Genomic DNA, 55917 nt, shown 5'->3' with positions numbered 1-55917 from the left:
GCGGACGCGTCCAGCCCTCGCCCGTGGCGATGTCGGCGAAGCCTGCGGCCAGGTCGATCTCGGCCAAGGCGCGGGCGGCCTGAGCGATGACTGCGGCCCGTTCCAGCACGGCGGCGCGCAGGCGGTCGAAGATGCCGCGCTCGATCTCCAGCGCGCGGTCGCGGGCGTTGAGGATGCGCGTTTCCAGCTCGGACAGATCGACCGTGGTGAAGCGGATCTGGTTGGCGGTGGTCTGGCGGTGGATAAAGGTCGCGTTCAGCGGCGGGGCCATCATGCGTTCGGCATGGGTGGCGGTTGTCTCGATGAAATAGCCCAGCACGTTGTTGTGCTTGATCTTCAGGCTTTGCACCCCGGCAAGCGCCGCATAATCGGCCTGCATCCCGGCGATCACGCCCCGGCCTTCGTCGCGCAACCGGCGGGTCTGGTCCAGGTCGGCGTCATAGCCGCTTGCAACAAAGCCGCCGTCACGCGCCAGCAGCGGCGGTTCGGCCACCAGCGCATCGTCCAGCAGCCGGATCAGGTCATCATGCCCCGTCAGGTCGCGCGCGGCATCCGCCAGCACCGGCGCGGCATCGACGGGCAGCCGCGCCGCGATGGCCGCGCCCTGCGCCAGGCCCGCCCGGATCGCCGCCAGATCGCGCGGCCCGCCTCGGTCCAGCGCCAACCGGGACAAGGCGCGGTCCATGTCAGGCACGCGCGACAGCGCCGTTCGCAGATCGCCCGTCAGGCGGGGATCATCGACCAGCATCGCCACCGCGTCATGGCGCGCATGGATCAGCGCCAGGTCGCGGGACGGGGCGCTGATGCGCCGTTCCAGCAGCCGCGCGCCCGCAGCCGTCACCGTCCGGTCGATGGCCGCCAGAAGCGAGCCTTCGCGCCCGCCCGACAGGGCCTGGGTCAGTTCCAGGTTGCGTCGGGTCGCCGAGTCGATCCCCATCGCCCCGCCCGCCCGTTCGCGCACCGGCGGGCGCAGCAGGGGCAGCTTCCCCTTCTGCGTCAGGTCCAGGTAATCGACGATGGCGCCCATGGCCGCCAGTTCGGCGCGGGTGAACGATCCGAAGCCATCCAGCGTCTCCACGCCGTAAAGCGCGCAAAGCCGCCGTGCGCCGGCCGCGCTGTCGAAGGCGCTTGCGTGCAGGTCCGTCAGCGCCGCCCCCGCATCCGCCGCCAGATCGTCCAATCCCGACCCGTCGCAGGCCAGCAATTCGCGGGGCGCAAGGCGCGCCAGTTCCGGGGCAAGCCGGGCATGGGCGCAATCCATCACCTGGAAGACGCCGGTCGAGATATCCACCCAGGCCAGCGCGCAATCCTCGCGCACCTGGGCGAAGGCCGCCAGATAGTTGTGGCGCCGCGCCTCCAGCAGCGATTCCTCGGTCAGGGTGCCGGGCGTCACCAGCCGCACCACGTCGCGGGCAACCACGGATTTCGACCCGCGCTTCTTCGCCTCGGCCGGATCCTCCATCTGCTCGGCAATGGCCACGCGAAAGCCCTTGCGGATCAGCGTCAGCAGATAGCCTTCGGCCGCATGGACCGGCACGCCGCACATCGGAATGGGTTCGCCCCCATGGGTGCCGCGCTTGGTCAGCGCGATGTCCAGGGCGGCGGCCGCGGCCACGGCGTCGTCGAAGAACATCTCGTAGAAATCGCCCATGCGATAGAACAGCAGGGCGCCGGGATTGGCGTCCCGGATCGCCAGATACTGCGCCATCATCGGCGTGGGCTGGTCGGTCATGTCCTTCGTCATGGCGGCGTTTCTAGCCGCTTGCGGGCTGCTGCGAAATCCCTACATTCAAAGGCACCTCGGGGGGCCATCCGGCTGAGACGCGAAAGCGGACCCGTTGAACCTGATCCGGCTAACACCGGCGGAGGGAAGGTGACGCTGTCCTTTCTTTCGAACCACTTGTGGAAAGGATACAGCGATGAAACTGCCCCTGATGCTTGCCCTGCTGGCGGCGGCCCCGGCCATGGCGCAGGACAAGCCCGTCCTGACCGTCTATGCGGGCGAATCCATCACCAGCGAATGGGGCCCCGGCCCGAAGATCGAGGAAGGGTTCGAGGCCTTCTGCAACTGCGACCTGCGCTTCGTCACAGGGGACGAATTGTCGCGCATCCTGATGGAGGGCGAACGGACCGAGGCCGACATCGTCTTCGGCCTGAACACCGACGTGACCGCCCGTGCCCGGGCATCTGGCCTTTTCGCGCCGCACGGGCAGGACACGACCGGCCTGTCGCTGCCGATCGGATGGACCGACGACATCTTCCTGCCCTATAACTGGGGCGAGACGGCCTTTGTCTATGACGAAACCCGGCTGGAAAATCCGCCTGCCAGTTTCGCCGAACTGCTGGAGGCCCCCGACGACCTGAAGATCGTGATCCAGGATCCGCGGTCTTCGGTCAGCGGCCTGGCGCTGCTCTTGTGGGTGAAGTCGGTCTATGGCGACCAGGCACCCGACGCCTGGGCTAAGCTTGCCCCCAAGGTGCTGACCGTGACCAAGGGCTGGTCCGAATCCTACGGGATGTTCACGGAAGGAGAGGCCGACATGGTCCTGTCCTATACCACCTCGCCCGCCTATCACATCGCAGCCGAGGATGACGTGACCAAGAAGGCCACGATCTTCCCCGAAGGCCATTACTTCATGGCCGAGGTCGCGGCCCAAGTCCGCACCACTGACCAGCCGGAACTGGCACAAGCCTTCATGGACTGGATCCTGACACCCGGGTTTCAGGCGACCATTCCGCTGGCCAACTGGTCGCTGCCCGCCAAGCTGCCCCAGGACCAGTGGCCCCAGGTGATGCGCGACCTGCCCCGCCCCGGAAAGACCCTGTTCTATAGCGAGGACGAGGCAGAAGCCCTGCGCCAGCCGGCACTTGACGAATGGCTTCAGGCATTCTCGCGCTGACCCGGGCCGAGGCCGGGGGCGCGCTTGCCGCAACGGCGCTGGCGGCGCTGATCCTGGGGACGCTGGCGGCGGTCGCCTGGGCCGCGCAGGGCCTGGCGGGCCTTGGTCCCTGGGACTGGCGCGCGGTCTGGTTCACGCTGTGGCAGGCGGCATTGTCGGCCACGCTGTCGGCGCTGCTGGCCGTGCCGGTCGCCCGCGCCCTGGCGCGGCGGCGTTTTCCGGGGCGATCGGCCCTGGTCACGCTGCTGGGCGCGCCCTTCATCCTGCCGGTGATCGTGGCGATCATGGGGCTGGTCGCGGTCTTTGGCCGCAACGGCGCGATCAACGAGGCCCTGCGCCTAGCGGGCCTGCCCGAGGTTTCGATCTATGGCTGGCAGGGCGTGATCCTGGCGCATGTGTTCTTCAACCTGCCCCTGTCCGTGCGGCTGATCCTGCAAGGCTGGCAGGCCATCCCCGCCGAACGCTTCCGGCTGGCCGCGTCGCTGGGCTTTGGCCCCCGCGACGTGGCGCGGCATCTGGAACGGCCGATGCTGCGGGCGGTGCTGCCCGGCGTCTGGCTGGCGGTGTTCCTGGTCTGCCTGACCAGCTTCACCGTGGCCTTGGCCCTTGGCGGGGGGCCGCGCGCGACCACGGTGGAACTGGCAATCTACCAGGCCTTCCGCTTCGACTTCGACTTGGGGCGGGCGGCTAGCCTGGGGCTGGTGCAGATCGGCATCTGCGTGGCGGCGATGGCCCTGGCGCGGTGGATCGCGGTTCCGGCGGGTTTCGGCGCGGGGCTGGATACGGACCACATGCCCGCCGCGCCCGGCGGATGGAACCGGATCAGCGACATGGCTGTGATCACAATGGCCGCGGGCTTCCTGATCTGGCCCATGACTGCCGTGATCGCACGCGGGCTGCCGCAGATCCCCGACCTGCCGCCCGAGGTATGGCAGGCGGCCGGGCGGTCGGTGGTCATGGCGCTGATCTCGGCCCTGCTGGCGCTGGCCTTGTCGCTGACCCTTGCCTTGGCGCTGGCGCGCGGGCGGATGCGATGGGTGGAAACGGCGGGGATGCTGCCGCTGATCGCCTCGCCCCTGGTGCTGGGCACGGGGCTGTTCATCCTGCTGCGCGGCTGGTTCCTGCCACAGGCGCTTGCGCTGCCCGTGACGGTGGCGATCAATGCGGTGATGGCCCTGCCCTTCGGGTTGCGGGCGCTGATTCCCGCCACGCGGACGCTGCATCGGGATTACGGGCGGCTGGCCGATTCGCTGGATCTGCGCGGGCTGGCGCGACTGCGCTATCTGATCCTGCCCCGGCTGGCCCGGCCGCTGGGCTTTGCGGGCGGGCTGGCGGCGGCCCTGGCGATGGGGGACTTGGGCGTGATCACATTGTTTGCAAGCGACCGGCCGACCCTGCCCTTGCAACTGTTCCAGCTGATGAACTCTTATCGCATGGACGATGCCTCGGCCTGCGCGGTGCTGCTGATGGCGATCAGCTTTGGCCTGTTCTGGATCTTCGACCGTGGGGGCCGCCTTGCTTGAGTTCGACGGCATCCACGTCACGCGCGGCAGCTTTGCCTTGTCCGCAGACCTGACGGTCCCCAAAGGCGCGCGGGTGGCGGTGATCGGCCCGTCCGGGTCAGGGAAATCCACGCTGTTGTCGCTGGTCGGGGGGTTTCTGGCGCCAGACCATGGCCGCATCCGCGTGAATGGACAGGATATCACCGCCCTTCCGCCGGGCCGGCGGCCGGTGTCGATGCTGTTCCAGGACCAGAACCTGTTCCCGCATCTGACCGTCGGGCAGAACGTGGGCCTTGGCCTGCGTCCCGACCTGCGCCTGTCGGAGGCGCAGCGCGCCCGCGTGGCGCAGGTGCTGGCCGAGGTCGGGCTGGAAGGCATGGGCTCCCGCCGCCCCGCCAATCTGTCGGGCGGCCAGCAAGGCCGCGTGGCCCTGGCGCGCGTCCTGCTGCGCGCGCGGCCCGTGCTGCTGCTGGACGAACCCTTCGCGGCGCTTGGCCCGGCCTTGAAGGGGGAGATGCTGGCCCTGCTGGCCCGCATCGCCGACCGAACCGATGCCACGGTGCTGATGGTCACGCATGACCCCGACGACGCCCGCAGCTTCGCGCCGTGGACGATCCTCGTGGATGACGGCGTGGCGCATCCGCCAGCGCCGACCGGGCCGCTGCTGGACAACCCGCCGCCGGGGCTGCGCGCCTATCTGGGCTAGAGGTTGAAGACCCGTTCCGGCTGCACCAACCCGCCCTGATAGCGGCCGATGCAGACCGGACCCTTGGCATCCGCGACCCAGACCAGATCGCCCCATTCCGCCGCGCCCGTCACCTGGCCAGGGTTGCCGTTGCGGATGCGCACTGCGCCTTCCGGCGTGGCGCGCAGCATGGGCAGGTCGGCCAGCGCGACCTCCAGCGGCAGAAGCTGGCTGTCCAACCAGTCTTGCGCGCTGCGGTCGATCCTTTCGAAGGGCACGGCGCCCTCGGCCTCGAACGGCCCCGACCAGGTGCGACGCAGATGCGCCACATGGCCCAGGCAGCCAAGCGCCCGGCCCAGGTCGCGGGCGATGGAACGGACATAGCCGCCCTTGCCGCAGATCATCTCCAGCCGCGCGGTGTCTTTGTCGCAATCCAGCAAGGCAAGACTTTGCACCCATAGGGGACGCGCGGCTAGATCCAGGTCCTCGCCCTCGCGCGCCAGCTCATAGGCGCGTTCGCCATCGACCTTGACGGCGGAGAAGGCCGGGGGAACCTGCATGATGTTGCCGGTGAAGGCGGGCAGCGCGGCTTCGATCGCGGCGCGATCGGGACGGCGGTCCGAGGTCCGGACCACATCGCCCGAGGCGTCGTCGGTCGTGGTCTCGGCGCCCCAGTTGACCGTGAAGTCATAGCATTTCAGCGCGTCGGTGACGGTGGCGACAGTCTTGGTGGCCTCGCCCAAGGCGACGGCCAGGACGCCGGTCGCGTCGGGGTCCAGCGTGCCCGCATGGCCCGCCTTCTTCGCGTCAAGCGCCCAGCGGACCTTGGCCACCACCGCGGTCGAGGTCACGCCCGCAGGCTTGTCCACGATCAGCCAGCCATTGATGTCGCGGCCCTTCTTGCGTGCCATCGGTTCCCCCGTAAAGCGAAGGCGGCGGCATAGCCAGCCGCCCGCGCAAGGTCAACCGGCCCAGATCACCCAGCGCTTTCGACCAGTCCGATGATCGGCCCCAGCGAACGCCCGAAATCTGCCCGGTTCACCCCCGGTGCGTAAAGCCGGCTGATCGAGCCGTCGAAATAAAGCGCATCACGAACCCCAAGCCCGTCGCGGAACAGGCGGCCAAACTCGTGGAAGGTGACGGCGCGGTCCGATATCGCGAACCATGCCGTCTGCCCATCGGGCGAGACGCCGACGCCGTTCCTGACATAGCGGCTGTCGGAATCGACCAGGAAGCGCGGATGCAGGTCGCCGTCGATGACCAGCATCGGCCCGGACTGCGTGGCAAGGCGGCAATCGGGACGGGCTTCGGCAAAGGCGCGGCTTTCGATGACCTGGAAGGGCCGCGCCCCGCCCGTGCAGAAGACGCCGTTCGGCAGCATCCCGAAATTGTCGTTGCTGGCCCCCGTGACAATGGGTTGCAACTCCACCCCGTCGATGACCAGCAGCCCCACGGGCCGGTAATCGGCGTGATACATCCCCGCATTCATCGCGAAGGCCAGGCTCTCGCCCTGCCCCAGGGTCGCGCGGACATTGGCGAAATTGCGCAGCGGCTGGCCGTCCGCACCGTCCTGCCACAAGCGCAGCGCGGGTTCCTGCGCGGCCGAGACCTCGCAGACGACATAGCCCTGTCCGTCCTGGGTCATGCGGCCGCAGCCATCGGCCGATGCCGGGATCGTTATCGCGAACAGCATTCCGACCGCCACGCCCAGGGGGCGCAGGTCAATCCTCATCGCCGTCCTCGTCCACGCCTTCCACGTCGCGGCGGACGCGTTCGTCGGCGAACAGGCGGCGGGTGTCGTCCAGGCGGTCAAAGGTCTCGTCCAGCTGGAAACGCAGTTGCGGCGCGTATTTCAGCGTCATCGCCTTGGCGACCAGGTGGCGCAGCTCGGCCGAATTGCGGCGCAGGGCGGCCAGGGCCTCCTCGGCGTCGTTGCCACCCAAGGGAAGCACATAGGCTGTCGCCACCTTCAGGTCGGGCGAGGTGCGGACCTCGCCGACGGTGATCGAATGGCGGTTCAGGTCCGGGTCATGCACGTCGGCGCGCAACAGGACGTCGGACAGGGTGCGGCGGATCAGCTCGCCCACGCGAAGCTGCCGCTGCGAGGGGCCGGAGCCATGGGAAAAACGGTTCTGTGCCATGCGTCCCGATGTAGGGGGTCGCGGGGCGCGCCGCAACGGGATATGAGGCGGGAAAACACCGGAGGCCCCATGAGCGATTTGCAGAACACGGACGCGCCCGCCCTGCCGGGGATCGTCGTCACCGGCGCCTCGGGGCGGATGGGGCGGATGCTGGTCCGCCTGATCGCCGAGCACCCAGAGGTGCGGCTGGCGGGCGCGTTGGAACGCGCGGGCCATCCCTGGATCGGCCGTGACGTGGGCGAATGCCTGGGCGGGGCGCCGGTCGGCGTGACGGTCAGCGACGATGCGGTGGCGGTCATCGCGCAGGCGCAGGCGGTGATCGATTTCACCGCCCCTGCCGCCACGGTCGCCTTTGCCGAACTGACCGCGCAGGCCCGCGCGGTCCATGTGATCGGCACCACCGGTCTGGAACAGGCGCATCTGGATTACCTCAAGGCCGCCGCCCGCCATGCGCCCATCATTCGTGCCGGCAACATGAGCCTGGGCGTGAACCTGCTGGTTGGCCTGACCCGCAAGGTCGCCGCCGCCCTGGGGACCGAGTGGGATATCGAAGTGGTCGAGGCCCATCACCGCCACAAGGTCGATGCGCCCTCGGGCACCGCGCTGATGCTGGGCGAGGCCGCCGCCGAAGGGCGCGGCAGGACGCTGGCCGAACTGCGCACGCCCGCGCGCGAAGGCATCACCGGCGCGCGCGAGCCCGGCAGCATCGGCTTTGCGGCCATCCGGGGCGGCGACGTGGTGGGCGAACATGACGTGATCTTCGCGGGCGAGGGCGAACGGATCGTCCTGCGCCATCTGGCGACCGACCGGGCGATCTTCGCGCGCGGCGCGATCCGCGCGGCGATCTGGGGCCAGGACAAGGGACCGGGCGAATACGACATGCAGGACGTGCTGGGGCTGAACTAGCCCCGCATCACGCCCCTTACGGCTGGATCGTGCAGCAGCCCGACAGCAGGGACGGCTGTTCCCCATGCAGCACCAGCGTTGCCGCCAGCCCGAACAGCCGGTCCGACATCCCGTCCGAACAGATCTGGGGATGCGAGAACAGCGTCATGTCCCGCGCCACGACCACCCTCGACGGATCGCGGAAGATGCCGCTGTCCAGCACGCCCTGCACCGGACGGCGGTCGCCCGCCTGATCGTCGGGGCTGCGCAGGACCAGATCGCCGCCTTCCACCTTGGCGTCCCAGAAAGGCTCGGTCCCCAGGCAGCGGAAGGCGGGCGGCAGTTCCCCCGGCTGCCAGACATCGGTGCGATAGGCCAGATAGCGCGCCGAGACCCAGCCCGACCCCTCGCCCGTGTTGACCCGTGCCCAGCCCTGGCGTTCCTCGACCACCTCGATCCGGAAGGCGTCAGGGGCCAGGGTGCCGATGATGGCTGCCTTGGCATTGGGTTCGGCCCGGATGTTCAGCACGTCATCGGAAGCGACGCCCGTCACATCGAACAGGGTGGGCAGGATATATTCCTGCGTGGCAAGGGCGGGACCGGCAAGGGCAAGCGTCAGGGCAAGGGCAGTGCGGAACATCGGGGCCTCCTTTTCCTTGGTCGTAGTTTAGCGGCTTTGCCGCCACATGCCACGGGCGCCGTTCACGGATGGTTCCCCCCGCCCGACGAAGCCGCTAGAACAAGGCCATGACAATGCGCCTGATCGCCGATGAAGACCTGACCGCCGCCCTGGCGCGGATGCTGGCTGCCACGACCCGGCCGGGGCAGACGATCCTGCTGGACGGGCCGGTGGGCGCCGGCAAGACCCATTTCGCCCGCGCCTTCATCCGCGCCCGCCAGGGCGACGCGGCCGAGGATGTGCCAAGCCCCACCTTCACCCTGGTCCAGACCTATGCCGATCCGATGGGGTCCGAGATCTGGCACACCGACCTGTATCGCCTCACCGATCCGTCGGAACTGGCGGAACTGGGCCTGGACGAGGCGTTGGCCGATGCGATCTGCCTGATCGAATGGCCCGACCGGCTGGAACGGCTGCCCCATGGGGCGCTCACGCTGTCCATCGCCGCCCATGCCGATCCCGATCTGCGCAGCGTCACCCTGATCGCACCCGACGCCACGCGGGTCGCCGCCCGAGCGGTTTTCGTGGCGGGCGCAGGTTGGGCGGATGCGCGGGTGGTGCCGCTGGCAGGCGATGCCTCGGCCCGGCGCTATTTCCGGCTGACGGGCGCGGGGGGCAGCGCGGTGCTGATGGACGACCCCGGCGGGTCCTGCGGGCCGTTCCTGGCGATGACGGAATGGTTGAGGGGGCACGGTTTCGGCGCGCCCGCGATCCTGGCGCAGGACCAGGCGGCGGGACTGCTGCTGGTCGAGGATCTGGGCGACGACCTTGTGGCCCGCGTGCTGGAACGCGATCCCGCCATGGCGCCCGTGATCTATGACCGGATCACCGACCTGCTGGTGGACCTGCACCGCCATCCCGTGCCCGGTTTCGTGGCCCCGCTGGACGGGCCGACCCTGGCCGAACAGGTCGGGCTTTTCGCCGAATGGTATCCGCAGGCGGCGGGTGCCAAGGGCGGAGAGGTGATCGCCCCTTCGATCGCCCGCCTGCACGCGGATCTGGCCGCCGATGTGCCGCCGGTCCTGTCCCTGCGCGATTTCCATGCGGAAAACCTGATCTGGCGGGGCGATGCGCCCTTGGGCCTGATCGACTATCAGGACGCGGTGGCCTGTCATCCGGCCTATGACCTGGTTTCAGCCCTGCAGGACGCGCGCCGCGACGTGGACCCCAGGGTCGAGGCCGCCTGCATCGCCCGCTATCTGGCTGCGACAGGGTTGGACAATGACCGCTTCCGGGCTGCCTATGCGCTGCTGGGCACGCAGCGGAACCTGCGGATCATGGGGATCTTCACCCGGCTTTGCATCCGCGACGGCAAGCCGCGATACCTGGACTTCATGCCGCGCGTCTGGGGCTATGTCCGGCGCAACCTGGCCCATCCGGCGCTTGCGCCCCTGGCCGATGCGGTCGCCGCCCTGCCCGCGCCCGATATCGCCGTCATGGAAAGGATCCGCGCCCGATGCGCCCGCTGATGATCTTTGCCGCGGGGCTCGGCACGCGGATGCGGCCCCTGACCGACAGTCTGCCGAAGCCGCTGATCCCGGTCGCGGGCCGCACGCTTCTGGACCGCGCGCTGGACCTGGGGCGGGAGGCGGGCGCGGGGCCGGTGGCGGTGAACACGCATTACCGGGGCGGCCAGATCAGGGACCACCTCGCCGGGCGGGACGTGGCCATCAGCGACGAACCCGGCACGATCCTTGATACCGGCGGCGGGCTGCGCAAGGCGCTGCCCCTGCTGGGACCGGGGCCGGTGATGACGCTGAACCCGGACGTGGTCTGGACCGGGCCGAACCCGCTTTCCGCGCTTGACGCGGCCTGGCGCGAGGACATGGACGCGCTTCTGATGCTGGTGCCGGTCGGCCGGGCCACGGCGCGGCAAGGGGCGGGGGATTTTTCGCGGGACGCCGATGGGCGCATCAGCCGCCGGGGCGATTACGTCTATGGCGGCGCCCAGATCATCCGCCCAGACCGTCTGGCCGAGATCCCCGACCCGGTGTTTTCCCTGAACCGGCTGTGGGATCTGCTGATCGCGGAGGGTCGGGCCTTCGGCATCATCCATCGGGGCGGCTGGTGCGATGTGGGCTATCCCGAAGCCATCCCCTTGGCCGAGGAGATGCTGCATGGCTGAACCCGCATTTCGTGGCCTTTATGCCTTGCCGCCCGGCATCGACTTTGCCCATGAATTCGTCGCGGGCTTTCTGGACCGCATGGCCGGCCAGCCGCCCGAGGCGATGGCCCGCGTCACCATCTATGGCAACGCCTCTCGGACGCTGGCGGAACTGCAATGCGCCTTCGATCTGCGCGGGCCGCTGCTGCTGCCGCGCCTCTTGCCGGTGACCAACCTGGAAGCGCCGGGGATGCTGGACCATGCCGAGGCCTCGCCCCTGGCGCGGCGGCTGCAACTGGCGCGGCTGGTGGCGGGGCTTCTGAAGACCCGGCCGGATCTCGCCTCGGGCCATTCCATCGCGGCGCTTGCCCGGTCCCTGTCAACCCTGATGCACGAGATGCAGACCGAGGGACTCGGCCCCGACGCCCTTGAAGGCATCGACACCGGCGATCATGCCCGGCATTGGCAGAACGCCCTGGGCTTCCTGCGCATCGCCGCCCGCTTCCATCTGGAAGGCCCGCCGACGGACCGTGCCGCCCGTCAGCGCCTGGCGTCCCAGATCCTGTGCGAGGACTGGTCCAAGGGCCAGAACCTGCCCGACGGGCCGGTCATCATCGTCGGCTCGACCGGGTCGCATGGCGCGACGCGGCTGTTCATGGAGGCGGTGGCGCAACTGCCCGAAGGCGCGGTGGTGCTGCCGGGCTTCGACTTCGACCAGCCGCAGACGGTCTGGGACGGGCTGGACCACCGGACCGAGGATCACCCCCAGGCCCGCTTCGCGCCGCTGATCCGCAAGCTGGGCCGCCCGGCCCGCTGGACCGACACGCCTCCGCCCGCCCCGGCCCGCAACCGGCTTGTTTCGCTGGCGCTGCGGCCCGCGCCCGTCACCGACCAGTGGATCGCCGAAGGCCCGCGCCTGCCCGACCTGATCGCCCCGACCCAAGGCCTGACCCTGATCGAGGCCGACCAGCCGGGGCAAGAGGCCGAGGTGATCGCCCTGATCCTGCGGGACGCCGCCGAACGCCATGCCTCGGCCACGCTTGTGGCGGCGGACGGCAACCTGATCCGGCGCGTGAACGCGGCCCTTGACCGCTGGCGGCTGTGCCCGGACGAAAGCGCGGGCCAGCCCCTGTCGCTGACCGGCCACGGCCTGTTCCTGCGCCACATCGCCGCCCTGTTCGGCGAGGCGCTGAGCATCGACCGCCTGCTGATCCTGCTGAAGCATCCGCTGGGCCTGACCGGATCGCCGCTGGTCGGCGCGAACGACGCCCGCCGCCTGGCGCGCGACCTGGAACTGGAACTGCGCCGCAACGGCCCGGCCTTTCCGGACGGCGAATGCCTGCGGACCTGGGGATCCAAGGGGGACGCGCTGCGCAAGACCTGGGCGGAATGGCTGGCTGACGGGCTGGACCGGATCACGCCGCTGGCGCAGGACCGTGCGCCGCGCCCCCTTTCCGATCGCCTGCGCGACCTGATCGCCCTGGCGGAAGGCATTGCCGCAGGCCCCGGGGGAAATGCCGCGGCCTCGAAGCTGTGGCAGGACCATGTCGGATCGCTTCTGCAATCCACGATGGATCATCTGGCCGAACATGCGGGGCACGGGCCGGATCTGGGTCCGCAGGATTTCTGCGCCCTGCTGATGGACGAGTTGCAGCAGCAATCCGTCCGGGTCGAGGGGGACGCCCATTACCTGCACATCCGCGGCCCGCGCGAGGCGCGGATCGTGGGCCAGGGCATCGTGATCCTGTCGGGCCTGAACGAGGGCGGCTGGCCCCAGCAGCTCAAGCCCGATCCCTGGCTGTCGCGGCAGATGCGGCTGGCGGCCGGGCTGCCGCTGCCGGAACGCCTGATCGGCTTGGCGGCACATGACTTCCAGCAGGCGATGGGAGTGGAACGGGTGATCCTGACCCGCGCCCGCCGCGACGCCGAGGCCGAGACGATCCCGTCCCGCTGGCTGAACCGGCTGACGAACCTCATGTCGGGCCTGCCCGAACGCAGCGGCCCCCAGGCGCTTGCGGCGATGCGGGCGCGGGGCGATGCCTGGCTGGCCCTGGCCGAGGCTGTCGCGCGTCCCGCCAGCCCGGTCCCGCCTGCGGCCCGGCCTGCGCCGATCCCGCCCGCGCCGCCTTTCCGGGAACTGCCGGTCACCGATGTCTCGCTGCTGATCCGCGACCCTTACGCGGTCTACGCCAAGCGCGTCCTGGGCCTGCGGCCGCTTCCCGCGCTGCGCCCCGAACCCGACGCCGCCCTGCGCGGCCAGACGCTGCATTCGATCGTCGAGGCGCTGCTGGGCACCAAGCCCGATCCGGGCATGGGCCATGAGGCGCTGAAGGCGCGCTTCCTGGCGATCACCGCCAAGGTTCTGGCCCAGCAGGTGCCCTGGCCTGCCGCCCGCGCCTTCTGGGCCGCGCGGATGGAACGCATCGCCGACCGGATCGTCGCGGACGAACTGGCCCGCCTGTCGGAGGGCCGCCCGGTGGTGGTCGAGAAGCGCGGCAAGGTCGCGCTTGCGGGCATGGACTTCACCCTGACGGCCAAGCCTGACCGGATCGACCTGCTGCATGACGGGCAGGTGGTGATCTATGACTACAAGTCCGGCACGCCGCCCAGCGACAAGCAGATCGCCGCCTTTGAAAAGCAGCTGATCCTGGAAGCCGCGATGGTCCGGCGCGGCGGCTTTGACGCCATCGGCCCGGCCGAGGTCGCGGGCATCCGCTATATCCAGCTTGGCGGCGAGGGGGACACCCATGACCGCGACTATTCCACCGACCTGGAAGCCGAGAACTGGGACGGCTTCGTGCGGCTGGTCGCGGCCTATCTGTCGGGCGAGACGGGCTTCACCTCGATGCGCGCGCCCGAGCAGACCAGCTATGCGGGCGATTACGACCACCTGGCGCGGTTCGGCGAATGGTCGCTGGCCGACGCGCCCCATGTCCAGAAGGTGGGTGACCATGAATGAAGCCAGCCTGAACCAGATCGCCGCAGCCGACCCCAACCGATCCACCTGGCTGACGGCCAATGCCGGGTCGGGCAAGACCCGCGTTCTGACCGACCGCGTGGCCCGGCTGCTGCTGGCGGGAACGGCGCCAGAACGCATCCTGTGCCTGACCTACACCAAGGCCGCCGCGACCGAGATGCAGAACCGCCTGCTGCGCCGCTTGGGCCAGTGGGCCATGCTGCCCGAGCCCCAGTTGCGCGCCGAACTGGCCGAACTGGGCGAGGCCGAAGGGCCCGGGTCCGGCCCCGACCTGGCCGAGGCGCGCCGCCTGTTCGCCCGCGCCATCGAGACTCCGGGCGGGCTGAAGGTCCAGACCATCCACAGCTTCTGCGCGGCGCTGCTGCGGCGCTTTCCGCTGGAAGCGGGCGTGCCGATGGGCTTTCGCGAACTGGACGACCGGTCGGCCAAGGTCCTGCGGGCGCAGATCATGGACCAGATGGCCGACAGCGACGATCCTGCGATCCGCGACCTGACGGCGCTTGTCTCGGGCGACGACCTGGACGGCTTCCTGGCGGGACTGGCCGAGGCCGATTACGCCCGCGAACCCGATCCCGCACCCATCTGGCACTCGCTGGGCCTGCCCGCCGGGCTGGATCATGCGGCGCTGCTGGACCGGATCTTCGACGGCACCGAGGGCGATCTGTTCGACGCCCTGGTCCCGATCCTGGCCCGCAGCGGGGCCAAGGACGGCAAGCTGGCCGAGCACCTGGCCCGCGGCAACTGGCGCGATCCGGGGCTGCCGGACGTACATATCCTGTGCAAGTGCCTGCTGTTCGGCGCCAGCGCCAAGGTTCCCTTCGGCCCCAAGATAGGCGACATCCCCACCAAGGCCCTGCGCCAGGGACTCTGCGCGCCCTTCATGGCCCAGCTCGAGGATCTGATGCAGCGCGTGGCCGATGCGCGGCCCTTGGTCCTGGGCCTTGCGTTGGCCCAGAAGACGCTGGCGCTGCACCGCTTTGCCCACCATTTCACCCGCCGCGTCGCGGTCGAGAAATCCGCGCAGGGCTGGCTGGATTTCGACGACCTGATCCGCCGCACCGCCGAACTGCTGGAGGAATCCAGCATGGCGCAATGGGTTCTGTGGCGGCTCGACGGCGGCATCGACCATATCCTGGTCGACGAGGCGCAGGATACCAGCCCCGACCAGTGGCGCGTGATCAGGCGCCTGACCGACGAATTCACCAGCGGCGAAGGCGCGCACGACCGGCCTCGCACGCTGTTCGTGGTCGGCGATCCCAAGCAGTCGATCTATTCCTTCCAAGGTGCCGACATCGCGGTCTTTGAAGCGGTCCGCGACCGCTTCCGCCAGGATTTCGAGGCCGTGGGCCAGCCGATGCAGCAGCGGGGGCTTGCCCATTCCTTCCGGTCCTCGCCCGCGATCCTGTCGCTGGTCGATACCGTCTTCCAGGGCGACGCGGCCGAGGGCCTGGGCGATCCACCCCGTCACATCGCCTTTCGAGACGGCTTGCCCGGTCGCGTGGACATCTGGCCGCCCCTGCCCGAACCTGAAAAGCCCGAGCGTGGCGACTGGACAACCCCCGTCGATGCGCCTGCCGAAAACGCCGCCGACACGCAACTGGCCCGCGCGGTGGCGCGACAGGTCAAGGCCATCATCGGCACGCCGATCAAGGACGCCAAGACGGGCCAGGTCCGTGCCATCGGGCCGGGCGACATCCAGATCCTCGTGCAGCGGCGGGCGGGCCTGTTCGACGACCTGATCCGCGAACTGAAAGCGGCGGACCTGCCCGTGGCAGGCGCCGACCGGCTGAAGCTGGCCGCCGAACTGGCCGTGCGCGACATCACCGCGACCATGTCGGTGGTGTCCACCCCGGAAGACGACCTGTGCCTGGCTGCGATCCTGCGATCGCCGCTGTTCGGGCTGACCGAGGACGACCTCTACCGCCTGGCCGCGGGCCGGGGCCGGCAATATCTGTGGGAACGGCTGCGCGTCTCGCCGCACCGTCAGGCTTACGAGTTGCTGAGCGACTTGATGTCCTGGGCGGATAAGCTGCGCCCCTATGAACTGATCTCCCGGCTTCTGGTGCGCCACGGCGGCCGCGCGGCGCTGCTGGCCCGGCTTGGCCCCGAGGCCGAGGACGGCATTGACGAGCTTCTGTCCCAGGCGCTTGCCTATGACTCGGTGGAAACGCCCTCGCTGACGGGCTTCCTGGTCTGGCTGGGCCGCGACGACGTGCAGGTCAAGCGCCAGCTTCCCGGCGGGGGCGGCGGGTTGATCCGGGTGATGACGGTGCATGGGTCCAAGGGGTTGGAAAGCCCGGTGGTGATCCTTCCCGAAACCCGCAAGCGCCGGAACGGACATGGCCAGCCGCTGATCCGGCTGGACGACCTGCCCGCCTGGCGGGGGGCCGCAGCCGACCGGCCCGACCCCGTGGCCGAGGCCGTGGCCGATCACGATCTGCGCCAGGAACAGGAACGGCGGCGGCTGCTGTATGTCGCGATGACGCGGGCCGAAAGCTGGCTGATCGTCGCGGCGGCGGGCGATTGCGGATCGGGGCTGGAGTCGTGGCATTCTATGATCGCCACGGGCGCCGAACGCTGCACCCTGACCCGCGCCACCGTCGAGATCGACGGCATCGGTTCGGCGCAGCGCCTGTCCTTCGGCGATTGGCCCGACCTGCCCGTCAGCCTTGAACGCAAGGTCGCATCGACCGTGCAGCCGCCCGACTGGGCAGATCGCCCGGCCCCGCCGCCGCCGCCGCAGAACCGCGCCACCGCCGCGACCGCCCTGGGCGGTGCCAAGGTGATCGGGGGCGGCGACGGCGACGGCGATCCCGACGCCGCCATGCTGCGCGGCACGCGGCTGCACCTGCTGCTGGAACGCCTGCCTCATGTTCCGCCCGCCGACTGGCCGGCCCGCGCCCGCGCCCTGCTGGCCAGGGCCGAGGGCGGGTTGCCCGATGCCGCCGAACTGGCCGACCTGCTGGCCGAGGCCGCGGCGGTCATTACCGCACCGGAACTGGCCGAGGTCATGACCCCCGCCCCCGGCGCCCAGATCCTGGCCGAGGTCGGGCTGACCGCCCCCCTGCCGGGCCTGGGCATGATCCATGGCGCGGTGGACCGGCTGATCGTCAGCGAGGCCGAGATCCTGGCCGTGGACTACAAGTCGAACACCGTCGTGCCCGACCGCCCCGAGGACACGCCCGAGGGGATCCTGCGCCAGATGGCCGCCTATCGCGCCGCGCTGCGGCTGATCTGGCCGGGCCGCCCGGTGCGGATCGCGGTGCTGTGGACGGCGGCGCGCAGCCTGATGCCCATCCCGGACGCGGTCCTGGACCATGCCATGGCTGCCCTTGACCGTCGGGCGATGGCTTCATAGCTGTAAAGGCAAGCCCTGCCGCATTCCGCCGGCATTCCCATGAAGGAGCAGAACAATGGCCACCGTTCACGTCAACGACACCCAGTTCGACACCGAAGTCCGCCAGGCCGACACTCCGGTCATCGTGGATTTTTGGGCGGAATGGTGCGGCCCCTGCAAGCAGATCGGACCGGCACTTGAGGAGCTCTCCGACGAATATGCGGGCCGCGTGAAGATCGTGAAGGTCAACGTGGACGAAAACCCCGAACAGGCAGCCGCCCTGGGCGTCCGCGGGATCCCCGCGCTGTTCATGTTCAAGGGCGGAGAGGTCGTGTCGAACCGCATGGGTGCCGCCCCCAAGGCCGCGCTGAAGAACTGGATCGACGAATCGATCTGAACGACCCTTGTGCATCATGGGGCGGCGGCTGCGGGCCGGCCGCCCCTTTTTCATTGAAGAAAGACGACGGAGCTATCTATGGCGGATGACAGATTTCCCGGCTGGCACGGCACCACCATCCTGGCGGTGCGGCGTGGCGGCAAGGTCGTGGTCGCGGGCGATGGGCAGGTCAGTGTCGGCCAGACCGTGATGAAGGGCACCGCCCGCAAGGTCCGGCGCCTGTCGCCGGGCGGGCGTGACGTGGTGGTGGGCTTTGCCGGATCGACCGCGGATGCCTTTACCCTGCTGGAGCGGCTGGAAAAGAAGCTGGAATCCGCCCCCGGCCAGTTGCAGCGGGCCTGCGTGGACCTGGCCAAGGACTGGCGCATGGACAAGTACCTGCGCAACCTGGAAGCCATGCTGATCGTGACCGATGGTCGCGAATTGTACGTCGTCACCGGCGCGGGCGATGTCTTGGAACCCGAACACGACGTGGCCGCCATCGGATCGGGCGGCAACTTCGCCTTGGCTGCCGCGCGCGGGCTTTTGGAAACCGAACTTGACGCGGAAGGGGTGGCCCGCAAGGCCATGGCGATCGCGGCCGATATCTGCGTCTACACCAACGGCAACCTGACGGTCGAGGTCGTTGAAAGCTGACATCTCCTTCGCGCCCGTGACGGCGGCCGACCTGCCCTTGCTGGCAGAATGGCTGGCCAGCCCGCATTGGCGCGAATGGTGGTCCGATCAGCCGGCGGTCGAGCTTGGCTATATCCGCGACATGATCGAGGGCCGCGACAGCACGCGGCCTTTCCTGTTCCTGCTGAATGGGCGGCCCATCGGCTATATCCAGGTTTGGCGCATCGCCGATGCCCGGGTCGAGCCCTGGCTGACCGAGGCCCCCTGGCTGATGGACCTGCCCGACGACGCGGTGGGGGTGGATCTCTCCATCGGGCCTGCCGGCCTGCTGTCGCAGGGGATCGGGTCGCGTGTGCTGTCGGCCTTTGTGGCGATGCTGCGGGCGGAAGGCCACCGGATCATCATCATCGACCCCGATCCCGCGAATGCTTGCGCCGTCCGCGCCTATGAAAACGCGGGCTTCCGGGTGATCCCCAAACTTCTGGGCCGCACCGGCGACAGCCTGCTGATGCGCCATGACGCCCGCCCGTCCTGAGGGGCCTCCACCGGCGACCCTTCAAAAGGGACGGTCGACTGTCTATCTGGGCAGGAACTGAAAGAAGGCAGACCCATGACCGACCTGACACCGCGCGAAATCGTATCCGAGCTGGATCGCTTCATCATCGGCCAGAAGGACGCCAAGCGCGCCGTCGCGGTAGCCCTGCGCAACCGCTGGCGCCGCAAGCAGCTGGGCGACGACCTGCGCGACGAGGTTTACCCGAAGAACATCCTGATGATCGGGCCGACCGGCGTCGGCAAGACCGAGATCAGCCGCCGCCTGGCCAAGCTGGCCAATGCCCCCTTCATCAAGGTCGAGGCGACCAAGTTCACCGAGGTTGGCTATGTCGGCCGCGACGTGGAACAGATCATCCGCGACCTGACCGATGCCGCGATGATCGACACCCGCGAACGGATGCGCGAAGCGGTCAAGGCCCGCGCCCACAAGTCGGCCGAGGATCGCGTGATCGAGGCGCTTGCCGGCAAGGACGCCCGCGACGGCACCCGCCAGATGTTCCGCGACAAGCTGAAGCGGGGCGAGTTGGACGACACCGTGATCGAGCTTGAGGTGCAGGACCATTCGAACCCGCTGGGCGCGATGGAGATTCCGGGCCAGCCGGGCGCAAGCCTGGGCGGGATGATGGATCTGTCGGGGCTGATGAAGGCCTTCGGGGGCCGCCGGGTGCGGCGCAAGCTGACGGTCGCAGAAAGCTATGACCTGCTGATCGCGGAAGAAGCCGACAAGCTGCTGGAGGACGACGCCGTCAAGGCCGCCGCCCTGGACGCGGTGCAGCAGAACGGCATCGTCTTCATCGACGAGATCGACAAGGTCTGCGCCCGTGCCGATGCCCGTGGCGGCGATGTCAGCCGCGAAGGCGTGCAGCGCGACCTGCTGCCCCTGATCGAGGGCACGACGGTTTCCACCAAATACGGCCCGGTGAAGACCGACCACATCCTGTTCATCGCCAGCGGCGCCTTCCACGTGGCCAAGCCCAGCGACCTTCTGCCGGAACTGCAGGGTCGCCTGCCGATCCGCGTGGAACTGCGCGCCCTGACCGAGGAGGACTTCATCCGCATCCTGACCGAGACCGACAACGCCCTGACGCGCCAATACACTGCCCTGATGGCGACCGAGGGCGTGACCGTGGGCTTTGCCGATGACGGCATCGCGGCCCTTGCCCGCATCGCGGCCGAGGTGAACGCATCGGTCGAAAACATCGGCGCGCGTCGCCTTTACACCGTGATCGAGCGGGTGTTCGAGGAACTGTCGTTCAGCGCCCCCGACAAGGAGGGCGAGACCGTCCAGGTCGACGCCGGCTATGTCGAGCGCCACCTGGGCGATCTGGCGCGGTCCACCGATCTGTCGCGTTACGTGCTATAAGGAACCGCCCGGCGCGCTTCCGGGTTGGCACCAAAAGGGGGACTGGCATGGGTTACGTTTTCGGAATCATCATCTTCGTGCTGGATGTCTGGGCGATCGCGTCCGTCATCAACACGAATGTCAGCATGGGCACGAAGATCCTGTGGATCGCCCTGATCGCGATCCTGCCGGTGCTGGGCCTCATCATCTGGTACTTCGCCGGGCCCAAGGCCAATTACGGATGACCCCGTCCCGAAAGGATCTGGCCCGGGGCCTGTTTCTCTGACACTTTGCCGCAACCGTTTCCGTAAAGGTGACGCTTGCGGCATCTTCTTTTGTTCCTGGTCCTGTCCCTTGCGGCCTGTGCGCCGCGCGGCGCGCTGATGATGGCGCCCGAAGGATACCAGCCCCGCAGCGCGGAAACCGTCTGGATCGCCTCGCAGCGCAGCCTGACGGGCGAACACCTGCCGCAGCCCTGGTTCTCGCGCATCGACGTGTCCGTGCCGCCGGACCGCGCGCCGGGCAGCCTGGCCTATCCCCGGCCGGGCGGCGATCCCGACCGTCAGTTCCTGGTCAGCGGCGGGGGCCGGCTGGCCGACAGGGCAGCCTTTCGTCGCGCGATCGAGCGTGAGCTGGAGGGCCGCGCCGCCGATGACCGCGACATCATCCTGTTCGTGCATGGCTACAACTACAGCTTTGCCGAAGGGGTGTATCGCACCGCACAGCTTGCCCATGACCTGCAACTGCCGGGCATCCACGCCCATTTTTCCTGGCCGTCGCGGATGAAGCCCTATGCCTATTCCGGCGACCGGGACGGCGCGCTTTATTCCCGCGACGGGCTGGTCCAGACGATCGAGTTGCTGTCGCGCGTCCGTGGACGGGACAAGATCGTGCTGATGGCCCATTCGATGGGCAGCCAGCTTGTGATGGAGGGGTTGCGCCAGATGACCCTGTCGGGCCGGCGCGACCTGGTGGACCAGATCGACGGGGTGGTGCTGATCTCGCCCGACCTGGACCTGCGCCTGTTCCGGTCCCAGGTCCGCGCGATCGGGCCGCTGCCCCAGCCCTTTGTCATCATGACCTCGCCCGGCGACCGGGTCTTGCAGCTTTCCGCGCTGATATCGGACGAGCCGCTGCGGCTGGGGAACATGCCGGATGCCGGCCCGGTGGCCGACCTCGAGGTGATCGTGATCGACACGCGGGCCTTCGACACCGGCCTGGGTCATTTCAACGTTGCGGATTCACCCGCCCTGCAACGGATCCTGTCGCGAACGGGACGGCTTGACCGCATCCTGCCGGATGAAGGCGGCGCGGAGCCCGGCCTGATCGGCGGCGCCGTGAGCAGGGTGGAACGGGCGGTGCAGGTGGTTCTGTCGCCCGCCTTCTAGTCCCCGCCTTCTACCCGCTGCGACGCAGATAGACGTAATAGGCCCCTTCTCCCCCGTGGCGGTAATGGGCGGGCGTCACCTGCTGCACGATGCCGGACAGCGGCGGCATGTGCAGCCAGTGCGGCACCTGGTGGCGCAGCGCGCCGGGGCGGGTCGGCAGGGGGCCATGATCGCCCTTGCCCTTGCCGGTGATGACCAGGACAAGCCGGTGCCCGTTGTCATGGCAGGACAGGATGAAGCGGATCAGTTCGGGATGGGCCACGGCCAGCGTCATGCCATGCAGGTCCAGCCGCGCCTCGGGCGCAAGCTTGCCCTGGGCCATGCGGCGATGGATCTTGTGGTCCATGCGCAGCGGTTGCTGCGTCAAACGCTGCGCGGGCGTGGGGAAATGCGGAACCGGGGCAACGGGCCGGGTGGTCGCCGCCTGACCGATGGTGAAGTCCGGCAGCGGCGGACGCGGCACGACCGGCTTGGGCGCAGGCCGAAGGCCCGTCTCGACGGGCTTCGGCCGTTCCGGATGCATCGGAATGGCGGTGCGGGCGATGCGGGCCCACAGTTCCTTGTCCTCGGGCGTCAGGCCCCGGCGGCGGCCCATCAGCCGGTCGCGACAAGCTGCCAGTTCGGATCGTCCTGACCCATCGGCCGGGCAAAGGTCCAGGTGTCGCGCTGCTTGCGCGGGGCCTTGGGATCGCCTTCGACGACATTGCCCTGCGCGTCGCGCGTGACGGCGATCAGTTCGCCGACAAAGCGCACCGTCACCTCGGCCATGCCGGTCGCGGGATCGTATTCCGCCCCGGCCAGAGAGGTTTCGCGCGTGCCGATATACTGCGCGGTCACGGTCTGGCCATTGGCCGCACGCGCATCGATCACGCCCTGGAAGGCTTCGGCCACCGGCTCGGCCAGGAAAGGCCGGACATCGGACAGATCGCCACGCTCGAACGCCATCAGGATCATCTCGTAGGCAGATTTCGCGCCGTTGAGGAAGTCCATCACGCCAAAGGATGGCTCGACCGCCTTCATGGCCGCAAGGGCCTGGGCGGTCGGGCTGCCGGCGGGCGCATGGTCCAGGATGTCGTGATCATCCTCGTCGACGCTCCCCTCGATCACATCGAAGCGAGGGCGCGGGCTTTCCGGCGTCTCGACCTGGGGGGGTTCATAGCCGCCGCGCGTGCCCAGCACGTTGCGCAGCCGGAGAATAAGGAAAATCGCAATCCCTGCCAGGACAAGCAACTGCAACAGCGGGTTGTTCATGCGATTGGCCTCTTATGGTCTTGGCTGGTATCTGCGATCTGCGCCATTATGTAGGGAGCGGGGCGGGGCAAGTCCAGTTATCCCCGGTTCCGGAAAGGGGAATCCGCATGTGGCTGTTGTGGCTGTTCGTGGCGCTGCCAATCATCGAGATCGCGCTGTTCATCCAGGTCGGCGGGCTGATCGGGGTCTGGGCGACCCTGGGCCTTGTCGTGCTGGCCTTTGTCCTGGGCGTCGCTGTGATCCGCAGCCAGGGAAGCCATGCCTGGGCGCAGGCGCAGCGCAGCCTGGCCGAACTGCGCGATCCGTCCCGCCCGCTGGCGCATGGCATGATGCTGATCCTGGCAGGCGTGCTGCTGATGGTGCCGGGCTTTCTGACGGATGCGATCGGCCTTCTGCTGGTGATCCCGCCCGTGCGCGAACTTGTGATCAGGCAGGCGGGGCGGCGGATGCAGGTGAGGTCCGTTCAGATGGGCCGCCGCGAAACCTATCGCCCGCCTTATGCCGATGGCGTCATCGACGCCGATTACGTCGTCGAGGAGAACACCGGCCGCCCGCGCCCGCCGCTGGACCTGCCCGAGGACATCGAGGGCGACGGCCCGTCGCGGCGCGGCAATTCGGGCTGGACGCGCCATTGAGACGTTGACCTGCGCCTGCTAGAACCAAGCGCGACATTGATCCGACAAGGGAAGACCCAATGGCTGACGAAACCACGACCAACGGCGCGGCTGCCGCGGCCCCGCAGGTGCGGATGCAGATCCTCGCCCAATATATCCGCGACCTGTCCTTCGAGAACGCCGTCGCCACAAAGGGCGCCCCGCAGGGCGACGTCCAGCCGGAAATCACCGTGCAGGTCAGCCTGGATGCCCGCAAGCGGGCCGGGGACAACCAGTACGAGGTGATCTCGAAGTTCCGCGTCACCTCGACCAACAAGGGCGACAACACCACCCTGTTCCTGGCCGAACTGGACTATGGCGGGGTCTTCCTGATCGAGGGGGTGCCGGAAGAACAGATGCACGCCTTCCTGATGATCGAATGCCCGCGGATCCTGTTCCCCTTCGTGCGCCGCATCATCTCGGACGTGACGCGCGACGGCGGCTTCCCGCCCTTCAACATGGACCCGGTGGATTTCGTGGCGCTGTATCGCCAGGAACTGGCGCGGCGCGCCCAGGCCCAGCAGGCAGGCGCCCCCGCGGACCAGCGCTTGTCCTGAACCGTCATGGCCACCCGACAGCCCCGCGCCTGGCAGCGGATGCTGTCGGGCCGGCGTCTGGATCTGCTGGATCCGACGCCGCTTGACATCGAGATCACCGACATCGCCCACGGCCTTGCCTTTGTGGCCCGCTGGAACGGGCAGACACAGGGCGACTGGCCCTATTCCGTGGCCGAGCATTCGCTGCTGGTCGAGGATATCCTGGCCCGCCTGCACCCCGAGATCGAAACCCGCTGGCGGCTTGCGGCGCTTTTGCACGATGCGCCGGAATATGTGATCGGGGACATGATCTCTCCGGTCAAGGCGGCGCTTGGCACGGAATATGGGCGGATGGACGAACGGCTGACCGCAGCCGTTCACCTGCGCTTCGGATTGCCGGCGGTTTTGCCACTGGCAATCAAGAAGAAAATAAAGGCCGCGGACCGGATTTCAGCAAGGCTCGAAGCCGTTCAAATCGCCGGTTTCACGGAATCCGAAGCCAAGCAGCTATTTCCGCTGCAAAACGACGCCATTATGTCGGTATTGCGCATTCAACTGCGCCCACCGTCCCAAGTGCGGACGGCATTCCTGGATCGATTCCAGAGCTTGATGACGCCAGGGCTTCAGCCGGCGTGACAAAGGCCGCCTTAAGGGACGGCCTTTCACAAAAACGCGATCAGATCAGCAGATCGTCCAGTTCCTTGCCGCCTTCAAGGCTTTCCTGCACCCAGCGGGGTTTGCGTCCCCGGCCGGTCCAGGTCATCGTCGGATCACTGGGATTTGCATATTTCGGAGCGACCGTACCGGAACGCTTCGGCTTTGCACCGGTCAATTCGGACAGATTGAAACCGTGTTCGCGCGCGGCTTCCTCTATCGCAGCCAAAGCTTCGCGCCGTTTACGATCTTCATAAGAGTTAATCGCGCGGTCCAGTTTAGCCCGAAGATCACGCAACTCCTTGAGCGTCATCTTGTCGAGATCAAAGTTCATTTTGTTTGCATCCACCTTGAATTGCCAATTAGCAATTTGATGCAAGACAGTTTCAATTACAAGATGGCTTTAATCGGATTTTATCTTGGACCGCGCTTGGCAAGGATCCGCTGCAATGTCCGCCGATGCATATGCAGGCGCCGTGCCGTTTCACTGACATTGCGGTCGCATTGCTCGTAAACCCTTTGGATATGTTCCCATCTTATCCGGTCCGCAGACATCAGGTTGTCGGGCGGTGGGGGCAGGGCTTCGCCTTTTGCCAGCAACGCGGACGTTACGTCATTGGCGTCTGCAGGTTTAGCCAGATAATCGGTGGCGCCCATCTTTACGGCGGCCACGGCGGTCGCAATTGCCCCATATCCTGTCAGCACGATAATCCGGGCATCTTCTCGCAAATCCCGCAGGGCTTCGACCACGTCCAGCCCATTGCCATCTTCCAGCCGCAGATCGACCACCGCATAGGCCGGGGGCTGGCTGCGGATCATTTCCAGGGCGGAGGCAACGCTGATGGCCGTGCGCGGAACAAATCCCCGCTTTTCCATCGCACGCGCCAAACGGGTGACGAATATTTCGTCATCATCCACCAGAAGCAGGGACGGATCGGGGCCGGGTTTCATCCGGTCAAGGTTATCGTCTTGCATATCTTTCCTGTCGCACCTTCGGTAAGCCGCAACACTGCCGCAAGCATGGGACAGGGGCAATCACTTCTCAGCCAATGGCATCCACGAAACAGCCGACCTGTTCGGCCATGACCTCGGGCGCGGTATCGCGCCCAAAGAAGGCGACGGTCTGGTTTCCAGGCAGGACCAGATAGGTATTGGTCATGTGATCGACGAGGTAATATTCCTCATCTTCCTCGTCATTGATCTTGTAGTAATTCCGCCAGCCCTTGTTGACCGCCGCGATTTCCTCGTCTGATCCGGTAAGGCCGATCATATTGCCCGGAAACAGGCTGGTGAAATCAGCCACGACTTCGGGCGTGTCGCGGCGGGGATCGACGGTGACGAAAACCGTCTGCACGTCCTTGCCTTGTTCCCCAAGCAGCGCCGCGGCCTCGGCATTGCGGGCACTGTCCAGGGGGCAGACATCGGGGCAGAAGGTATAGCCGAAATAAAGCAGCGAAGGCTTGGTGAAGACCTGCTCGGCCGTCACCCGTTGCCCATCCTGGCGGGTCAGGGTGAAGTCGGTGCCGAAGCTGTCCATGCCGCCCGCCACCGCGCCGCCCTGGCATTGCGCGAACTGGTCGTTCCCGCCGCGGCTGGCCAGAAAGGCACCGCCCGTGGCCAGCAGCGCCAGGGCTGCGACGCTTCCGATCAGCAGGATCTTGCGGTCGGCCATGTTCGATCTCCTCCATAGCGGCAAAGCGGCGCATTGATCGCCCATCCGGCCCCGCGTATCAAGGTCCGCATCGTCGCACCCCCGGACCCCATGCCCGATCCGATCTTTTCCCCCGCCGGCCCCGCCGCCCAGGCCGAGCCGATCCGCATGCGGACCCTTGTCCTGCTGCGGTGGTTCGCCATTGCCGGACAGATGGCGGCAGTGGTGGTCGCCTATTGGATGGGGATCGGCTTCGCGATGACGCCGGTCCTGGCGCTGATCGCCGCGGCCATCGCCATGAACCTGTGGGAAGGGTTGATGCCGCCCCGCCGCACCTCGGCCCGGCTGGCGGTGGTGCACCTGTCCTTTGACGTGGTCCAGATCTCGGCCCTGATGGCGCTGACGGGAGGGCTGGTCAATCCCTTTGCCCTGCTGGTCCTGGCACCCGTGACCGTCGCCGCGACCTCGCTCGATTCCCGCCAGACGGTGGCCCTGGGCACGGCCACGATGGTGCTGATCTCGCTGGCATCGCTGTTCGGGCTGCCGCTGCATGACAGCCAGGGGCGCGAACTGGTGCTGTCGCCGATCCTGGCGCTTGGGCATTGGACGGCGCTGATGATCGGCGTGGTCTTCTTCGCGGGATATGCCCACCGGGTCACGGGGGAACTTCAGGCCACGTCGAATGCCCTGTTCGCCACGCAGATGGCGCTTGCGCGCGAACAAAGGTTGCAGCACCTGGGCGGCGTGGTGGCGGCCGCGGCGCATGAGATGGGCACACCCCTGGCCACCATCAAGCTGATCGCGGCCGAACTTGCGGACGAACTGGACGACCGCCCCGACCTGCAGGCCGACGCCGTCGCGCTGCGCGATTCGGCCGTCCGCTGCGGGGAAATCCTGCGCAGCATGGGCCGGGCGGGCAAGGACGACCTGCACCTGCGCAGCGCGCCCCTGCGCGCCGTGCTTGAAGACGCGGCCGAACCCCATGCGGGGCGCGGACCGGCGGTCGAAATCCGCGCGGAAGGCCCGGAGATCCTCCGCGATCCGGCCATCATCCATGCGCTGCGCAACCTGATCCAGAATGCCGTCGATTTCGCCGCCAGCCGGGTGATCATCGAATCGCAACTGGGCAATGGCTGGCTGGCCGTGACGATCCGCGATGACGGCCCGGGCTATCCCCCTGCCCTGCTGGCCCGGATTGGCGATCCCTACCTGACCAGCAAGCGCGGGGGCGCGCAACGCGAGGGATACGAGGGGATGGGGCTGGGCCTGTTCATCGCCAAGACCCTGCTGGAACGTTCCGGCGCCCGGCTTGGCTTTGACAATGGCGGGCCGGGGGCCGTGGTAACTGTCCGCTGGCCCCTGGACCGGATCCTGGCCGATGCGCGGGCGCCACTGGGCAACAATCCCAACTGGCTGCCCTAGGGATTTAACTGTTCGTTAAGCCCCCTCTCGCTATGGTTGTCCAAACGCGAAGGAGCTGAGGATGATCCTGCACGGTATCGGGCTGGTCTTGCTTGCGGTGGTGACGGGCACCCTGTCGGTGCTGCTGGCAATGGCCCTGATCCGCTGGTGGGACGCTGGACGCGGGACACGTGGCATGCAATTGCCGCAAGGGTTGGACAGCAGCCTAAAGCCGATGGTGTTGCTGTATCGCGACCAGCGTCTGGTCGATGCGACAGCCCCGGCCCGGGCGCTTCTGGACCGCCTTTCCGTCCCCGAGGATGAATGGGCGCGGCTTCTGCAATGGATCGGGCCGCGCTTTCCCGAGGCGATGGAAGGGCTGGCCCGCATCGACCGGTCCGGCCGGTTCGAATGCCTGGGCCAATCCGGCACCGGCAGTGCCACCCTGCGGCTGCTGGTCGAACAGGTCGATTCGGGGCTGCTGCGGATCACCATTACCGATCCGCAGGCCGAATATGCGGGCATTGTTGTCGATTCGATGTCCCAGCAGGCGATGGAGGAGGAGCTGGACCTGCTGCGCCGCTCGCTGGACCAGACGCCGATGCTGGTCTGGCGCCAGGACGCCGAGGAGCGTGTCACTTGGGCCAATGCCGCCTATCTGCGCAAGGCCGAGGGGCAGACGGACGAACCGATCGGCTGGCCGCTGCCGCGCCTGCTTGATTCGCCCCGCCCCGTGCCAGGCGCAGGAACCCGGACGCGCCGCGCCTCGCTGAACCAGAACGGCGCGGTCTTCTGGTACGATTGCCACAGCCACCCGGTCGGCGACCAGGTGATGATGTTCGCCCTGCCCGCCGACGCCGCGGTCCGCGCCGAACGCAGCTTGCGCGAATTCGTCCAGACCCTGACCAAGACCTTCGCCGACCTGCCCATCGGCCTGGCGATCTTCGACCGGCAGCGGCACCTGCAACTGTTCAATCCGGCGCTGATCGACCTGACCAACCTGCCCACCGGCTTCCTGACCGCGCGGCCCACGCTGTTCGACCTGCTGGACAAGCTGCGAGAATTGCGAATGGTGCCGGAACCCAAGGATTTCCGCAGTTGGCGCCAGCAGATGAGCAACCTGGAAAGCTCGGCCGCCACCGGCCACCATGTGGAGGAATGGTCCCTGCCCGGCGGCCAAACCTATCGCGTCACCGGCCGCCCCCATCCCGACGGCGCCGTGGCCTTCCTGTTCGAGGACATCACCTCGGAAATGAGCCTGACCCGAAAGTTCCGGGCCGAACTGACGCTGGGCCACGCGATCCTGGACAACCTGGGCGAGGCGGTGGCCGTCTTCGCGCCCGGCGGGCAGGTGGTGATGTCGAACCGCGCCTTCCGCGACCTTTGGCCCGGCGCCGACAGCCTGGGTCATGCGCTTGCCTGCTGGCAGAACCAGCCGGAGACTGGCCCGGGCGTCGATGCCCTTGGCGCCCGCCTGACACAGCCCGACGCGGATTTGCGCGACAGCGGCCTGATGGCCGGCCCGCAAGGCCAGTTGCTGGGCTGGTCCGTGGCCAGGCTGACCGGCGGTCGCCAGATGGTCCGCTTCCGCTTGCCCGACCCGGCCCAGCAGGGCGGCAGCCAGCCGCTTCTGGCGGCCAGCGCAGGCTGAAAACAGGCGTCAGCCCAGACGGGCAAAGGCCGCCAGGACCACCCGTTCCGATTCGTCCAGATAGGCGGCCAGCATCTCGGCCGCCCTTGCTTGCTGGCCTTGGGTCAACAGCGACAGGATCTCGCCATTGCGGTCGATATAGGGTTCGTGCAACCGCTCGGGGCTGTCCAGCAGGCCGAAGGCGAGGCGCAGTTCGGCGATGATCTGGGCAAAGAAGGCCTGCAGCCGCGCACTGTCGGTCAGGGCGACGATGGCCGCATGAAACTCCATGTTGGCGCTGCCCACGACGCGCCAGTCCTGCGCATCGCGCGCGCCGCGCGCCTTTTCCACCGCCGCCCGCATCTGCCCGACCGCATCGTGCCGAGGCCAGGCATGGGCCAGGGCGGGAACCTCGATCAGCCGGCGGACGCGATAGATGTCGACGATCGTCGCCATCGAGGGGACAGCGACGAAGACCCCTCGGTTCGGCTCGTGGCGCAGCAGCCCTTCGCGCGTCAGCAACCGGAAGACCTCGCGCAGCGTATTTCGCGACACGCCCAGATCCGCCGCCAGCCGTGTCTCCGACAGCTTGAATCCCGGAGGCAGCGCCCCGCCGATGATGTCGTTGCGCAGTCGCGACGCTGTTTCCTCGGCCAAGCCCGGCTCTGCGATCATGTCCATCCCCGTTTCTTGCAGGATCAATAGTCCGGCGGGCCCGAACAAGCCATAGCAAGGAAATCAGGGGCCAGTCCTGCCTTCCTGACCGGCAGGATGATCGGGATCTGCCGGATACGCAGGCACATCATGGGGCGTCACGCTGTGCTTTGTTCAACAATCTGCACTGATATGTCAAATAATCGTTGACAGGCTGCCGCACCGCGCTCACCCTCCTGCCATTCACAATTAGCGACCCACCCATGCAGCAGGAGCATGACTGATGAGTGCAAAAGCCGTTCCCTCGGCCGCCGATGCCACCCTGCGGGGCGGGTTCCTGGCGGCGATCTTCCTGATGGCAACCTCGGCCATCGGGCCGGGCTTCATCACCCAGACCGCGACCTTCACCGCCAAGCTGGGCGCGGCCTTCGCCTTTGCGATCCTGGCCTCGATCCTGATCGACTTCGTGGTGCAACTGAACATCTGGCGCATCACCGCGCTGACCCGCAAGAACGCGTCGGAAACCGCCAATGCCGCGATCCCGGGCGCAGGTTACCTGCTGGCGGTGCTGGTGATGGTCGGCGGGCTGGCCTTCAACGTGGGCAATATCGCTGGCGCGGGCCTGGGCTTGAACGCCATGTTCGGGCTTGATCCCAAGATCGGCGGGTCGCTGTCCGCCCTGCTGGCCATCGGCGTCTTTCTGTCGAAACGCGCGGGCCTGCTGCTGGACCGTTCGCTGATCGGCTTGGGCATCCTGATGATCGTGATGACGGTGATCGTCGCCGTCACCTCGAATCCGCCGGTGGGCGAGGCGCTGCGCCAGACGATCTTCCCGAACGTGATCGACTTTCCGACCATCACCACCATCGTCGGCGGCACGGTCGGCGGCTATATCACCTATTCCGGCGCACACCGGCTGCTGGACAAGGGGCTGGTTGGCGAACAGAACCTGGCAGCCGTGACCCGCGCGTCGCTGACCGGGATCGCCGTGACGGGCGTCATGCGCTTTGTGCTGTTCCTGGCGATCCTGGGCGTGGTCGCATCCGGCGTGACGCTGGATCTGTCCAGCCAGGCCGCGAACCCGGCGGCACAGGCCTTCGCCGCGGCACTTGGCGACTGGGGGATGCGGATCTTCGGCGTGGTGCTGTGGGCTGCGGCCATCACCTCGGTCATCGGGGCGGCCTATACCTCGGTCAGCTTCCTGGTGGCCTTCATGACGATGACCGACCGCAGCCGCAACATCGCCACCGTGATCTTCATCACCGTGTCGCTGGCCGTGTTCATCACCATCGGCACCGCGCCCGCGGCCCTGCTGGTCTTCGTGGGCGGCTTCAACGGCTTGATCCTGCCCATCGGTTTGACGATCTTCACCTATGTGGGCTTTGCACGGTCCGACCTGATGGGCGGGCACCGCTACAACCGCCCGCTGCTGATCCTCAGCGCGATCGTCTGCGCCCTGACCTGGTACATGGGCTATCGCTCCATCGGCCCGATCTTCGCCTTCCTGGGCCTGTAAAAGGGGAAAACCACATGCGCACCATCGACCTGAACAGCGACCTGGGCGAGGGCTATGGCGCCTGGACCATGGGCGACGACGCCGCCATGCTGGGCATCGTCAGTTCCGCCAATGTCGCCTGCGGCTTCCATGCGGGCGATCCGCTGACCATCCGCGCGACGGTGGACGGGGCAGCCGCGCGCGGCGTGGCGGTGGGGGCGCATGTGTCATATCCCGACCGCGTGGGCTTCGGGCGCAGGCCGATGGACGTGACATCGGCGGAACTGACCGCCGATGTGATCTACCAGATCGGCGCCTTGCAGGGGATCGCCCGGGCTGCCGGCACCCGCGTCGCCTATGTCAAACCGCATGGCGCGCTCTACAACACCATCGCCAACGATGCGCGGCAGGCCGATGCGGTGATCGCGGCCATCAGGGAAATCGACCCTTCGCTGGTGCTGATGGGCCTTGCCGGGACGCGGATCCTGGACCGCGCCGCCGATGCGGGCCTTGCCACAGTGGCCGAGGCCTTCGGCGACCGCGCCTATACGCCCGACGGCCAGCTTGTGTCGCGCCGGGAAAAGGGCGCGGTGCTGCATGACGCCGATGCCGTGGCCGCCCGGATGCTGCGGTTAGCTGTCGAAGGCGTGATCGAGGCCATCGACGGATCGGTCCTGCGCCTGCAGGCCGACAGCATCTGCGTGCATGGCGACAGCGCCGGCGCAGTGGACATGGCCCGCCGCATCCGCGAGGAACTGGTTTCAGGCGGCGTGACCATCGCCCCCTTCGCGGGGACCGCCTGATGCGCCCGGACGTGGAAACCGCCCGCGCCGCCCGCCTGGCCTGCCGCGGCACGGTCGCGCCGACTGCGGGCATGGCGCCGGGCTTCACCCAATGCAACATGATCTCGCTGCCGCGCGATTGGGCTTGGGATTTCCTGCTGTTCGGGCAGCGCAATCCAAAGCCTTGCCCTGTCCTGGATGTGACCGATCCCGGCAGCTTTGAAACCGCCCTTGCCCCCGATGCGGATCTGCGCACCGACATTCCCCTGTATCGCATCTGGCGTGACGGCGTGCTGGCCGAGGAGGTCGCGGATGCGACCCAGGCCTGGGCGGAACACCCCGACCTGGTGACCTTCCTGATCGGCTGTTCCTTCACCTTCGAGACGCCCTTGCAGGCCGCCGGGATTGAGGTGCGCCACATCGCCCAGGGCTGCAACGTGCCGATGTTCGTGACGAACCGCGCCTGCCGCCCCGCCGGACGGCTGCACGGGCCGATGGTCGTGTCGATGCGCCCCATCCCCGCCGACCGTGTGGCCGAGGCCGCGATGATCACGGGCCGCTTCCCGGCGGTTCATGGCGCCCCCGTCCATATCGGCGCGCCCGAGGCGCTTGGCATCGCCGATCTGTCGCGCCCTGATTTCGGCGACCCGGTGGACATCCGCGACGGCGAGGTGCCGGTCTTCTGGGCCTGCGGGGTGACGCCCCAGGCAGCCGTCATGGCCTCGAAACCGCCCTTTGCAATCACCCATGCGCCGGGCCACATGTTCGTCACCGACATTCCCGACAGCCGGTGGCAGCTGTGACGATGCGCTTTCTTCCCGTCGGCCCGCGCACGCTGCTGGTGGAACTGGCCGATCTGGACGCGACGCTGGCGCTGTTCGACGCGCTGCTGGCCGATCCGGTGGACGGCCTGGCCGAGATCATCCCCGCCGCCCGCACGCTGATGATCCGCGTGGGCCCCGGCTTTGCCGCCGATGGCGCGCTTGCGGCGCAGATCATGGCGCGCCAGCCCGCGCCAGGGACAGTCCGTCGGGAAACCCAGGTCGACACGGTCGAGATCCCCATGACCTATGACGGCCAGGATCTGGCCGATGTGGCGGCCCATATGGACCTGACCGTGGCCGAGGTGATCGCCGCCCATCAGGCCGCAACTTGGGCCGTGGCCTTCTGCGGCTTTGCGCCCGGCTTCGCCTACATGACCGGCAACGATCCACGCTTCGACCTGCCCCGCCGCCCCGCCCCGCGCACGCGGATCCCGGCGGGATCGGTGGCCTTGGCGGCACGCTTCTGCGGCATCTATCCGCAGGATACGCCGGGCGGCTGGCAGTTGATCGGCACGACAAGGATGCCGATGTGGGATCTGTCCCGCGACCCGCCTGCCCTGCTGCGTCCCGGCGTTCGGGCGCGTTTCGTGGAAGGCGTGGCCGAGGTCCATCCCTCGGCGGCGATCCCCCAACCGCAGGGCCAGCCCGCGCTGACTGTTGTGCAGACCGCCTTTCCCATCGTCTTCCAGGACGAAGGCCGTCGCGGCAAAGGCGGGCAGGGTGTCTCGGCATCCGGCGCGCTGGACATTGCCGCAATGCGGCGGGCCAACCGGGCGGTCGGCAACCCCTCCGATGCGCCTGTTCTGGAAATCACCCTTGGCCCGGTGCGGCTGCGGGCGGACCAGCCGGTGACGCTGGCGCTGACCGGCGCGGGCCGGGCGATGGTAGACGGCCATCCCGTGCCCACGGCCTTCGCGCTTGATGCTGGGGACGAGGTGCTGATCCCGCCCCCGCCTGCAGGAATGCGCAGCTACCTGGCGCTGCGGGGCGGCTTTGACGTGGCCCCGGTGCTGGGTTCCGCCGCGACCGACACGCTGGCCTTTGTCGGCCCCGAGGCGCTGACTAACGGCGCAGGGCTTTACGCCGCCAACCGTACCGCCACCGCCATCGCCGCGCCCGAGGATCAGCCCGCCCTGCCAAAACCCGGCGACGTGGTGGAACTGCCCGTGACGCTCGGCCCCCGCGCCGACTGGTTCTCGGACGACATGATCCAGCATTTCCTGTCCCAGGACTGGCTTGTCACCCCGCAATCCTCGCGCGTGGGCATCCGGCTGGAAGGCGATGGCATCACGCGCGACGATGCCCGCGAACTTCCCTCGGAAGGCACGGAAACCGGCGCCATCCAGATCCCCCATTCCGGCCAGCCCGTGCTGTTTCTGGCCGACCACCCACTGACCGGCGGCTATCCGGTGATCGCGACCCTGCTGCCGTCCGCGCTGGATCTGGCGGGCCAGATCCCGCCCGGCGCGCGCATCCGCTTCACCGCCGCCGCCCCCTTTCACGACATGAAGGTCCAGCCATGACCCTTTTCGCCACCGGCCCGACCCTGCCCCTGCGCCGCCTGCTGATCGCCAACCGGGGCGAGATCGCCGTCCGCATCATCCGCGCCTGCCGCGACGAGGGGATCGAAACCGTTGCCGTTTATGCCGATGCCGACCGCGACGCGCCCTTCGTGGGCATGGCGGACCAGGCCTTCGCGCTTGGCGGCGACAAGCCGGCTGAAACCTATCTGGACGGCGGCAAGATCATCGCCATCGCCCGGCGCGCGGGCGCCGATGCAATTCACCCTGGCTATGGCTTCCTGTCCGAAAACGCCAGTTTCGCGCAGGCTGTGCAGGATGCGGGCCTGATCTGGATCGGCCCTGATCCCGCCGTGATCACCGCCCTTGGCGACAAGATCGAGGCCCGCCGCATCGCCGAGGCCGTCGGCGCCCCCCTGGTCGCGGGCACGCCCGGCCCGGTCGAGACGCCGGCCGACGCGCTGGCCTTCGCCCGCCAGCACGGCCTTCCCATCGCCATCAAGGCGGCCTTTGGCGGCGGCGGGCGCGGCATGAAGGTCGCCTGGCGCCTGGAGGAGGTCGAGGAGCTGTTCCAATCCGCCACCCGCGAGGCGCTGACCGCCTTCGGGCGCGGCGAATGCTTCATCGAGCAGTTCCTGGACCGCCCCCGCCATATCGAGGCGCAGGTGCTGGCCGACCGCCACGGCACCGTCAAGGTGATCGGCACGCGTGACTGTTCCCTGCAACGCCGCAACCAGAAGCTGGTCGAGGAAGCGCCCGCGCCCTTCCTGACCGACGAACAGCGCCAGCGCATCCACGACAGCGCGCGGGCAATCTGCGCCCATGCGGGCTATAGCGGCGCAGGGACGGTGGAATATCTTCTGTCCGCAAACGGCACGATTTCCTTCCTCGAGGTGAACACCCGTCTTCAGGTCGAACATCCCGTGACCGAGGAAACCACTGGTATCGATCTGGTGCGCGGCATGATTGCCGTCGCCCGAGGCGCGAAGCTGGCCGATGACACGGTCCCCACCCCGCGCGGCCATTCCATCGAGTTCCGCATCAATGCCGAGGATGTGGGTCGCGGCTTCCTGCCCACGCCCGGCCCCATCGACGTATTCGCCGCCCCGTCCGGTCCCGGCATCCGGCTGGACAGCGGCGTGGTCGCGGGATCGACGGTCCCCGGCAGCTTCGATTCCATGATGGCCAAGCTGATCGTGACCGGCAGCACGCGCACTGAGGCCATCGCCCGCGCCCGCCGCGCCCTGGCCGAATTCCGCATCGAAGGCGTGGCAAGCGTCCTGCCCTTCCACCGGGCGGTGCTGGAACAGCCCGAGTTCCGGGCCGAGGATGGCAGCTTCGGCGTCCATACCCGCTGGATCGAGACCGACTTTGCCGACAGGTTGGCCCAGGCAGCGGTCCCCCATGCCCGCGTGGCCCCGGCGGGCGGCGCCCCCCTGTTGCGCGTCGCCGTCGAGATCGACGGAAAGCGGCATGAGCTTGGCCTGCCCGCGAACCTGATGGCGATGGCCCCCGGTGCGCCTGCTGCTGAACCCGCCCCGGAAGCGGACGATGCCACCGTGACTGCACCGGTCCCCGGCACCTTGACCGCTTGGCAGGTCGAGGACGGCGCACAGGTCGAGGCGGGCCAGGTGATCGCCGTGATGGAGGCGATGAAGATGGAAACCCGGGTCGAGGCGCACCGCGCGGGCCGCATCAGCCGGGTTGCAAAGGCAGGCGAGGTTTTGGGCTTCGGCGTCCCCCTGGCCCGGATCGTGGGCTGAAAAGCAGCCTGCCCATGGCACGTCGGCCCGGGCAGCAGCGGATCAAGCGCAGCCGGTTGCCTTGCGGCGGCCGTGCAGAATGGCGATGCTCCGAAATGCCGGTTGCCGGACCACATCGATGCGCCAACACGTTCCATGATGCGGAACCGATATCGTGCCTCAGTCACGAATCCACTCGCCGAAATCGAAGGGCAAGGTCATTTTTGTGTTGCCAGGCTGCGGAGATTGATCCTTATTCCTTCACTGAAGGGCATATCCGCGTCCACATCGTGAACGCGGAACCGGCGGGGAGGCCGGGTTGCCTTGGCGAGGGGGGAGGACGCGGATGCACCACACGGATGCGCAGGATGCCGAACTGGCGCTTGGCGGGATCGAGGCGCTGACCGAGCCGAAGCGTGCCGAGCGATGGATGCGACCCGTGGAAATCGCCGCGGCGGGCCTGCTGGTCATCATGATCGTCACCGTCCTGGCCAATGTCTTCTTCCGCTATGTCCTGGCCAAGCCGCTGATCTGGGGGGACGAGGTCGCCTCGATCAGCTTCATCTGGATGGCGATGCTGGGCGCGGCCCTGGCCGTCGACCGGCACGAACACATGCGGCTGACCGTGTTCCTGCCCCTTTTGCCCGAACGCCTGGCCCGCGTGGTGGAAATCGCGGGCAGCGTCTTGGTCTGCCTGTTGCTGCTGCGGCTGCTGCCCGTGGCCGTCGAATACGCTTATGAGGAATCCTTCGTCACCTCGCCCGCGCTGCAGCTGCCGATGTCCTGGCGCGCATCCGCCCTGCCCGCCGGGATCGGGCTGATGGCGGTTCTGATGGTGCTGTCGGTGCTGCGCAGCCGCGAATGGACCGTGATCGGGGGAACGCTGGCTGTGGCGGGGCTGCTGGTGGCGCTTCTGTGGTTTGCCAAGCCCGCTGTTCTTGGTTTCGGCAACTGGAACCTGCCGCTGTTCCTGGGATTGTTTGCGGGCTTCCTTTTGATCATCGGCGTGCCCATCGCCTTCTGCTTTGCACTTGCCACCCTGGGCTATCTGACCTTCGCCACCAATGCCCCGGTCTTCGTGATGATGGGCCGTATCGACGAAGGCATGTCGTCCCTGATCCTGCTGTCGGTGCCGGTCTTCGTTCTGCTGGGCTGCATCCTGGACGCGACGGGCATGGGCCGCGCCATCGTCAGTTTCCTGGCCTCGATGTTCGGTCACGTGAAGGCGGGAATGAGCTATGTCCTGCTGGGATCCATGTTCCTGGTGTCCGGGATTTCCGGGTCCAAGGTGTCCGACATGGCAACCGTGGCCCCCGCGCTGTTCCCCGAGATGCGCAGGCGCGGCCATTCCGCCCCCGAGATGACCGCGCTGCTGGCGACCGGAGCCGCCATGGCCGATACCGTGCCGCCGTCCATCGTGCTGATCGTGCTGGGATCGGTGGCGGGCGTGTCCATTGCCGGGCTGTTCACCAGCGGCTTCGCCATCGCCATGGTGCTGCTGGTCGTGCTGGCGATCCTCGCCCGCTGGAAGGCGCGGGGCGAGCGGATGGAGGGCGTGCGCCGCGCGCCGCTGAACGTCATCGGCAAGACCGCCCTGATCGCGGCCCCCGCCCTGGTGCTGCCCTTCATGATCCGCAGCCTGGTCGGCGGCGGCGTCGCCACCGCGACCGAGGTCAGCACCATTGCCACGCTTTATGCCTTCATCATCGGCGCGGTTCTAGATGGCGGCATCCCCCTGCGCCGCGTCGGCGGGATGCTGGTGGAAACCGCCGCCATGTCGGGGGCGATCCTGCTGATCCTGGGCGCGGCCTCGGCGATGGCCTGGGCGCTGACGCAATCGGGCTTCGCGCGCGACCTGATGACCCTGGTCACCGGCCTGCCGGGCGGGTGGGTCGTCTTCATGCTGGCATCCATCGCGATCTTCCTTGTGCTGGGCTGCATCCTGGAAGGACTGCCCGCCATCGTGCTGCTGGCGCCGATCATGTTCCCCATCGCCCGCGGCCTGGGGATCCACGATATCCATTATGCCATGGTGATCGTCACGGCGATGAACATCGGGCTGATGGCACCGCCCATCGGCATCGGCTTCTATATCGCCTGCAAGATCGCCAACGTGCCGGCCGAGCAGGTCATGATGAAGATCTGGCCTTATCTGGCCGCGCTGATGGTGGGCCTGCTGGCCATTGCCGCCGTGCCCTGGTTCTCGACCGCCTTGCTTTAACCGTTGCTTGATACCTCAGGGAGGAGGAGTTTCATGAGCATCACCCGCCGCACCATCCTGCTGGGCGCCGCCGCAGGCGCGCTTGCCACGCCGTTCATCCGGGTCCGCCCCGCGATGGCGGCCGAGTTCAGCTACAAGGTGGCCAACAACCAGCCGCTGGACCACCCCAGCAACATCCGCCTGGCCGAGGCGCAGAAGGCGATCCTGGAAGCCACGTCCGGACGCTTCGACCTGCAGATCTTCCCGTCGAACCAGTTGGGCGCGGATACCGACGTGCTGGGCCAGTTGCGGTCGGGCGGGGTCGAGTTCTTCCAGCTGTCGCCGGTGATCCTGTCCACGCTGGTCCCCAATGCCTCGATCAACGGCGTGGGCTTTGCCTTCCCCGATTACGATACCGTCTGGAAGGCCATGGACGGCGAGTTGGGCGCCTATGCGCGCGGCCAGATCGAAGGCGCGGGCCTGGTCGTGATGGAAAAGATCTGGGACAACGGCTTCCGGCAGATCACCTCGTCCACGAAGCCCATCACGACGCCTGCCGACCTGGAAGGCTTCAAGATCCGCGTCCCCGTGTCGCCGCTGTGGACTTCGCTGTTCACGGCCTTCGGATCTGCCCCGGCCTCCATCAACTTCGCCGAGGTCTATACCGCCCTTCAGACCGGCATCGTGGACGGGCAGGAAAACCCGCTGGCGATCATGAAGGTCGCCAAGCTGTGGGAGGTGCAGAAATACTGTTCCATGACCAACCACATGTGGGACGGCTTCTGGATGCTGGGCAACCGTCGCGCCTGGAACGCCCTGCCCGAGGATGTGCAGCAGGCCGTGGCCGACAGCTTCAATGCCTCGGCCCTGAAGCAGCGCGAGGACATCGCCGCGATGAACGCCACGCTGAAGACCGACCTGGAAGCCCAGGGCTTCGTCTTCAACGACGCCGATCCCAAGGCTTTCGAGGACAAGCTGCGCGAGGCGGGCTTCTATCAGGAATGGAAGACCACCTATGGCGACGAGGCCTGGGCCATCCTGGAAGCCGCCATTGGGCGGACGCTGGCCTGATGAAGGACGGCGCGGCCCCTTCCGACACCGGCGGCACGCAGGCGGTGGCGCGTGCGCTGTCGCTTCTGTCGCTGGTGGGACGGGGCGGCGCGCAGGGCCTGGGGCTGGCGCAGATCGCGGCGGCTTCGGGCCTTGCGCGGCCCACGGCGCGTCGGCTGCTGCTGGCGCTTGGTGCTGCGCGGATGGTCGAACAGGACCGCGCGACGCGCCGCTATCACCTGGGGCCGGAAACCTATCTGCTGGCGGGCTTTGCCACCGAACGCCACGGCATCCTGCACCATGCCCGCGACAGCATGGTCAGGCTGGCGCGCGAGACCGGCGATACGGTGCTGCTGACCGTGCCGCAGGACGACCATACCCTGTGCCTTGAACGGATCGAGGGCGATTTCCCGGTCCGCACCCATGCCCTGATGCGCGGCGACCGCAAGCCGGCGGGCGTCGGCGCGGGCGCCCTTGCAATCCTGGCGGCCCTGCCCGAGGCCGAGGCGGCGGCGCTGCTTGCGCGCGTGGCGCCCTTGGTGGGCGACTGGATGTCCGGCCTGCAGGAGGATCTGGCCCATGCCCGCGCCCATGGCCATGCCCTGAACCCCGGCCGCATCGTGGCGGGTTCCTGGGGCCTTGGGGTTGCGATACCTTGGCTCGACGGGCGGCCTGCGGGGGCACTCTCCATCGCCGCCATCGAGAACCGCATGACCCCGGCGCGGCAGGCCGACCTGGCCGCCGCGCTGCATCGCGAGGCCGCGCTGATCGCCGCGCGCCTTGCCGAACTTGAAAGGACTATCGCATGACCGATCCCCTGATCGTCGGGTGGGCGCACACGAAATTCGGCAAGGCCGAGGCGCCCGACACCATGGCCCTGATGGCCGAGGTCGCCCTGCCTGCCCTGGAGCACGCGGGCATCGCGCCCGACGCCGTGGATGGCATCTTCACCGGCGTCTACAACAACGGCTTCCAGCGGCAGGACTTCCAGGGCGCGCTTGTGGCGATGGGCAGCCCGGAACTGGCGGGCGTGCCCTTCATGCGCACGGAAAACGCCTGCGCCACCGGATCGGCCGCGCTTTATGCTGCCGCCGACTTCATCGCGTCCGGGCGCGGCAAGGTGGCCCTGGTGATCGGGGCCGAGAAGATGACCGCCATTCCCATCGCCGATGTGGGCGGGGTGCTGTTGTCGGCCAGCTTCGTGGCCGAGGAGGGCGACACGCCCGGCGGCTTCGCGGGCGTCTTCGGGCGGATCACCGACAGCTACTTCCAGCGGAACGGCGACCGGTCCGAGGAACTGGCGATGATCGCCGCCAAGAACCACGAGAACGGCACCCGCAACCCCTATGCCCATATGCAGAAGGCGTTCGATCTGGCCTTCTGCAACACGCCCTCGGACAAGAACCCGCTTGTGGCGGGACCGCTGCGGCGCACGGACTGCTCGCTGGTCTCGGACGGGGCGGCGGCCATCGTGCTGGCCGCGCCCGAGGTGGCGGAAACCCTGACCCGCGCCATCCGCTTCCGCGCCCGTGCGCAGGTGGGCGACATGCTGGCCCTGTCGCGCCGCGACCCCACTGAATTCGCGGGCGCCCATCGCGTCTGGGGCAAGGCCCTGGACCAGGCGGGACTGGCGATCTCTGACCTGTCGCTGGTGGAAACCCACGACTGCTTCACCACCGCCGAGATGATCGAATACGAGGCCATGGGCCTTGCCCCGCGCGGCCAAGGCTGGCGCGTGATCCGCGAGGGCACGACGCGCATGGACGGCGCGCTGCCGGTGAACCCCTCCGGCGGGTTGAAGTCGCGCGGCCATCCCATCGGCGCGACGGGCGTGTCCCAGCATGTCATGGCGGCGATGCAACTGACCGGGGATGCGGGCGCCATGCAGGTGCCGGGCGCCACGCTGGCGGGCGTCTTCAACATGGGCGGCACGGCGGTCGCGAACTACTGCTCGATCCTGGAACGCGAGAAATGACCGATCCCGTTGGCGGGCTGGCCCCTGTGTCCACCCGCGTGATGAATCTTGCCACCTTCCTGGCCCAGGCCGCCCGGCGCGATCCCGACGGGGTGGCCCTGGTCATGGGCGATGCCCGCTGGACCTGGGCGGAATGGAATGCCCGCACCGACGCCCTGGCCCATGCGCTGCAAACCCGCTTTGGCCTGCAAAAGGGCGACCGGGTGATGTGCCAGTCGCAGAACTGCACCGAGATGATGCAGGCGATGTTCGCCGTCTGGCGCGCGGGCGGGGTCTGGGTGCCCGCCAACTTCCGCCAGACGCCGGATGAGGTCGCCTATCTGACCCAGGCATCCGGCGCCTCGCTGATGTTCTGCAACGCGGGCTTCCCGGATCACGCGGCGGCCTGCGGCGTCACGACCCTGGTCTTTGGCGCGGCGGATTTCGGGCCGGACGTGACGGCGATCACCGCGGACCACATGGGGGAACGCCCGCAGGTGGCCCCGGTGGATCGCGACGATCCCTGCTGGTTCTTCTTCACGTCGGGCACGACTGGGCGGCCCAAGGCATCCGTCCTGACCCATGGGCAGATGGCCTTCGTGGTCACGAACCACCTGGCCGACCTGATGCCGGGGCTGACGGCGGACGACGCCTCGCTGGTGGTGGCGCCCCTGTCGCATGGCGCGGGGGTGCATCAGCTGACCCAGGTGGCGCGGGGGGTGAAGACGATCCTGCTGCCCACGGAACGCTTCGACGTGGCGCAGGTCTGGGATCTGGTGCGCGAATGGCGGGTGTCCACGATGTTCACCGTGCCCACGATCCTGAAGCTGCTGGTGGAACATCCCTCGACGGCCGGGGCCGACACGTCCTCGCTGCGCTATGTCATCTATGCAGGCGCGCCGATGTATCGGGTGGACCAGCAGAAGGCCCTGCGGACGCTGGGACCGGTGCTGGTCCAGTATTTCGGCCTAGGCGAAGTGACCGGCAACATCACCGTCCTGCCCGCCCACTTGCACCAGGCCGAGGACGGCCCCACGGCCCGCATCGGCACCTGCGGCTACGCCCGCACCGGGATCGAGATCCAGATCCAGGACGATCAGGGCCGCGAGGTCGCGCCGGGCGAGACCGGGGAAATCTGCTGCATCGGCCCCGCCGTCTTCGCGGGCTATTACAACAACCCAGAAGCCAACGCGAAATCCTTCCGCGACGGCTGGTTCCGCACCGGCGATCTGGGCCATATGGACGATGGGGGCTTCGTCTACATCACCGGGCGGCAGTCGGACATGTTCATTTCGGGCGGCTCCAACGTCTATCCGAGAGAGATCGAGGAAAAGATCCTCACCCATCCCGCCATCAACGAGGTCGCGGTGCTGGGCGTCCCCGATCCCCTGTGGGGAGAAATCGGCTGGGCGGTCTGCGTGGCGAACAGCCCCGTGGCCGAGGAGGACCTGGCCGCCTTCCTGGACGGCAAGCTGTCGCGCTACAAGATGCCCAAGCGGTTCCTGTTCTGGGACGCGCTTCCGAAGTCGGCGTATGGCAAGATCACCAAGAAGATGATCCGCGAGGAACTGGAAGCCCGCGGCATGATCGCATGAATCAGCGAATGATCCATCCCGGCCCGCGCGCTGCGGAACGCGCGGTGGCGGTGCCTGCGTCCCTGCGGCGGATTGGGGGCGTGCTGCCGGCCGGACGGACGGTGATGACGGCTGTGGCGCGGCTGTTCGCTGATGCGGGCTGCAAGGGCGGCGCGGTCTGGCTGAATGGCGTGACCTGTGACCCGATCCGCTTCGTGCTGCCCGCGCCCTCGACCGATGGCATTCATGCCGCCTGGTATTCGGACACCCATGCGCCGGATGGCCCTGTCGGCATTGACAGGGCAACGGCCACCGTCGGCTGGAAGGACGGCGCGCCCTTCCTGCATTGCCACGGCACCTGGGGGGGAACGATGGGCCACCTGCTGCCGCTGGATTCGGTGCTGGCGGCGGATGCGCGCGTCACCGGCATCGGCGCCCCGGATGCCTGGTTCGAGGCCATGCCTGATGCGGAAACCGCCTTCACCCTGTTCACCCCGCAGGGCGGCGGCGCCGGCACCGGCCTTCTGGCCCGGATCCGGCCGGGCGAGGATGTGGTCACGGCCATCGAAGCCCTGTGCGCCCGCCACGGCATCGCGGATGCGCGGCTCCACGGCGTGGGCAGCATCGACCATATCCGCTTTATGGATGGCAGCCGCATGGACTGCCATGCCACCGAATTGCGGCTGGACGGGGCCGCGCTGGCCCAGGGCTGTGCCACAGTCCCGATCGAGGTCGTGGACATCGCGGGCACCATCATGCGCGGCACGCTGGAGCGGGGCATGAACCCCGTCGGCGTGACGCTGGAACTGATCGTTGAAAGGACGGACACATGACGCAGGACGCCAAGGTGGCAATCGTGACCGGGGGTTGCCGGGGCATCGGCCTGGCCGCGACCGAGATTTTCCTGGAACAGGGCTGGCGCGTCGCCGTCGTGGACCGCGACGCCGAGGAACTGCACCGCACCTGCGATCCCATGGAGAACGTCCTTGCGGTCGAAGCCGACATTTCGGACCCGCAAAGCGTCGATGGCGTGATCCGCAGCGTGGTCGGCCAGTGGGGCCGCGTCGATGCCCTGGTCAACAATGCGGGTGTTGCGCTGTTTTCCCGCGTGGGCCAGACCAGCTTCGAGCAATGGCGCGAAGTAATGGCCACGAACCTGGACGGAGTATTTCTTTGCACCCAGGCGGCCGTCCCGGAACTGGCAAAAACCAGGGGCGCTATTGTCAACATCGCCTCGATTTCCGGGCTGCGGGCATCGACGCTGCGGGTGGCCTATGGCACGTCCAAAGCGGCCGTCATTCACCTGACCAAGCAATTCGCGGCCGAACTGGGCGAACAGGGCATTCGCGTCAATTGCGTGGCGCCCGGCCCGGTCAGGACCAAGCTGGCAATGGCCGTCCATGCGCCGGAAATCATCAGCGCCTATTATGACGCCATTCCCCTGAACCGCTATGGCGAGGCGCGCGAGATTGCCGAAGCCATCGTCTTCCTGTGCTCGGACAAGGCCAGTTTCATCAGCGGGCAGACGCTGGCGGTCGATGGGGGATTCGATGCCACCGGGGTCGGCCTGCCCGCGCTGCGCCGCGAAGAGGGAACCCAACGGACGCCCTGAATAGCCGCTATTGCGGAAGCATTTGAAAATGCTTGCTCCGGGTTTATTTTAAACCCGGTAATTCGACTTATATATTATCCCTCATTATTTGTAGATTCATACCGCGATTAATGATATTTATTGCTTCGAGGATTAATTGCCCGGCGGAATAACGGCCCGGAAATCCCGATAACCGCATTTCTGCGGAACTGCATTATTCGGCGTGTATTCGCGCCGATTTGATCACGATTGCCCGGAGTTTACCATGTTGTTTTCTCTCAGCCACGGAACGCGCATCGTCCAGGATACGGCCGCACTGCAGCCCGTGCCTTCAGACGGTCCCCCCAGCCCCCCCTTTGCCCGCGGCGCGGCGGTTCTTGAAAACCCCGCCGAGGCGCTTGAGCGCCTGGATGCCAAGCCGATCTCGGCCGTTGTCGAGGGCGCAGTGGCAAGCACCGCCACGGCAGCCACGCGTTCGATGGCGATATCCACGGCGCCGGGGGCTTTCCGCTATCTGTTCCGCGATGCGCCCGGCCTGCCTGCCGGCCCCGCGACGCTGGCGGCGCTTGACCAGCTTGCCGAAAGCATGGCGGTCGAGACGGCGGATCCTGGCGACGCCTCGATCCCGCCGATCCTGACCTATTTCGGCCAGTTCATCGACCACGACATCACCGCCAATACCGATCGCGAGGTTCCCGGCCTGTCCGAGATCGTGGGCGATATCGACCCGATGGACCGGGTGCAGGTCGAACAGGGGTTGGACAACCTGCGCGAAGGGACGCTGGCGCTTGACAGCCTTTACGGGGATTCGCCCGGTCAGGGGGCCTTCGCGACCAAGCTGGCCCAACTGATGCGTCACCCGACCTTCACCGACAAGATGCGTTTGGGTGTCACGGCCGATTCCGGCGATGGCCGGCCGCCGCTGCCCGCCGATCCCGCGGCGGATCTGCTGCGGCTTGGGTTCCTCCTGGACCGGGGCGATATCACGGAAGCCGAGCTGAATGCCCTGGATCCCGCCCTGCGCGAGAATTTCGTCGATGCTGACGGCCCGATCCGCAGCCGGGCCATCATCGGCGACGGGCGCAACGATGAAAACCTGCTGGTGGCGCAACTGCATGTGGCCTTCCTGCGCCTGCACAACCGGATGGTGGACCTCGGCCACGATTTCGAGGAAGCCCGGCGCCTGACCCGCTTTCATTACCAGTGGCTGGTCTTGAACAGCTTCCTGCCGGGAATTTGCGCAAACGATGTCGTGGACGAGGTGCTGGCCACCGGGGCGCCGCTTTACGCCGAGTTCCTGGACGACAACCCGCCTGCTGATCCCGCCAAGCTGCCGATGCCGCTGGAATTCTCGGTCGCGGGCTTCCGCTTCGGCCATTCGATGGTGCGCGGCGGCTATGATCACAACCGCTTCTTCGGCACGCCCGTTGCCGGGTCCACGCAGATCCTGCCCTTTGCCAGCTTCGAGTTGCTGTTCGCCTTTACCGGCGGCGGCAAGATGCGACCGGATCCGTCCGCGGCGCCGGGGACCAATCTTCCCGGAAACTGGGTGATCGAATGGGACCGCATGGTCAATGCCGAAACGCCACGGCGTTCAGCCCGCAGGATCGACACCCATCTGGCCCCGCCCCTGGACGACATGGTGAACCAGGCGTCCAGGCCGGGCACCCCGCCGATGATGAAGCGGCTGGCGATGCGCAACCTGCGGCGCGGATACCGGCTGAACATGCCCTCGGCCCAGGCCCTGATCGAGGCGATCAACGCGACCGGGCTTTATCGCCCGATCCCGGTGCTGACGCCCGGGCAGGTCTCGGAGGGACGCGACTTCCTGGTCGCCCCCGGCCTGGATGCCGCGACCCCGTTGTGGTTCTATGTCCTGCGCGAAGCCGAACTGGTCGGCGGCAACCACCTGGGGGCGCTTGGCAGCCATCTGGTCGCCAACACGCTGATCGGGCTGGTGGTCAACGACGCCGGTTCCTACTGGAACGCCAAGATCGACGGACACCGCTGGTCGCCGCATCTGTTCCAGCCCTCCCAGCCGATCGACAGCCTCAAGGCGATGCTGCGCTTTACCGGGCTTCTGGCCTGAGGACGCCTGCCATGCCATCGCCCTGGCCGAACTGATCGGCCAGGGCCTGCACCATCTGGCGACCCAGAGGGCCTGGCCTGCGATGCGCGGGCCAGGCCACGACCACGGTGCGGACCGGATGGAACTGCATGTCCTCGCAGGTCAGGCGCATGACCTCGCCCCGCGCGATCTCGGGCTCGAAGGTGCGGCTGGCGGAAAAGCACCAGCCAAGCCCCGCCGTCACCATCGACTTGATGGATTCGACATCGTTCACCGTCCACACATCGGTGGAAAACAAACGTCCCACCCGCTCCATGTCGATCTGCGGAGACCCCACGTAATAGATCTGCCGTTCCCGGTCGAAGGCGCGCATCGCCAGTGGCTGCGGCAGCCCCGCCAGCCGGTGCCCCGTCGCGCAGACCGGGCCCAGCGTCTCGGTCCCCAGGTGGCGGGCGGCGATGTCCGAGGGGATCGCGGCGGCCAGCGTCAGGGCAAAGTCGAAGTTCCCGATCCGCAGGTCGTCCCACAGCGTTGCCAGCGATGAATTGAAGAACTGGAACCGGGCGTGCGGATGATCCGCCGCAAAGGCGCGCAGGGCCTGGTTCAGGTCCGCGCGGGGAAACAGCACGTCGATCAGCACCCGCAGCCGCGTTTCCTCGCCCTTTTCCAGCGATTGCGCATGGGTGGTGAAGCTGCGGGCGCGTTCGACGACGCTGCGCGCCTCGGCCAGCAGCACGCGACCGCGTTCGGTCAGCTCGGCCCGGCTGGTGCCGCGCCCCAGCAGCGGAAAGCCGCATTGTTGTTCCAGTTGCGCCAGCGAATAGCTGACGGATGAAATCGGCCGCCGCAATTCCTTGGCCGCCGCCGTCAGGCTGCCCGTGTCGGCGATGGCGCAGAAGGCCCGCAGGTGATCGACCAGATTCGGATGCATTTCAAGAATCCTGAAACGGTTTTCCTATTCTTTTCGGTTTACCGAAAAACAGAACCGATGCTAGCCTTTCCCTGCCGGCTTCGGAGGAGGAGTCGGCCGCAAGACTGTTTGGGAGGACAGGCTATGCACCCAGTCAACGGGCTCATCCGCGCATGAGCGGCGACAGCGTTCTTGTCTGCGACAACATCACCCGCCGTTTCGGCGGCGTGGTTGCCTTGAAGAATGTCTCGGTCGCGGTGCAGCGGGGCGAGATTTTCGGGCTGGTCGGGCCGAACGGTTCGGGAAAGACCACGCTGGTCAATGCCATCACCGGTTTCTATCCGCCGCAGGAAGGCCGCATCACGCTGGACGGCCGGCAGATCAACGGGCTGAAGCCGTTCCGCATCGCGTCCATGGGCGTGGCGCGGACCTTCCAGAACGTCGCGCTGTTCCACGGAATGAGCGTCCTGGACAACATCCTGATGGGGCGGCACATCTTCATGAAGCCCAATCCGCTGGCGTCGTTCTTCTATCCGTGGTGGGCGCAAAAGGAAGAAGTGGCCCATCGCCGCCATGTCGAAGAGGTGATTGACCTTCTGCAACTGGCCCCTGCCCGCGACGAACATGTCGACGTGATCCCCCTGGGCTTGCAGAAGCGCGTCGAACTGGCCCGCGCGCTTTGCGCCGAACCCAAGCTGCTGGTTCTGGACGAACCCATGGCCGGCATGAACCAGGAAGAAAAGGAATACATGGTCCGCTTCATCCTGGATGCGCAGGAGGCATTGGGCCTGACGGTCCTGATCATCGAGCATCACATGGATGTCGTGACCGCGCTCTGCGACCGGGTGCTGGTCCTGAACAACGGCCAGGAAATCGCCCAAGGCCCGGCACGCGAAGCCATTGCCGATCCGCGCGTGGTCGAGGCCTATATCGGAAAGCCCCGCCATGCAGCATGATCCGGTGAACATCGCCCAGGCCCAGGCGCTGCATCCGAACTGGCGGTCCGACGACACGATCCTGGCGCGCCTGGCGCAGAACGCGGCCGAGGTGCCGAACCAGGTTGCCATGCGCGAACGCGACCACGGCATCTGGCAGGAATACACCTGGGCCGACTACCTGCGGGCCGTGGTAGAATTCGCCGCAGGCCTTGAAGCGCGCGGCGTGAAGCCGGGCGACGTGGTGATGGTGATCGGCGACAACCGCCCGAACCTGTATTTCGCGATGCTGGGCGCGGCCTGCCTGCGCGCCATCCCCTCGCCCGCCTATGCCGATGCGCCCACCGAGGAACTGGCCGCCCAGATGGAGCGCGAGGATATCCGCGTGGCGGTCGCCGAGGACCAGGAGCAGGTGGACAAGATGCTGGAGGCCAAGGGCCGCTGGCAGCATCTGGACCTGGTGATCTATGACGACCCGCGCGGGCTTGCGGGCCGCGAACCGGCCGGCGTGGCGGGCTTCGACGCGGTCCGGGCCGAAGGTGCGGCGCGGCTGAAAGCCGATCCGGGCCTGGCCCAGGCGCTGATCGCCCGGTCCACGATCCACGACACTGTCGTGCTGATGCATTCGTCCGGCACCACCGGCGCGCCCAAGGGCATTCCGCTGAAGCACGGCCATGTCCTGTCAGGTGTCCGCAACGCCGCCGCCGCCGGCTATTTCCAGCAGGGCGAGGTCCACATGGCCTATCTGCCGATGGCTTGGGTCGGCGACTTCATCTTCTCGGTCGGCGCGGCGATGGAATTGCGCTTTACCGTCAACATCCCCGAGGCGAATGAAACCGCCCTGCACGACCTGCGGGAAATGGCGCCCACGCTGTATTTCGCATCGCCCCGCGCCTGGTCGGCCATGCTGACGCGCGTGCAGGTGGGGATCGCGGAAACCACCGGCCTGAAGCGCAGGCTGTATGATTACTTCATGCCCCGCGCGATGGAGGCCGAACGGGCGCGGCTGGACGGCAAGCCTGCGGGCGGCGGTCTGACGCGATTCTTGGGCGAATGGCTGATCTATGGCCCGATCCGCGACCAGCTTGGCCTGGGCCGGGTGAAGCGCGCCTATACCGCCGGAGAGGCCATCGGCGAGGACGTGTTCCTGTGGTTCCGGGCCATCGGCCTGAACCTGCGCCAGTTCTACGGCCAGACGGAAAACTGCGCCCTGGCGGTTGCGCAAAAGCCCGAGGACATCTCGCTGACCACGGTCGGCCGCCCCTTCCCCGGCGTCGAGATGAAGATCGACGAGCATGGAGAGATCCTGCTGCGCGGCGACAACATCTTCGACGGCTATTTCCAGAACCCCAAGGCCAGCGCCGAGGCGTTGCAGGACGGCTGGCTGCACACAGGGGACGCGGGCCAGATCGAGCCTGACGGCCAGCTGGTCGTTCTGGGCCGCGTGTCCGAAGTGGTGGAAAAGCGCGACGGCACCCGCTTCATCGCCACCTATATCGAGAACCGGCTGAAATTCTCGCCCTATATCAAGGACGCCGCGGTGATCGGGCAGGGCCGCGACATGCTGGTGGCGATCGTCTGCGTCGACTTCCAGGCTGTGGGCCAATGGGCGCAGGAACATGGCGTGGCCTATACCTCCTATGCCGAACTGTCCCAGCAGCCGCGCATCTATGACCTGATCCGCGGAGAGATCGCGGCGGTGAACGCGCATCTTCCGCACGGGCTGTCCATCGACCGCTTCGTCAACCTGCACAAGGAATTCGACCCGGACGACGGAGAGGTCACCCGCACCCGCAAGCTCAAGCGCAACGTGATCGACGACCGCTATGGCCCGATCATCGAGGCGCTGAACCGGGGCGACGACCAGATCGATTTCAAGGCCAAGATCACCTATGAAAACGGCCAGACAGGGACCCTGGACCGGGTGCTGCGGCTGTCCGACGTGAAGGGGGCCGCGTGATGGCATATTTCCTGGAACTGCTGATTTCGGGCGCGCTGACCGGGCTGATGTATTCGCTGGTCGCCTTGGGCTTCGTGCTGATCTACAAGTCCGCAGGCGTTCCGAACCTGGCGCAGGGCGCCCTGGTGATGACGGCGGGCTATGCGGTCTGGCTGGTCATGGCCTGGGGCCTCAATGTCTGGATCGCCATTCCCATCGCCGCCGCGATCATGTTCGGCTTTGGCCTGGTGGTGGAACGGCTGCTGCTGCGCCGCATGGTCGGCCAGCCGGTCATCATGGTGGTGATGCTGACCCTGGGGCTTGAGATCCTGCTGCGCGGCATGGTGCCGGGCATCCTGGGATCCGCGCCCAAGCCCATCGACCTGGGAATCGGCTTTGCGCCCATCATCATCGGCGACGTGTTCATCAACCGCACCTCGCTTTACGGCGGCATCGTGGCCTTGGCTCTGGTCGGCGCCTCGCTTCTGTTCTTCCGCACCCGGACAGGCACCAAGCTGCGCGCCGTGTCGGATGACCATGTGTCAAGCTGGGCCGTGGGCATTTCCGTGGAACGCGCCATCGGCATCTCCTGGGGCCTGGCGGGGATCGCCGCCGTGGTCGCGGGGGCGCTGTGGGGATCGTCGCAGGGGGTGGACTGGACGCTGTCCGCGCTGCTGTTCCCGGCGGTCGCCGTGGTGATCCTGGGCGGCGTCGATTCGGTGCCCGGCGTCCTGGTGGGCGGCATCCTTGTGGGCGTGCTGGGCACGGTCATTCCCGGATACCTGGACAGCTTCGCGGGCGGATCGACGCGCGATGTCGTCACCTCGCTCATCATCCTGCTGACCATCATGGTCCGCCCCTTCGGCATCTTCGGCCGAGAAGACATCGAGAGGATCTGACGCCATGTTCTATCGCCTCTCGGGGACGTATCACACCAGCTATCAGGCCGACCGCAAGCTGTGGAAGATCCCCACGGACCGCTGGCTGGTGATCGCGCTTCTGGTGCTGGCGCTGTTGGCCCCGTTGTTCGTCTCGCCGCTGTATCTGGGCAGCTATGTCCTGCCCTGGGTGATCTGGTCGGCGGCCGCGCTGTCGCTGACGCTGCTGATGGGTCTGGCGGGGCAGCTGCATTTCGGCTTTGCCGCCGTGATGGCGATCGGGGCCTATGCATCCATCCACCTGGTGCGGGCGGGCGTGCCCTTCGAACTGGCGCTGCTGCTGTCCGGGCTGATCTCGGCGGTGATCGGCGCGATCTTCGGGGGTGCCGCGCTGCGGGTGAAGGGGCTTTACCTGGTGATGGCCACGCTGGCGATGCAGTATCTGGTCGACTGGGTCGTGGTGAACGTGCCCGCGATTTCCGGGGGCGCGCACGCCACGTTGCGCACGCCTGCAGTCAGCTTCCTGTTCCTGCCCATTGAAAGCCTTGCGGCGCGTTATTGGCTGGCGCTTGGCTGGGCGGTGCTGCTGACGGTGTTCTTCATGAACGTCAAGCGCACGTCCTTCGGCCGCGCCCTGGTAGCCATCCGCGACAAGGACTTCGCCGCCGCCGTGATCGGGGTGGACCCGTTCAAGACCAAGCTGATGGCCTTCTTCACGTCATCCTTCATGGGCGGCGTGACGGGCGCGATCCTGGCCTTCTGCTTCTATCGCGCGGTGACGCCGGAACAGTTCGGCTTCAACGTGTCGATCCAGTTGGTCGCCATGGTGCTGGTCGGCGGCCTGGGATCGGTGATCGGATCCTGGCTGGGCGCGGGCTTCGTGCTGCTGGCGCCGATCTTCCTGACCAACCTGGTGTCGGGCCTTGCCGCATCCGGCTGGGTGCCGGTCAGCCAGAACTTCCTGTCGCACCTGCCCTTGATGATCTACGGCGCCATGATCATCGGCTTCCTGCTGCTGGAGCCACTGGGTCTGGCGAAAATCTATGACAACATCCGCAAGTATTTCCTGGTCTGGCCTTTCCGCCACGCCAGAAGCTGACCCTTGGGAGGGGGAACGCATAACATGGGAGGAAAACACATGACCTTTCTGCGCAAGCTGGCGCTGACGACGGCCCTTGTGGCTGGGCTGTCCGCCCCCGTGGCCGCCGAAGACGTTAAGTTCGGCCTGCTTCAGGATTTCACGGCGGTTTATACCTTCGTGACCGGCCAGTATAACCAGGGGCAGCAAGACTATCTGGCCCTGGCGAATGCCGAAGGCCTTCTGGGCGAGGGCAACTCTGTGACCGCCATCGTCCGCGACACCGGCAACCAGCCGCAGCGCGGAATCGAGGCCTATAACCGCGCCAAGGAAGAAGGCGCGATCCTGTTCGACTTCCTGTCGACGCCGGTATCCGCCGCGATCCTGGACCAGGCGCAGGCCGACAAGAACATCGTCATCACCCCCGCCCACGGGCGCGGCGACGCATCCGACGGGACCGTGTTCCCCTATGTCTTCCCGATGCTGCCCACCTATTGGGCCCAGGCCGCAAACCTGATCGAGCACATGAAGAACAATGGCGGGCTGGAAGGCAAGAAGATCGCCATCGTCCATATCGACAGCCCCTTCGGCCGCGAACCCGGCCCGATCCTGGAAGCCCTATCCGAACAGGAAGGGTTCGAGTTCCAGGCCTTCCCCTATGCCAGCCCCGGCAACGAACAGGCCGCCGCCTGGTCCGAAGTTCGGCGTTACCGCCCCGACTATGTCCTGATCTGGGGCGCGGGCGGCGGTCAGGCCGTATCCGTGCGAACCGCCATCCAGAACGGCATCGCGCCCGAACAGATCCATTCGGTGATCTGGCTGGCCGAAACAGATGCCGCCAATGTCGGCCCGCAGATGAAGGGCGTCAAGCGCTTCGAGGCGACCGCGGCCGGCACCGACCTGCCGATCATCCAGCGGATCCAGGAAAAGGTCATCGCCGCCGGCAAGGGCTCGGGCGACGAGGCCAATGTCGGCAACAGCTACTATAACCTTGGCGTCGCCACGATGGCCGTCGCGGTCGAGGCCGCGCGCCTGGGGATGGAAGGCGGCCAGCCGCTGACCGGAGAGACGCTGAAGGCCGGCTTCGAGAAGATCTCGGGCTTTGACGCCGAGGGGCTGATGCCCGCCGTGACCTATACCGCCGAGGATCACCAAGGCGGCGGCGCAGGCCGCGTGTCGGAATGGGACGGCGAGAAGTGGGTGCCGGTCAGCGAATGGCACGCCGCCTATCCCGAGCTGATCCGCCAGGTGATCGAGGAATCGGCCGCCAAGTACAAGGAAGGCAACTAAGCCATGCCCGCGCTGATCCTGGAAAACGTCGAGGTGATCTATGACAAGGTCTTCCTGGCCATCAAGGGCGTTTCGCTGGAGGTGGGCGAAGGCGAGATGGTCGCCCTTCTGGGATCGAACGGCGCGGGCAAATCCACGACGCTGAAATCCATCTCGGGGCTCTTGGGCCCCGAGCGTGGGCTGGTCACCCGGGGCGAGATCCGCTTCGGCGACCGATCGATCCTGAACATGGGGGCGCCCGAACGGGTGGCGGGCGGGCTGGTCCATGTGCTGGAAGGCCGGCGCATCTTCGGCCACCTGACCCCGGACGAAAACCTGGTGGCCGCCTATCGCGGCCGCAGCATCGCACGCTTCAACGAATTGCGCGAACAGGTCTATGCCTATTTCCCGCGCCTCAAGGAACGCATCAAGTCCAAGGCGGGCTATCTGTCGGGCGGCGAACAGCAGATGCTGGCCATCGGCCGGGCGCTGATGACCGAACCCAAGCTGATCATGCTGGACGAACCCTCGCTGGGCCTGTCGCCGCTGCTGGTGCAGGAAATCTTCGGCATCATCGGCACGATCAACGCCGAACAGGGCATGTCGGTGCTGCTGGTCGAACAGAACGCCGCGGCCACGCTGGACATCGTGTCGCGCGCCTATCTGATCGAACAGGGGCAGGTGGTGATGTCGGGCGCGGCCGAGGTGCTGAAGTCGAATCCCGACGTGCAGGACTTCTATCTGGGCGGGGCCGAGCACACCGACTACCGCAACGTCAAACACTATCGCCGGCGCAAACGCTGGCTGGCCTGAGGAAAGCCCATGACCGTCGATCTTGACCACGCCCGCGACACGCGCGAGGGGACCCCGCTTGCCCGTCTGAACGCGCAATTGGCGCGGATGCGCGGCAGCCAGCCCTTCTGGGCGGGCCTGCCGGACAAGCCGCTGGACAGCCTGGACGACCTGGCGGCCCTTCCGGTGCTGCGCAAGTCGGATCTGGTGGACATGCAGGCCAAGGACGCGCCCTTTGGCGGGCTGACCGGCGGGCCGGTCACAGGCCTGCGGCGGCTGTTCGTGTCGCCCGGACCGATCTTCGACCCGGAAGGGCGCGGGCTGGACTGGTGGGGATCGGCTGCCGCCCTGTCTGCCGCCGGGGTGCAGGGGGGCGACGTGATCCTGAACACCTTCTCCTATCACCTGACGCCAGCCGCCTTCATCTTCGAGGCCGGGGCCGAGGCCTTGGGCTGCCCGGTCATCCCTGCCGGTCCCGGCAATACCGCCGACCAGCTTGTGGCGATCCGGCAATACCGCCCGCGCGTCTATGTGGGCGTGCCGGATTTCCTGAAGATCATCCTGGACAAGGCGGATGAGGCCGGCCTGGACCGGACCTGCCTTCAGGTCGGCATGGTCACCGGGGCGGCCCTGCCCGACAGCCTGCGGGCCGAGCTTTCGTCGCGGGGCGTGGCCGTCAGGCAATGCTATGGCACCGCCGACCTGGGCATCGTGGCCTATGAGGATGGCGGGCCGGGGATGGTGCTGAACGACGGCGCGATCGTCGAGATCGTGCGTCCCGGCACGGGCCAGCCCGTCCCCGATGGCGAGGTGGGAGAGATCGTGGTGACGCGGCTTGACGCCGACTACCCGCTGCTGCGCTTTGCCACGGGCGACATGTCGGCCATCATCCCAGGGGCCACCGGCGCGCGCCGCATCAAGGGCTGGATGGGCCGTGCCGACCAGGCAGCGAAGGTCAAGGGGATGTTCGTGCGCCCCGAACAGATCGCCGCCATCGGCCGCGCGGTGCCCGGCTGCCAGCGCCTGCGCCTGGAAATCAGCCGGAGCGGCGAACAGGACCGGATGCACCTGCTGGTGGAACATGCCGACAGCGGCGTGGCGGCCCCGCTGGCCGACAAGCTGGCCGAGATCACGCGCCTGAAGGGCTCGGTCGAGGTTGTCGCGCCGGGCAGCCTGCCCAATGACGGCCGGGTGATCGCCGACCTGCGGTGATCATTCCAGGACCGGCGCGCCAGCTTCGAGGCGCGCCCGGTCCAGCACGCGCACGGCGCTGCGTCCCAGTTCGATGATGCCGGCGTCGCGCAATTCGCCCAGCATCTTGTTCACCGTCTGGCGCGAACAGCCGATGACCACGCCCAATTGCGACTGGCTGATCTGCA

The 55917-nt window shown here is 67.5% G+C and carries 52 protein-coding genes and 1 riboswitch (2 of these 53 running past the window's edge); of the genes, 39 read left to right on the top strand and 13 right to left on the bottom strand.

Features of this window, described 5'->3' with window-relative positions; translation table 11 throughout:
- Positions 1 to 1732, bottom strand: the 5' portion of a protein-coding gene (mutS, locus tag FIU66_RS00500; RefSeq protein WP_167623333.1) for a DNA mismatch repair protein MutS. 905 nt of this gene lie to the left of the window's left edge; the window shows 1732 of its 2637 coding nt (coding positions 1–1732); its start codon is at positions 1730 to 1732; its stop codon lies beyond the left edge, outside the window.
- 59 nt (positions 1733 to 1791) lie between these two features.
- A riboswitch (TPP riboswitch) is annotated at positions 1792 to 1888 on the top strand.
- A 31-nt stretch (positions 1889 to 1919) separates the two neighbouring features.
- On the opposite strand from mutS, the gene FIU66_RS00495 reads away from it, so the two are divergent.
- Genes FIU66_RS00495 through thiQ form a run of 3 tightly spaced genes read left to right on the top strand, consistent with a single transcriptional unit; the run spans position 1920 to position 5108 of the window.
- A complete protein-coding gene (locus FIU66_RS00495) occupies positions 1920 to 2900 on the top strand; it encodes a thiamine ABC transporter substrate binding subunit (protein ID WP_167620868.1) in 981 nt (326 codons plus the stop codon).
- Positions 2876 to 4423 (top strand): thiamine/thiamine pyrophosphate ABC transporter permease ThiP, encoded by a 1548-nt coding sequence (locus FIU66_RS00490; protein WP_167620867.1) that lies wholly within the window; start codon positions 2876 to 2878, stop codon positions 4421 to 4423. The genes FIU66_RS00495 and FIU66_RS00490 overlap by 25 nt, the downstream gene beginning before the upstream one ends.
- On the top strand, positions 4416 to 5108 hold the full coding sequence (thiQ, locus tag FIU66_RS00485) for a thiamine ABC transporter ATP-binding protein (protein ID WP_167623332.1): 693 nt from the start codon (positions 4416 to 4418) through the stop codon (positions 5106 to 5108). The genes FIU66_RS00490 and thiQ overlap by 8 nt, the downstream gene beginning before the upstream one ends.
- Here thiQ and truB read toward each other — a convergent pair.
- From truB to rbfA, 3 genes are all read right to left on the bottom strand, one after another.
- On the bottom strand, positions 5105 to 5998 hold the full coding sequence (truB, locus tag FIU66_RS00480; RefSeq protein WP_167620866.1) for a tRNA pseudouridine(55) synthase TruB: 894 nt from the start codon (positions 5996 to 5998) through the stop codon (positions 5105 to 5107). The two genes, thiQ and truB, sit on opposite strands and share 4 nt — an antisense overlap.
- A 65-nt stretch (positions 5999 to 6063) precedes the next feature.
- Positions 6064 to 6819 (bottom strand): phosphodiester glycosidase family protein, encoded by a 756-nt coding sequence (locus FIU66_RS00475; protein WP_167620865.1) that lies wholly within the window; start codon positions 6817 to 6819, stop codon positions 6064 to 6066.
- Positions 6809 to 7228, bottom strand: a complete 420-nt coding sequence (rbfA, locus tag FIU66_RS00470; protein ID WP_167620864.1) for a 30S ribosome-binding factor RbfA — start codon at positions 7226 to 7228, stop codon at positions 6809 to 6811. Before rbfA ends, FIU66_RS00475 begins: the two co-directional genes overlap by 11 nt.
- 69 nt (positions 7229 to 7297) lie before the next feature.
- Between rbfA and dapB the strand changes: the two genes are divergently transcribed.
- Positions 7298 to 8134, top strand: coding sequence for a 4-hydroxy-tetrahydrodipicolinate reductase (gene dapB / locus FIU66_RS00465; RefSeq protein ID WP_167620863.1), 837 nt, complete (start codon positions 7298 to 7300; stop codon positions 8132 to 8134).
- 16 nt (positions 8135 to 8150) lie between these two features.
- Here the strand turns inward: dapB and FIU66_RS00460 are convergent, their stop codons facing one another.
- Entirely contained in the window at positions 8151 to 8753 is a 603-nt protein-coding gene (locus FIU66_RS00460) for a COG3650 family protein (protein ID WP_167620862.1), read from the bottom strand.
- A 113-nt stretch (positions 8754 to 8866) separates the two neighbouring features.
- On the opposite strand from FIU66_RS00460, the gene tsaE reads away from it, so the two are divergent.
- The 10 genes from tsaE to FIU66_RS00410 all read left to right on the top strand — a co-directional run bounded on the left by tsaE (position 8867) and on the right by FIU66_RS00410 (position 21507).
- Entirely contained in the window at positions 8867 to 10261 is a 1395-nt protein-coding gene (gene tsaE, locus FIU66_RS00455) for a tRNA (adenosine(37)-N6)-threonylcarbamoyltransferase complex ATPase subunit type 1 TsaE (protein ID WP_370528928.1), read from the top strand.
- Complete coding sequence (locus FIU66_RS00450; RefSeq protein WP_240544708.1) at positions 10249 to 10917, top strand: nucleotidyltransferase family protein; 669 nt, start codon at positions 10249 to 10251, stop codon at positions 10915 to 10917. The genes tsaE and FIU66_RS00450 overlap by 13 nt, the downstream gene beginning before the upstream one ends.
- Positions 10910 to 13855, top strand: coding sequence for a double-strand break repair protein AddB (gene addB / locus FIU66_RS00445; protein ID WP_167620860.1), 2946 nt, complete (start codon positions 10910 to 10912; stop codon positions 13853 to 13855). The genes FIU66_RS00450 and addB overlap by 8 nt, the downstream gene beginning before the upstream one ends.
- The gene (addA, locus tag FIU66_RS00440) at positions 13848 to 17231 is read left to right on the top strand and encodes a double-strand break repair helicase AddA (protein ID WP_240544707.1); all 3384 of its coding nucleotides are present in this window, start codon (positions 13848 to 13850) and stop codon (positions 17229 to 17231) included. The genes addB and addA overlap by 8 nt, the downstream gene beginning before the upstream one ends.
- A gap of 55 nt (positions 17232 to 17286) precedes the next feature.
- Positions 17287 to 17607, top strand: a complete 321-nt coding sequence (gene trxA, locus FIU66_RS00435; RefSeq protein WP_167620858.1) for a thioredoxin — start codon at positions 17287 to 17289, stop codon at positions 17605 to 17607.
- 78 nt (positions 17608 to 17685) lie between these two features.
- Positions 17686 to 18243 carry an ATP-dependent protease subunit HslV gene (hslV, locus tag FIU66_RS00430; protein ID WP_167620857.1) on the top strand — a complete coding sequence of 186 codons (558 nt, stop codon included), beginning with the start codon at positions 17686 to 17688 and terminating at the stop codon, positions 18241 to 18243.
- Positions 18233 to 18757, top strand: coding sequence for a GNAT family N-acetyltransferase (locus FIU66_RS00425; protein ID WP_167620856.1), 525 nt, complete (start codon positions 18233 to 18235; stop codon positions 18755 to 18757). The genes hslV and FIU66_RS00425 overlap by 11 nt, the downstream gene beginning before the upstream one ends.
- 75 nt (positions 18758 to 18832) lie before the next feature.
- Positions 18833 to 20140, top strand: a complete 1308-nt coding sequence (hslU, locus tag FIU66_RS00420; protein ID WP_167620855.1) for an ATP-dependent protease ATPase subunit HslU — start codon at positions 18833 to 18835, stop codon at positions 20138 to 20140.
- 47 nt (positions 20141 to 20187) lie between these two features.
- Positions 20188 to 20364, top strand: a complete 177-nt coding sequence (locus tag FIU66_RS00415) for a PLD nuclease N-terminal domain-containing protein (RefSeq protein ID WP_167620854.1) — start codon at positions 20188 to 20190, stop codon at positions 20362 to 20364.
- A gap of 75 nt (positions 20365 to 20439) precedes the next feature.
- A complete protein-coding gene (locus FIU66_RS00410) occupies positions 20440 to 21507 on the top strand; it encodes an alpha/beta hydrolase (RefSeq protein ID WP_240544706.1) in 1068 nt (355 codons plus the stop codon).
- Positions 21508 to 21517: 10 nt separating this feature from the next.
- Here the strand turns inward: FIU66_RS00410 and FIU66_RS00405 are convergent, their stop codons facing one another.
- Positions 21518 to 22102, bottom strand: a complete 585-nt coding sequence (locus FIU66_RS00405) for a Smr/MutS family protein (RefSeq protein ID WP_167620853.1) — start codon at positions 22100 to 22102, stop codon at positions 21518 to 21520.
- A complete protein-coding gene (locus FIU66_RS00400; RefSeq protein WP_167620852.1) occupies positions 22102 to 22758 on the bottom strand; it encodes a Tim44/TimA family putative adaptor protein in 657 nt (218 codons plus the stop codon). Before FIU66_RS00400 ends, FIU66_RS00405 begins: the two co-directional genes overlap by 1 nt.
- Positions 22759 to 22865: 107 nt before the next feature.
- On the opposite strand from FIU66_RS00400, the gene FIU66_RS00395 reads away from it, so the two are divergent.
- Genes FIU66_RS00395 through FIU66_RS00385 form a run of 3 tightly spaced genes read left to right on the top strand, consistent with a single transcriptional unit; the run spans position 22866 to position 24583 of the window.
- Positions 22866 to 23393, top strand: coding sequence for an FxsA family protein (locus FIU66_RS00395; protein WP_167620851.1), 528 nt, complete (start codon positions 22866 to 22868; stop codon positions 23391 to 23393).
- 59 nt (positions 23394 to 23452) lie between these two features.
- Positions 23453 to 23968 carry a protein-export chaperone SecB gene (gene secB / locus FIU66_RS00390; RefSeq protein WP_167620850.1) on the top strand — a complete coding sequence of 172 codons (516 nt, stop codon included), beginning with the start codon at positions 23453 to 23455 and terminating at the stop codon, positions 23966 to 23968.
- A 6-nt stretch (positions 23969 to 23974) separates the two neighbouring features.
- On the top strand, positions 23975 to 24583 hold the full coding sequence (locus FIU66_RS00385) for an HD domain-containing protein (protein ID WP_167620849.1): 609 nt from the start codon (positions 23975 to 23977) through the stop codon (positions 24581 to 24583).
- Positions 24584 to 24623: 40 nt separating this feature from the next.
- Here the strand turns inward: FIU66_RS00385 and FIU66_RS00380 are convergent, their stop codons facing one another.
- The 3 genes from FIU66_RS00380 to FIU66_RS00370 all read right to left on the bottom strand — a co-directional run bounded on the left by FIU66_RS00380 (position 24624) and on the right by FIU66_RS00370 (position 26273).
- Positions 24624 to 24935 (bottom strand): H-NS family nucleoid-associated regulatory protein, encoded by a 312-nt coding sequence (locus tag FIU66_RS00380; protein WP_167620848.1) that lies wholly within the window; start codon positions 24933 to 24935, stop codon positions 24624 to 24626.
- An 80-nt stretch (positions 24936 to 25015) separates the two neighbouring features.
- Complete coding sequence (locus tag FIU66_RS00375) at positions 25016 to 25552, bottom strand: ActR/PrrA/RegA family redox response regulator transcription factor (RefSeq protein ID WP_370528926.1); 537 nt, start codon at positions 25550 to 25552, stop codon at positions 25016 to 25018.
- Between the two features lie 91 nt (positions 25553 to 25643).
- Positions 25644 to 26273, bottom strand: a complete 630-nt coding sequence (locus tag FIU66_RS00370) for an SCO family protein (protein ID WP_167620847.1) — start codon at positions 26271 to 26273, stop codon at positions 25644 to 25646.
- Positions 26274 to 26363: 90 nt separating this feature from the next.
- On the opposite strand from FIU66_RS00370, the gene FIU66_RS00365 reads away from it, so the two are divergent.
- Both FIU66_RS00365 and FIU66_RS00360 read left to right on the top strand, forming a co-directional pair.
- On the top strand, positions 26364 to 27674 hold the full coding sequence (locus FIU66_RS00365; RefSeq protein WP_167620846.1) for an ActS/PrrB/RegB family redox-sensitive histidine kinase: 1311 nt from the start codon (positions 26364 to 26366) through the stop codon (positions 27672 to 27674).
- 61 nt (positions 27675 to 27735) lie between these two features.
- The gene (locus FIU66_RS00360; RefSeq protein WP_167620845.1) at positions 27736 to 29304 is read left to right on the top strand and encodes a PAS-domain containing protein; all 1569 of its coding nucleotides are present in this window, start codon (positions 27736 to 27738) and stop codon (positions 29302 to 29304) included.
- A gap of 9 nt (positions 29305 to 29313) precedes the next feature.
- Here the strand turns inward: FIU66_RS00360 and FIU66_RS00355 are convergent, their stop codons facing one another.
- The gene (locus FIU66_RS00355; RefSeq protein ID WP_167620844.1) at positions 29314 to 29964 is read right to left on the bottom strand and encodes a GntR family transcriptional regulator; all 651 of its coding nucleotides are present in this window, start codon (positions 29962 to 29964) and stop codon (positions 29314 to 29316) included.
- Between the two features lie 256 nt (positions 29965 to 30220).
- On the opposite strand from FIU66_RS00355, the gene FIU66_RS00350 reads away from it, so the two are divergent.
- The 13 genes from FIU66_RS00350 (at position 30221) to FIU66_RS00290 (ending at position 46758) form a co-directional block, all read left to right on the top strand.
- Positions 30221 to 31453: an NRAMP family divalent metal transporter gene (locus FIU66_RS00350; RefSeq protein ID WP_167620843.1), complete on the top strand. Its 1233-nt coding sequence runs from the start codon at positions 30221 to 30223 to the stop codon at positions 31451 to 31453.
- Positions 31454 to 31467: 14 nt separating this feature from the next.
- Positions 31468 to 32235 carry a LamB/YcsF family protein gene (locus FIU66_RS00345; protein WP_167620842.1) on the top strand — a complete coding sequence of 256 codons (768 nt, stop codon included), beginning with the start codon at positions 31468 to 31470 and terminating at the stop codon, positions 32233 to 32235.
- Positions 32235 to 33017, top strand: coding sequence for a putative hydro-lyase (locus tag FIU66_RS00340; RefSeq protein ID WP_167620841.1), 783 nt, complete (start codon positions 32235 to 32237; stop codon positions 33015 to 33017). Before FIU66_RS00345 ends, FIU66_RS00340 begins: the two co-directional genes overlap by 1 nt.
- A 2-nt stretch (positions 33018 to 33019) precedes the next feature.
- Positions 33020 to 34561, top strand: coding sequence for an urea amidolyase family protein (locus tag FIU66_RS00335; RefSeq protein WP_167620840.1), 1542 nt, complete (start codon positions 33020 to 33022; stop codon positions 34559 to 34561).
- Positions 34558 to 36321 (top strand): biotin carboxylase N-terminal domain-containing protein, encoded by a 1764-nt coding sequence (locus tag FIU66_RS00330; protein WP_240544705.1) that lies wholly within the window; start codon positions 34558 to 34560, stop codon positions 36319 to 36321. The genes FIU66_RS00335 and FIU66_RS00330 overlap by 4 nt, the downstream gene beginning before the upstream one ends.
- A gap of 325 nt (positions 36322 to 36646) precedes the next feature.
- Positions 36647 to 38521 (top strand): TRAP transporter large permease subunit, encoded by a 1875-nt coding sequence (locus FIU66_RS00325; protein ID WP_167620839.1) that lies wholly within the window; start codon positions 36647 to 36649, stop codon positions 38519 to 38521.
- Between the two features lie 33 nt (positions 38522 to 38554).
- Positions 38555 to 39571, top strand: a complete 1017-nt coding sequence (locus tag FIU66_RS00320) for a TRAP transporter substrate-binding protein (RefSeq protein ID WP_167620838.1) — start codon at positions 38555 to 38557, stop codon at positions 39569 to 39571.
- Entirely contained in the window at positions 39571 to 40359 is a 789-nt protein-coding gene (locus FIU66_RS00315) for an IclR family transcriptional regulator (RefSeq protein WP_167620837.1), read from the top strand. Before FIU66_RS00320 ends, FIU66_RS00315 begins: the two co-directional genes overlap by 1 nt.
- Complete coding sequence (locus FIU66_RS00310) at positions 40356 to 41525, top strand: acetyl-CoA acetyltransferase (protein ID WP_167620836.1); 1170 nt, start codon at positions 40356 to 40358, stop codon at positions 41523 to 41525. Before FIU66_RS00315 ends, FIU66_RS00310 begins: the two co-directional genes overlap by 4 nt.
- The gene (locus tag FIU66_RS00305) at positions 41522 to 43099 is read left to right on the top strand and encodes an acyl-CoA synthetase (protein WP_167620835.1); all 1578 of its coding nucleotides are present in this window, start codon (positions 41522 to 41524) and stop codon (positions 43097 to 43099) included. Before FIU66_RS00310 ends, FIU66_RS00305 begins: the two co-directional genes overlap by 4 nt.
- An 8-nt stretch (positions 43100 to 43107) precedes the next feature.
- On the top strand, positions 43108 to 43911 hold the full coding sequence (locus FIU66_RS00300) for a PPC domain-containing DNA-binding protein (protein WP_201281070.1): 804 nt from the start codon (positions 43108 to 43110) through the stop codon (positions 43909 to 43911).
- Positions 43908 to 44690 carry an SDR family NAD(P)-dependent oxidoreductase gene (locus tag FIU66_RS00295; protein WP_167620833.1) on the top strand — a complete coding sequence of 261 codons (783 nt, stop codon included), beginning with the start codon at positions 43908 to 43910 and terminating at the stop codon, positions 44688 to 44690. The genes FIU66_RS00300 and FIU66_RS00295 overlap by 4 nt, the downstream gene beginning before the upstream one ends.
- 244 nt (positions 44691 to 44934) lie before the next feature.
- Positions 44935 to 46758 (top strand): heme peroxidase family protein, encoded by a 1824-nt coding sequence (locus tag FIU66_RS00290; protein ID WP_167620832.1) that lies wholly within the window; start codon positions 44935 to 44937, stop codon positions 46756 to 46758.
- On the opposite strand, the gene FIU66_RS00285 is transcribed toward FIU66_RS00290, so the two are convergent.
- On the bottom strand, positions 46739 to 47668 hold the full coding sequence (locus FIU66_RS00285; RefSeq protein WP_167620831.1) for a LysR family transcriptional regulator: 930 nt from the start codon (positions 47666 to 47668) through the stop codon (positions 46739 to 46741). The two genes, FIU66_RS00290 and FIU66_RS00285, sit on opposite strands and share 20 nt — an antisense overlap.
- A gap of 152 nt (positions 47669 to 47820) precedes the next feature.
- Here FIU66_RS00285 and FIU66_RS00280 point away from each other — a divergent pair, with 152 nt between their 5' ends.
- Genes FIU66_RS00280 through FIU66_RS00250 form a run of 7 tightly spaced genes read left to right on the top strand, consistent with a single transcriptional unit; the run spans position 47821 to position 55750 of the window.
- Positions 47821 to 48603, top strand: coding sequence for an ABC transporter ATP-binding protein (locus tag FIU66_RS00280; RefSeq protein WP_167620830.1), 783 nt, complete (start codon positions 47821 to 47823; stop codon positions 48601 to 48603).
- Positions 48593 to 50542 carry a long-chain fatty acid--CoA ligase gene (locus FIU66_RS00275; RefSeq protein WP_167620829.1) on the top strand — a complete coding sequence of 650 codons (1950 nt, stop codon included), beginning with the start codon at positions 48593 to 48595 and terminating at the stop codon, positions 50540 to 50542. The genes FIU66_RS00280 and FIU66_RS00275 overlap by 11 nt, the downstream gene beginning before the upstream one ends.
- Positions 50542 to 51420, top strand: coding sequence for a branched-chain amino acid ABC transporter permease (locus tag FIU66_RS00270; protein ID WP_167620828.1), 879 nt, complete (start codon positions 50542 to 50544; stop codon positions 51418 to 51420). The genes FIU66_RS00275 and FIU66_RS00270 overlap by 1 nt, the downstream gene beginning before the upstream one ends.
- Before the next feature lie 4 nt (positions 51421 to 51424).
- Positions 51425 to 52498 carry a branched-chain amino acid ABC transporter permease gene (locus tag FIU66_RS00265; protein WP_167620827.1) on the top strand — a complete coding sequence of 358 codons (1074 nt, stop codon included), beginning with the start codon at positions 51425 to 51427 and terminating at the stop codon, positions 52496 to 52498.
- 39 nt (positions 52499 to 52537) lie between these two features.
- On the top strand, positions 52538 to 53767 hold the full coding sequence (locus tag FIU66_RS00260) for an ABC transporter substrate-binding protein (RefSeq protein WP_167620826.1): 1230 nt from the start codon (positions 52538 to 52540) through the stop codon (positions 53765 to 53767).
- A 3-nt stretch (positions 53768 to 53770) separates the two neighbouring features.
- A complete protein-coding gene (locus tag FIU66_RS00255) occupies positions 53771 to 54559 on the top strand; it encodes an ABC transporter ATP-binding protein (protein WP_167620825.1) in 789 nt (262 codons plus the stop codon).
- A 9-nt stretch (positions 54560 to 54568) separates the two neighbouring features.
- A complete protein-coding gene (locus FIU66_RS00250) occupies positions 54569 to 55750 on the top strand; it encodes a phenylacetate--CoA ligase family protein (RefSeq protein WP_167620824.1) in 1182 nt (393 codons plus the stop codon).
- Here the strand turns inward: FIU66_RS00250 and FIU66_RS00245 are convergent, their stop codons facing one another.
- Positions 55751 to 55917 carry the 3' portion of a Crp/Fnr family transcriptional regulator gene (locus FIU66_RS00245; protein WP_167620823.1) on the bottom strand. The gene runs 505 nt beyond the window's last position, so 167 of the gene's 672 nt are visible here — the last part of the coding sequence; its start codon lies beyond the right edge, outside the window; it ends in the stop codon at positions 55751 to 55753.

Origin of the sequence: Paracoccus sp. AK26 (assembly GCF_011801365.1) — a bacterium.
GTDB lineage: Bacteria > Pseudomonadota > Alphaproteobacteria > Rhodobacterales > Rhodobacteraceae > Paracoccus > Paracoccus aerius.
Note: the sequence above shows the minus strand (reverse complement) of the source record. Positions and strands in the feature narration are given on the sequence as shown.

What these genes read in the sequence shown, in the direction of transcription:
- FIU66_RS00475 (WP_167620865.1), bottom strand. Translation starts at nt 6,819, where the DNA reads ATGAGGATTGACCTGCGCCCCCTGGGCGTGGCGGTCGGAATGCTGTTC.
- FIU66_RS00315 (WP_167620837.1), top strand. Translation starts at nt 39,571, where the DNA reads ATGAAGGACGGCGCGGCCCCTTCCGACACCGGCGGCACGCAGGCGGTG.
- trxA (WP_167620858.1), top strand. Translation starts at nt 17,287, where the DNA reads ATGGCCACCGTTCACGTCAACGACACCCAGTTCGACACCGAAGTCCGC.
- FIU66_RS00405 (WP_167620853.1), bottom strand. Translation starts at nt 22,102, where the DNA reads ATGGGCCGCCGCCGGGGCCTGACGCCCGAGGACAAGGAACTGTGGGCC.
- addA (WP_240544707.1), top strand. Translation starts at nt 13,848, where the DNA reads ATGAATGAAGCCAGCCTGAACCAGATCGCCGCAGCCGACCCCAACCGA.
- FIU66_RS00265 (WP_167620827.1), top strand. Translation starts at nt 51,425, where the DNA reads ATGTTCTATCGCCTCTCGGGGACGTATCACACCAGCTATCAGGCCGAC.
- FIU66_RS00290 (WP_167620832.1), top strand. Translation starts at nt 44,935, where the DNA reads ATGTTGTTTTCTCTCAGCCACGGAACGCGCATCGTCCAGGATACGGCC.
- FIU66_RS00260 (WP_167620826.1), top strand. Translation starts at nt 52,538, where the DNA reads ATGACCTTTCTGCGCAAGCTGGCGCTGACGACGGCCCTTGTGGCTGGG.
- truB (WP_167620866.1), bottom strand. Translation starts at nt 5,998, where the DNA reads ATGGCACGCAAGAAGGGCCGCGACATCAATGGCTGGCTGATCGTGGAC.
- FIU66_RS00380 (WP_167620848.1), bottom strand. Translation starts at nt 24,935, where the DNA reads ATGAACTTTGATCTCGACAAGATGACGCTCAAGGAGTTGCGTGATCTT.
- FIU66_RS00365 (WP_167620846.1), top strand. Translation starts at nt 26,364, where the DNA reads ATGCCCGATCCGATCTTTTCCCCCGCCGGCCCCGCCGCCCAGGCCGAG.
- FIU66_RS00495 (WP_167620868.1), top strand. Translation starts at nt 1,920, where the DNA reads ATGAAACTGCCCCTGATGCTTGCCCTGCTGGCGGCGGCCCCGGCCATG.
- FIU66_RS00295 (WP_167620833.1), top strand. Translation starts at nt 43,908, where the DNA reads ATGACGCAGGACGCCAAGGTGGCAATCGTGACCGGGGGTTGCCGGGGC.
- FIU66_RS00490 (WP_167620867.1), top strand. Translation starts at nt 2,876, where the DNA reads ATGGCTTCAGGCATTCTCGCGCTGACCCGGGCCGAGGCCGGGGGCGCG.
- FIU66_RS00350 (WP_167620843.1), top strand. Translation starts at nt 30,221, where the DNA reads ATGAGTGCAAAAGCCGTTCCCTCGGCCGCCGATGCCACCCTGCGGGGC.
- FIU66_RS00450 (WP_240544708.1), top strand. Translation starts at nt 10,249, where the DNA reads ATGCGCCCGCTGATGATCTTTGCCGCGGGGCTCGGCACGCGGATGCGG.
- tsaE (WP_370528928.1), top strand. Translation starts at nt 8,867, where the DNA reads ATGCGCCTGATCGCCGATGAAGACCTGACCGCCGCCCTGGCGCGGATG.
- FIU66_RS00460 (WP_167620862.1), bottom strand. Translation starts at nt 8,753, where the DNA reads ATGTTCCGCACTGCCCTTGCCCTGACGCTTGCCCTTGCCGGTCCCGCC.
- FIU66_RS00325 (WP_167620839.1), top strand. Translation starts at nt 36,647, where the DNA reads ATGCACCACACGGATGCGCAGGATGCCGAACTGGCGCTTGGCGGGATC.
- FIU66_RS00385 (WP_167620849.1), top strand. Translation starts at nt 23,975, where the DNA reads ATGGCCACCCGACAGCCCCGCGCCTGGCAGCGGATGCTGTCGGGCCGG.
- FIU66_RS00415 (WP_167620854.1), top strand. Translation starts at nt 20,188, where the DNA reads ATGGGTTACGTTTTCGGAATCATCATCTTCGTGCTGGATGTCTGGGCG.
- FIU66_RS00255 (WP_167620825.1), top strand. Translation starts at nt 53,771, where the DNA reads ATGCCCGCGCTGATCCTGGAAAACGTCGAGGTGATCTATGACAAGGTC.
- FIU66_RS00330 (WP_240544705.1), top strand. Translation starts at nt 34,558, where the DNA reads ATGACCCTTTTCGCCACCGGCCCGACCCTGCCCCTGCGCCGCCTGCTG.
- rbfA (WP_167620864.1), bottom strand. Translation starts at nt 7,228, where the DNA reads ATGGCACAGAACCGTTTTTCCCATGGCTCCGGCCCCTCGCAGCGGCAG.
- secB (WP_167620850.1), top strand. Translation starts at nt 23,453, where the DNA reads ATGGCTGACGAAACCACGACCAACGGCGCGGCTGCCGCGGCCCCGCAG.
- hslV (WP_167620857.1), top strand. Translation starts at nt 17,686, where the DNA reads ATGGCGGATGACAGATTTCCCGGCTGGCACGGCACCACCATCCTGGCG.
- FIU66_RS00250 (WP_167620824.1), top strand. Translation starts at nt 54,569, where the DNA reads ATGACCGTCGATCTTGACCACGCCCGCGACACGCGCGAGGGGACCCCG.
- FIU66_RS00270 (WP_167620828.1), top strand. Translation starts at nt 50,542, where the DNA reads ATGGCATATTTCCTGGAACTGCTGATTTCGGGCGCGCTGACCGGGCTG.
- addB (WP_167620860.1), top strand. Translation starts at nt 10,910, where the DNA reads ATGGCTGAACCCGCATTTCGTGGCCTTTATGCCTTGCCGCCCGGCATC.
- FIU66_RS00280 (WP_167620830.1), top strand. Translation starts at nt 47,821, where the DNA reads ATGAGCGGCGACAGCGTTCTTGTCTGCGACAACATCACCCGCCGTTTC.
- FIU66_RS00400 (WP_167620852.1), bottom strand. Translation starts at nt 22,758, where the DNA reads ATGAACAACCCGCTGTTGCAGTTGCTTGTCCTGGCAGGGATTGCGATT.
- FIU66_RS00275 (WP_167620829.1), top strand. Translation starts at nt 48,593, where the DNA reads ATGCAGCATGATCCGGTGAACATCGCCCAGGCCCAGGCGCTGCATCCG.
- FIU66_RS00335 (WP_167620840.1), top strand. Translation starts at nt 33,020, where the DNA reads ATGCGCTTTCTTCCCGTCGGCCCGCGCACGCTGCTGGTGGAACTGGCC.
- FIU66_RS00395 (WP_167620851.1), top strand. Translation starts at nt 22,866, where the DNA reads ATGTGGCTGTTGTGGCTGTTCGTGGCGCTGCCAATCATCGAGATCGCG.
- FIU66_RS00340 (WP_167620841.1), top strand. Translation starts at nt 32,235, where the DNA reads ATGCGCCCGGACGTGGAAACCGCCCGCGCCGCCCGCCTGGCCTGCCGC.
- FIU66_RS00370 (WP_167620847.1), bottom strand. Translation starts at nt 26,273, where the DNA reads ATGGCCGACCGCAAGATCCTGCTGATCGGAAGCGTCGCAGCCCTGGCG.
- FIU66_RS00345 (WP_167620842.1), top strand. Translation starts at nt 31,468, where the DNA reads ATGCGCACCATCGACCTGAACAGCGACCTGGGCGAGGGCTATGGCGCC.
- FIU66_RS00320 (WP_167620838.1), top strand. Translation starts at nt 38,555, where the DNA reads ATGAGCATCACCCGCCGCACCATCCTGCTGGGCGCCGCCGCAGGCGCG.
- FIU66_RS00285 (WP_167620831.1), bottom strand. Translation starts at nt 47,668, where the DNA reads ATGCATCCGAATCTGGTCGATCACCTGCGGGCCTTCTGCGCCATCGCC.
- FIU66_RS00375 (WP_370528926.1), bottom strand. Translation starts at nt 25,552, where the DNA reads ATGAAACCCGGCCCCGATCCGTCCCTGCTTCTGGTGGATGATGACGAA.
- dapB (WP_167620863.1), top strand. Translation starts at nt 7,298, where the DNA reads ATGAGCGATTTGCAGAACACGGACGCGCCCGCCCTGCCGGGGATCGTC.
- FIU66_RS00355 (WP_167620844.1), bottom strand. Translation starts at nt 29,964, where the DNA reads ATGGACATGATCGCAGAGCCGGGCTTGGCCGAGGAAACAGCGTCGCGA.
- hslU (WP_167620855.1), top strand. Translation starts at nt 18,833, where the DNA reads ATGACCGACCTGACACCGCGCGAAATCGTATCCGAGCTGGATCGCTTC.
- FIU66_RS00360 (WP_167620845.1), top strand. Translation starts at nt 27,736, where the DNA reads ATGATCCTGCACGGTATCGGGCTGGTCTTGCTTGCGGTGGTGACGGGC.
- FIU66_RS00305 (WP_167620835.1), top strand. Translation starts at nt 41,522, where the DNA reads ATGACCGATCCCGTTGGCGGGCTGGCCCCTGTGTCCACCCGCGTGATG.
- FIU66_RS00310 (WP_167620836.1), top strand. Translation starts at nt 40,356, where the DNA reads ATGACCGATCCCCTGATCGTCGGGTGGGCGCACACGAAATTCGGCAAG.
- FIU66_RS00300 (WP_201281070.1), top strand. Translation starts at nt 43,108, where the DNA reads ATGATCCATCCCGGCCCGCGCGCTGCGGAACGCGCGGTGGCGGTGCCT.